A 57,089-nucleotide genomic window follows, 5' to 3' on the forward strand; every position below is an offset into this window, starting at 1 on the left:
CCGCCCAGGGCGACACGCAGCTTGGCGAGCGAACCCGCCCATCCCGAACCGCACTGTCGACCGGCCACCCGCCGGCGCCCCGGCCCGCCCAGGGCGACACGCAGCTTGGCGAGCGAACCCGCCCATCCCGAACCGCACTGTCGACCGGCCACCCGCCGGCGCCCCGGCCCGCCCAGGGCGGCACGCTGCTGCACGGGCGAACCCGACCTCCCAATCCTGCACCGTCGCCCCTCCCGCCCTGCTGGCCTTTCCGCCCGACTCGCCTGTTCGCCTGTCCTTCCCGTCCCTCCTGGCCTGCTGGTCTTCCCGCCCGGCGCGCCCGTTCGCCTGTCCTTCCCGTCCCTCCCGTCCTGCTGGTCTTCCCGCCCGGCGCGCCCGTTCGCCTGTCCTTCCCGTCCCTCCTGGCCTGCTGGCCTTTCCGCCCGACGTGCCCGTTCGCCTGTCCTCCCCGTCCCTCCCGTCCTGCTGGCCTTTCCGCCCGACGCGCCCGTCCGCCTGTCCTCCCCGCCTCTCCTGGCCTGTCTCCGGCCGCGGGCTGCAGGCGGGGTACGGCGGGTCTGCCGCCCGTCCGGCCTGCCCGCGCACATGGCGTGGTTCGCGGGCTGAAATGCAGGTGCGGTGGGTCTGCTGTGCCGTCGAGACTGCGGGTATGGACGTTGATCTCGTGCGGCGGCTGGTCGGTGAGCAGTTCCCGCAGTGGGCGGATCTGCCCGTGCGCCCGGTGGACGTCGATGGCTGGGACAACCGGACCTTCCGCCTCGGGGAGGAGTTGGCCGTGCGGTTGCCCAGTCGGGAGCAGTACGCGCTTCAGGTGGCCAAGGAGCAGCGGTGGTTGCCGGTGCTGGCCCCTCAGCTCCCGCTGCCCATCCCCACCCCCGTGGCCCAAGGCGAGCCCGCGCACGGCTACCCCCACCCGTGGTCGATCAACCGCTGGCTGCCCGGCCGCAGCGCCAACACCGCCCCCATCGCCAGCCTGACCCGCTTCGCCACCGACCTAGCCCACTTCCTCAACGCCCTGCGCCGCATCGACGCCGCAGACGGTCCACTCCCCGGCGCGCACAACTTCCACCGCGGTGCCCCGGTCGAGGTGTACGGCGACGAGGTGTGGCGGGCAGTCGACGCGCTGGGTGCCGAGATCCCGCGCGACGACGTCCTGCGGGTCTGGGATGCGGCGGTCGGCGACGTGTGGGCGGGGGAGCCGGTGTGGTTCCACGGCGACGTCGCCGTCGGCAACCTGCTGCTGGCCGACGGGGAGCTGAGCGCGGTGATCGACTTCGGCACCAGCGGCGTCGGCGACCCCGCCTGCGACGTGGTCATCGCCTGGACGCTGCTGTCCGGTCCCAGCCGCGACGCCTTCCGCCGCACCCTCGACGCCGACGCCGGGACGTGGGTCCGCGGGCGGGGATGGGCGCTGTGGAAGGCCCTGATCACGCTGGTCACAGCCCTGGAGGCCGGGGGTGAGGGCACCCGGTCGCGGCGGGAGATCCGGTGGGTGCTGGCCGACGCCCGGGGGTGAATCGGGAACGGTCCAGTGGCGGAGTTCACCTGGCGGCGGCGGGCGCGCGTGGCAGGATCGACCGAAAGTTACCCGCAGGTAGCAATCGGAGGCAGACGTGGCGCGCGAGTTCACCACCATCGGGGTCGTCGGCCTGGGGACGATGGGCGCGGGCATCGCCGAGGTGCTCGCGCGCACCGGGCTCACCGTGGTCGCCGTCGAGGTCGACGCCGCGGGCATCGAGCGGGGCAGGGGCCACATCGCCCACTCCACCGCCCGCGCCCTGGCCAAGGGCAAGCTCGACCAGGCCGCCCACGACGACCTGCACGCCCGCATCAGCTACACCACCTCGCTGGCCGACCTCGCCGACGCCGACCTGGTCATCGAGGCCATCCCGGAGAACCTCGCCGCCAAGGCCGCCCTCTTCGCCGAGCTGGACGGGATCGTCGGTCCGGACGCGGTGCTGGCCTCCAACACCAGCTCGCTGTCGATCACCGAGATCGGCGTCCACACCGGACGGCCGGGCAAGGTGGTCGGCCTGCACTTCTTCAACCCGGCCCCGGTGCTCAAGCTGACCGAGATCGTGCGGACGGTGGTCACCGAACCGGACGTGGTTGCCGACGTGGTCGAGTTCGCCAAGCGGCTGGGCAAGGAACCGGTCGTCATCGGCGATCGCGCGGGCTTCATCGCCAACGCGCTGCTGTTCGGCTACCTCAACCACGCGGTGTCGATGTACGAGCAGAAGTACGCCACCCGCGAAGACCTCGACGCCGCCATGCGCTACGGCTGCGGCTACCCGATGGGCCCCCTGGCCCTGCTCGACCTGATCGGCCTGGACACCGCGTACGAGATCCTGGAGACGATGTACGCCCAGTCCCGCAACCGCCTCCACGCGCCATCCCCGATCCTCAAGCAGATGATCACCGCGGGCCTCCTCGGCCGCAAGACCGGCCGCGGCTTCTACACCTACGACGCCCCCGACTCCCCGACCGTCGTGCCCGACGCCGCAACCCCCGGCCAGGACGCGGACACCACCACCCCCCTCCGCCCGACCCACCGCGTCGGCGTCGTCGGCACCGGCACCATGGCCACCGGCATCGTCGAGGTCTTCGCCCGCAAGGGCCACACGGTGATCCTGCGCGCCCGCACCGCGGACAAGGCCAACGCCGCTTTGTCCAAGGTCCGCAAGTCTCTGGACCGCCAGGTGGCCAAGGGCAAACTCGCCGAACCGGCCCGCGACGAAATCCTCTCCCGCATCACCCCGGCCGTCGAATTCGAGGAACTCGCCGACTGCGACCTGGTGATCGAGGCGGTAGCCGAAGACCTCGCCATCAAGCAGGCCGTCTTCGGCGCCCTCGACGAGGTGGTCAAGCCCGGCGCCATCCTCGCCACCACCACGTCGTCCCTGCCGGTGATCGAATGCGCCGCCGCCACCTCCCGCCCCCAAGACGTCGTCGGCCTCCACTTCTTCAACCCGGCCCCGGTCATGAAGCTGGTCGAAATCGTCGAAACCATCGCCACCGCCCCCGACGTCACCGCCACCGCCCACACCCTCTGTCAGCAAATCGGCAAACACCCGGTCCACTGCACCGACCGCGCAGGCTTCATCGTCAACGCCCTTCTCTTCCCGTACCTCAATGACGCGGTGAAGATGCTAGAAGCCCACTACGCCGAAGCCGACGATATCGACACCGCAATGAAGGTAGGCTGCGGCCTCCCCATGGGCCCCTTCGAACTCCTGGACGTCGTAGGCCTAGACATCTCCCTAGCCATCCAACGCACCCTCTACAACGAATTCCGCGAATCCGGCTACGCCCCCGCCCCCCTACTCGAACACCTGGTAACCGCAGGAAGGCTAGGCCGCAAAACCGGCAAGGGTTTCCGCGACTACAGCTAACCAACGCCCGAATCAACGCCCCACCCACCAAACGCGACGCGCCCCACCCAGCCTGTCCGATGGGGTGAACCCGCATTCGTGGGGAGCGAAGCGCCGCTAAACTTGCTTGGGCGTGAACGGGCTGCGCCCGCTTCGCCCCTCTTCACGCCCAGCGGCGCTTCGCTTAGGGGCCCCGCGAATGCGGGTTCACCCCATCGGACCCCAAAGCAAATCGCGATCCCCAATCGGGTCGATTCGCCAGGAAAGGCCGGGGGAGAGGGCCTGAACCGGGAAGCAGAAGGCGAGGGGAAGCCCGCGAGGAGCGGACGCAGCGGCGCAGGTTGGAAGAGAGGAAAGCGGGCGAAGGAGAGCAAGCCAAGAGGAACCAGCGAAGGCAGGCGAAGGCGTGCCAGGCCAAGAGCGGTCAGCGAGGCCGCGCGAAGGCGTGCCAGGCCAAGGGAAGCTGACGAGAGCAGGCCGAGGAGAGCAGACGAGGCCAGGCGAGTAGGGGGCAGGCCGCGAGGGGACTGGGGCGGAGAGCGGCAGGCGAGGCGCAGGCGTCAGGTGGGGTTCAGGGCGGGCTCAGCCGCAGCAGCCGCCACCGCAGCACCCGCCACCCCCACCAGCAGGCGCAGCAGCCCCTCCAGCCAACCCCGCCATCGTCAACAGCTTCACCGTGTCCTCATGCCCGTCCGGGCATGAAGCAGGCGCGCTGGAGTCGGCCATCGGGCGCTTCACGTCGAACGTCGTGCCGCATTCGCGGCAGCGGAACTCGTAGGTGGGCACGGGGACATTCTGCCGCACGCCTACCCTCAAGTCCCGTGCCCCGCCGCAACCGCAGCCAGCCGAACGAACCCCGCCCGCTCAGCGGCGCGCTCGCCGACCAGCGGCGGGAGTCGTGGCCGGATGGGGACTGGTTGGTGCGCAACGTGCCGGGGGCTCAGGCGGTCAAGACCTACCGGTGCCCCGGGTGCGATCACGAGATCCGGCCGGGGGTCGCGCATGTGGTGGCGTGGCCTGCGGACGGGACCGTGGCGGGCAGGCGGCATTGGCACAGCGGTTGTTGGTCAGCTCGGTCGCGTCGGCGGTGGTAATCAACGATCATGGGGGTATGCGTACCCTCCCCTGTCCCAAGCCGTGGCGTGGCCCGGATGGGACGCCTCGGCAAGACAGCGTTCCGTCCGGCGTGGTGTGCACGGTGGCCGCGGGCGATGAGACCGGATTGCTGCTGCCCAGCAGGAGGACCAGCCGGACGGCGGCGTTCGTGCTGGTCGGGGTGGGGGTCGGGCTCGCGGCGCTGTCCGGGTTCCTGGTGACGGCCCAGCCGGTGATCGCCGTCGTCGGCGGGGTGGTGCTGGGGCTGCTCGGGGTGCTGCTGATCGCCGCGGGGCTGTTCGCGCTCAAGCACCGGCCGGTGTCCACCGGGCTCGTGCTCACCCCGGAGGCGGTCGTGCTCACCTGGTTGCGGCCCGCGGTCCGGCTGCCGTGGGACGCCATCAGCGAGGTGCGCCCGCTGGCGGTCCGGTTGGGCCGGTCGCCGGAGGCGCCCAGCCGCAACTACCTCGGCCTGGCCTCGCGCAGCAAGGTCGACGTGGGCGAGCGCATGCGCAAGGTGGCGGTGCGGTTCGGGCCGGATGTGGCGTGCGCGGTGGCCGTCGGGTCGTTGGACGTCGATCAGCTCGTGGTGCTGCACACGCTGGCGTACTACCGCGACCACCCGGAGGCGCGCGCCGAGCTGGCGGGCGACGCCGCGGTGCTGCGGGTGCGCGAGGTCCGCCTGCACGACGCAGAATGACCTTGTGACCGCACTGGTTCTCCTGCACGCCTTCCCGCTCGACGCGCGGATGTGGGACGGGGTCCGGTCGCTGCCGGACCTGCTGACCCCCGACCTGCCCGGCTTCGGCAGCGCGCCGCCGCCCGCGGCCGCCCCGGACCTGGGCGTCTTCGCCGACGCCGTGCTCGCCCAGCTGGACGCCGCCGGCGTCGAGCGGGCGGTCGTGGGCGGCTGCTCGATGGGCGGCTACGTGGCGATGGCGCTGCTGCGCAAGGCCCCCACCCGGGTGGCGGGCCTGGTGCTCGTCGACACCAAGGCCACCGCCGACACCCCGGAGGCCGCCGCGAACCGGCTGGCGGTCGCCGAGCGCGCCGAGCGGGAGGGCGTCGCGCCGTGGCTGGCGGACACGATGCTGCCTGCCCTGCTGGCCACCCCCGAGCACGCCGACCACGTCCGGAGCCTGATTGAGGACCAGGACCCGGCCGCGATCGCGTGGGCGCAGCGGGCCATGGCCGCCCGCCCCGCCGCCCACGACGTCCTGCGCACCGCCGTGCCCACGCTCGTCGTCCACGGCGCGGAGGACAAGCTGATGCCGGTCGCGCTGGCCGAGGAGCTGGTCGACCTCACCGGCGGCTCCCTCACCGTCCTCCCCGGCGTCGGCCACCTGTCCCCCATCGAGGCGCCCGACGCCTTCACCGCCGCCGTCCGCCCCTGGCTGGCCCAGCTGTGACCCCGCACCGGGACTGGGCCGCGAGATCGCCTCGGCCGGTGGCGTCGTGAACGCCATCGCCCGGGGCTGGGACGAGGCCGCCGACGGCTACCTCGACTACTTCGTCCCCCGCTTCGCCCCCTGGGTGTCCGCCGCGGTCCACGCGCTGCCCGAGCTGCCCGACGGGCCGGTCCTGGTGCCCTGCTGCGGCCCCTTCCCCGAGCTCGCCCCGCTCGCCGCCCGCTTCCCCGGCCGCGAGATCGTCGGGATCGACCTCTCCGCGGGCATGGTCCAACGCGCCGCGGACCAGGCGCGGCGGTGGCCCGGGGCCAAGGTGGTCCACGGCGACGCCACCGACCTCGGCGCCTGGACCGGCTGCGCCGCGGTGGTCTCGGTCTTCGGCCTCCAGCAGATGCCCGACCCGGAGCGCGCGATCGCGTCCTGGGCGGCCGCGTTGGCTCCCGGGGGCTGGCTGTCCGTCGTGTACTGGCCGGAGGAGACCGAATCGGACGGTCCCTTCGCGCGGGTCAAGGCCGTGCTGGGCGGGCCGTCGGCGGACCGCTCGTGGGAGGGGCGGCTGCTGGCCGGGGTCGACGTCGTGGTCGAGCGGGACGAGCGCCCCAGCTTCCCCATGACCCACGCCAGCGCGGAGACCTTCATCGACGCCTACCTCGACTCCGGCCCCATGCGCTCCCGGGCGCCGACCGAGGAGTTCGTCCAACGCATCCGCGCGGACTTCCTGAAGGACGCCCCGGAGGGCGTGTGGGAGCACCGGCCGCGCGCCCGGCTGATCCTCGCCCGCCGCTAGCGCCGGGCTGCGGCGGGGCTGCGGCGCAGGACGGCCAGCCGGAGCCTGCTGTAGCCGCGGACCGAGATCGGGCGGCGGTGGCGGATGTCGTAGCGGTCGACGGGCTTGAGGGCGTCGGCCAGGGCGCGGTCGATGAGGACGGTGCCGGGGCGGGCCGCCGAGGTCAGCCGGGCGGCGATGTTGACCACCGAGCCGTACACGTCGCCGAAGCGGGTCATGATCCGGCCGTGGGCCAGGCCCGCGCGCAGGGCGGGCAGCAGCGGATCGGCCTCGGCCGCCGCCACCACACCCAGCGCGATCTCGGCGGCGTCCTGCGGCGCGTCGGCGACGAACAGGACCTCATCGCCCAGCATCTTGACGATCCGGCCGCGGTTGTCGGCCACGACCTCGGCGGTGATCGCGTCGAACCGGTCCACGACGGCGGCCAGGCCCGCGTCGTCGGTGCTGCGGGTCAGCGTGGTGAAGCCCACCATGTCCGCGAAGCCGACGACGCCGGTCCGGTTCTCCTGGATCTCCCCCGGACGCGCCAGCGCCCGGCCAGCGTGCGCGGACAGGTGGCGGCGCCAGGCGTAGTCCTGCAACCGCTCCAGCTCGGGCACCAGCCGCTCGATGAGGCCCGTCAGCCTGCGCTCGTCGGCTAGCAGCTCCGGGTTGGCGGTCAGCACCTCCCGCAGCACGTCGACCTGCCACTCCGCCAGCCGCGACAGGTGCTGGCCCAGGACCCGGGCGGTCGCGGTCGCCGTGTCCGGGGAGAGCAGGCCCTGGTACATCAGGTCGTGCGTCGCGCGCAGGGCGTCGGCATCGGCGTCGGTGAAGATGACCTCGTCCTCGCCGACGGTGGCGAAGCCCAGCGAGCGCCACAGGGCGGTCGCCCGCTCCTGCGGCACGCCCGCCTTCGCGCACACCTGCTCCCGGGTGTACTTGCGCTCGCCGCCGAGCAGCAGCTCCTCCAGGCGCTGGGTCATGTGGTGTGGACGATCAGGACGTCCACCGTGGACTTGCGCGCCGCCTCCGAGGGGACCGAGCCGAGGATGCGCCCGGCCAGGGTGTTGAGGCCGCGGTTGCCGACGACCAGCAGATCGGCCTGGTGGTCCTGCACGACCGCGGTGAGCGCGGGGACGGGGTCGCCGTCGACGACCGCCGTCTCGATCTTGGGCGCGCCCGCGCGCTGGGCCCGCTCGGTCGCGGTGCGGACGGCTTCATCGGCGGGGTTGGAGCCGACGACCTGGTAGGCGACGTCGTCGCCGAGGGCGTCCTGGGCTTTGCGGACGTCGCGGTCGGTCGCGGGGTGGTAGGCGCACGCGATGACCAGGGTGGCGCCGCTGTCGGCGGCGATGGTGGCGGCTCGGTCGACGGCGCGGAGGGAGGAGTCGGAGCCGTCGGTGCCGACGACGATGGTGCGGTAGGCGGGCAAGGGGGCTCTCCTCGGGGTTACTGGTGGGTCACCGGGTACAACGAGGGAGTGGGGTGGGGGTCGCGGGGGTGTTTGGGCGGTGGCCATCCGCAGCCTCACCAACCCCCGGCAAGCTTCACCACGCGCAGCAGACCGCGCTCGGCTCGCCTTCGGCGTTGCGATTGGGTAGAGCGCCCTCGCCGGGCGGGCAGGTCTCCGGGATGGTGGCCGGGCTTGCCTGCCATCCCGTCGACCTCCCGGAGGGTTACCACAGCCAGGGCGGGGGCGCGGAGCTTGCGTTTTCGCGGTTGAGGTCCCTGGGGGACCTCAACCTGCAAGTTCCTGTTGTGTTGAGGGCCGCGCCCCCGCCCTGGCTGTGGTAAGGCTGCGCCAGGTCGACGGGATGGCAGGCAAGCCCTGCTTTGGGGGGTGGGGTGGAGGGGTGTGCTCTTGTGTGTGTCAGCGGCGGGTTTTGACTGGGGCTGACTTCTTTGTCTTCTCTGGTTCTTCTTTTGGTGTTTCCGGGACTGCCATGACTTGGGTTTGGCCGCCGTCTGGGTCTTTTGGTTCCCAGGATTCGCGTGGGGGGCCGGAGGTTTCCGACGGGGGTTTGACCGGGGTCATCATGGTGCGGGTGGGGGAGTTGTCGGCTGGGGCGCCGTCGACGGTGGTGGGGACCCGTTCCTCGGGGAGGGGGTCGAGGGTGGGGGCGGCGTCGGCCAGTTGGACGTGGGCGTCGGCGATCAGGGAGCGGGCCGTGTTGAGCTGGTCGGCGACGCGGGCGCGGAGTTGGCGGAGGGCGGCCACGCGCTGGGCGGCGTGCGAGATGCGGCGGTTGGCCTCTTCGGTGGCCTCGCGGACGCGGCGGTGGGCCTCGGAGGTGGCTTCCTCCAGGCGGGCCTTGGCTTCGGTGATGGCGTCGTGGCGGCGGCGGTTGGCCTCCTCCGTCGCCTCGCGGACGCGGCGTTCGGCTTCGGCCTTGCTGGTCGCCTCCTGCTCGGCGAGGGCGCGCATGGCTTCGGTGCGCCTGCCGGACATCGCGATCTCGAAGTCCTCCTCCACCTGCTCGCGGCGGCGCTGGGCGGCGGCGTCGAGGCGCTCGGCCTCGGCCCGCGCCTCGGCCACCGTGCGGTCGGCCTCGGCGCGGGCCGTGGTCAGCACCTCGCGGTGCTCGGCCTCCATCTCGGCGCGGCGCTTCTCCAGGTCGGCGAGCATGCGCTCGTAGCGCTGGCGCAGCTCGGTCGCCTCGGCGTCGGCCTTGGCCCGGATGTGCCCGGCCTCGGCCTCGGCGCGCGCCTTGGTCTCCGCCGCCTCCTCCTGGGCCAGCCGCAGCATGCGCTGCAAGCGCTCGCTGAGGCCCTCCAGGGTGGTCGGGGGCAGGGAGAGGCGGTCGACCTGCCTGCGCAGCTCGGCGATCTCCGTTCGGCCCTGCTCCAGCTGCTTGGCCAGATCGGCAGCCTGCGACACCGCCGCGTTGCGGTCGGCGTGCATCAGCTGCAGTTCGGCCTCCAGCCGCTCCAGGTGCTCGTTCACCTGCGCGGGGTGGTAGCCGCGCTTGGTGATGTCGAACCCGGGGCCCAGAGGCACCAGCTCGCGTTCCTCGCCCAGACCCATACCCCTACGCTACCCGGAAGGGGTGCGACCTACGCCCCTCACACGCCCCGGAACCGGTTGATCTTGTCGAGGTGGCGGGCCCGCAGCTCGTGGTCGCGCACGCCGAGGCCCTCCTCCGGGGCCAGGCACAGCACGCCGACCTTGCCCTGGTGGGCGTTGCGGTGCACGTCCAGCGTGGCCTGGCCGGTCTCGGCCAGCGGGTAGCTCTTCGACAGCGTGGGGTGGATGAGCCCCTTGGCGATGAGCCGGTTGGCCTCCCACGACTCCCGGTAGTTGGCGAAGTGCGAGCCGATGATGCGCTTGAGGTTCATCCACAGGTAGCGGTTGTCGTACTGGTGCATGAACCCCGAGGTCGACGCGCACGTCACGATCGTGCCGCCGCGGCGGGTGACGTACACCGACGCGCCGAAGGTCTCCCGGCCCGGGTGCTCGAAGACGATGTCGGGGTCCTCCCCGCCGGTCAGCTCGCGGATGCGGGCGCCGAAGCGCTGCCACTCCTTGGGGTCCTGGGTCTCCTCGTCCTTCCAGAACCGGTAGCCCTCGGCGTTGCGGTCGATGATCAGCTCGGCGCCCATCGACCGGCAGATCTCGGCCTTCTCCGGGCTCGACACCACGCACACCGGGATCGCCCCGCCGTTGAGGGCGAACTGGGTGGCGTAGGAGCCCAGGCCGCCGGAGGCGCCCCAGATCAGCACGACGTCGCCCTGCTTCATGTTCGCGCCGTTGGTGGACACCAGCTGCCGGTAGGCCGTGGAGTTCACCAGCCCGGGGGAGGCGGCCTCCTCCCAGGTGAGGTGGTTCGGCTTGGGCATCAGCTGGTTGGCCTTGACCAGCGCGATCTCGGCGAGGCCGCCGAAGTTGGTCTCGAAGCCCCAGATGCGCTGCTCGCTGTCCATCATGGTGTCGTTGTGCCCGTCGGGGCCTTCCAGCTCGACGTTGAGGCAGTGCGCCACCACCTCGTCGCCGGGCTTCCAGTTGTGCACGCCCGGACCGGTGCGCAGCACCACGCCCGCGAGGTCGGAGCCGACCACGTGGTAGGGCAGGTCGTGCCGCTTGGCCAGCGGGGAGACCTTGCCGTAGCGCTGCAGGAACTTGAAGGTGGACACCGGCTCGAAGATCGACGTCCACACGGTGTTGTAGTTGATGGCGCTGGCCATCACGGCCACCAGCGCCTCGCCGGGGCCCAGCTCCGGGGTCGGCACCTCGTCCAGGTGCAGCGACTTGCGCGGGTCCTTGTCGCGCGAGGGCAGCCCGGCGAACATCTCGACCTCATCGGCGTGGACCGTCACCCCGCGGTAGGTGTCGGGGACGGGCAGCTCGCCGATCGTGTCCAGCTCATCGGCCATGATGGCGTCGAGGATCTTCTGCACGGCGCTCCTCCAGGGGACGGCTCGGGTTTGCTGGAGGTTACTGAGGAGTAGCGATTCAGATGCCCGCTATGTGAGCGATGGCACCCGATCGGTGGTGCCCCGATCCGATCGTTGACCCCGGCGGCGCGGCGGCGGACCATCGGAGGCGGGATCTCCCACGTCATGTTGGAGGTGGTCTCGAATGAGCGCACCCGCGAACGTCCGCCCGTGGACCCGCCCGCAGGACTGGGTCGAGGTGGTGCTGGGCCTGGTGGCGCTGCTGTCGCCGCTGTGGTTCGCCACCGAAGCCGCCGCGACCTGGACCCTGATCGTCCTCGGCGTCCTCATCGCCCTCGACGGGCTGGTCTCGCTGGCCCGGCCGGGCCTGGTGGCGGGCGAAGCGGTGCAGATCGTCCTCGGCGCGCTGCTGTTCATCTCGCCGTGGGTCATGGGCTACGCCCACCTGTCGGGCGTGGCCTGGACCTCGTGGATCATCGGCGCGCTGACCGCCATCGCGGGCGCGGCCGCGCTGCCCGCCGCGCAGGCGGCCCACCGGATGGCCGGTTCGCACTGACCCGCGCCGCTGCCTGCGGCCGGGGCTGACCCCGGTCGCGGGTTGCCGCGTGTCGTACGGTCAGGGTCATGGCAACCTCCACCGAGGAAACGCGGCCGAAAGGTTTTTTCGGACACCCACGAGGGCTGGCGAACCTCTTCGGCACCGAGATGTGGGAGCGCTTCTCCTACTACGGGATGCAAGCGATCCTGCTGTACTACCTGTACTTCACCGTTGACGAGGGCGGCCTCGGCATCGACGAGGCCGTCGCGGCGGGCATCGTCGGCGCGTACGGCGGCGGGGTCTACCTGGCCACCATCGCGGGCTCGTGGGTGGCCGACCGCCTCTTCGGCCCCGAGCGCACCCTGCTCTACAGCGCGGTCCTCATCCTCTGCGGCCACGTCGCGCTGGCCCTGGTCCCCGGCGTGCCGGGCGTGGCCGTCGGCCTGATCTGCGTCGCGCTGGGCTCCGGCGGGCTCAAGGCCACCGCGACCGTGCTCGTCGGCCTGCTCTACGCCGAGGGCGACGAGCGCCGCGACGCGGGCTTCTCGATCTTCTACATGGGCGTCAACCTCGGCGCCCTGGCCGGTCCGCTGCTGACCGGGCTGCTGCAGGACAAGGTCGGCTTCCACTGGGGCTTCGGCCTGGCGGCGGTCGGCATGGCCTTCGGCCTCGGGCAGTACGTGCTCCAGCGGCGCAACCTGCCCCCGCGCGGCCGGGAGGTGCCCAACCCGATCCGCGGGGCGGAGCGCCTGCGGGCCTTCGCGGTCATCATCGTCGGCATCGCCGCGATCGTCGTGCTGGTGCTGACCGGCGTCGTCGGCCCGGACAACCTGGCGACCGTGGTGACCTGGGTCATCTCGGTGGCCGCTGTGGTGCTGTTCGCGGTGCTGCTGACCAGCAAGCGGGTGGAGCGCGTGGAGCGGCAGCGGGTGCTGGCGTTCATCCCGATGTTCCTGGTCAGCTTCGGGTTCTGGGCGCTGTTCCAGCAGCAGTTCACCGTGCTGGCGATCTACGCCGAGCAGCGGCTCGACCTCGACGCGCTCGGCTTCTTCAGCATCCCGCCCGCGTGGTTCAACTCGGTGGAGCCGCTGTTCGTGGTGCTGCTGGCCCCGGTGTTCGCCGCCCTGTGGGTGCGCATGGGCGACCGCCAGCCGTCGACGCCGATCAAGTTCGCCATGGGCGTCTCCGCGATGGGCGTGGCCTTCCTGGTGATGGCCATGATGGGCTTCATCCGCGGCGAGGGCGTGGTCAACCCGCTGCTGCTGGTGCTGGTCCTGGTGATCTTCGTCCTGGGCGAGCTGTGCCTGTCGCCGGTGGGGCTGTCGCTGTCGACGAAGCTGGCCCCGCGGGCCTACGGCGCGCAGATGGTCGCCCTGTTCTACCTCTCGATCGCCCTCGGCTCCTCGGTCGCGGGCGCGCTGGCGTCCTACTACACCCGCGACGGCGAGCCCGCCTACTTCGGCATCCTCGGCCTCGGCGCGCTGGTCATCGGCGCGATCATGTTCGCCCTGTCCCCGATGGTGAAGCGCCTGATGAACGGCGTGCGGTAGCGGTTGCCGACCCGGTGGTCGGCGGCGGGCGCAGGGGTCGCCGCCGACCACCGCCGGATCACCGGGCGCCGGCCGCGGTGATCCGCTGGGTGGAGCGGCCTCCCCTGATCTCCGCGGCGATGGCCCGGTCCATGACATCCAGGCCGACGGCGTTGAACGGCTTGTTGATGTTGCGCATCAAGGAGTCCTGGGACGGGCGGTAGATGCCGTGCTCGTACTGGTGGCCGCCCTGGTAGACCCCGATCGCGCCGCCGTCGGGCGTCGGCCTGCCCAGGTAGGCCGCCCACTTGCCGCCGCGGCGGTCGGTGGTGACGTTGGGCTCGCGGGGCTCGCTGCCGCGGTAGGTCGTGCCGGGGGTGAAGTACTCGTCGGCCAGGCCGCCGACGGAGTGGCCCAGCTCGTGGATGGCGATGCGGCCCGCCTGGGCGTTGCCGCCCGCGACGGTCGCCAGGCTGGGGTAGCCCGCGCCGCCGTACTTGGCGGTGTTGCCCAGGGCCACGATGGCGTCGACACCGGGGGCTTGGGCCGCGTAGCGCTGGGCCTTGGTCTCGTTCAGGCACAGCAGCCGCTCGATGCCGCCGCACCAGAAGTGCATGTCCAGCGCGGTGTCGCGGGTCACCCCCCGCTGCGGGTCGTTGTCCACACCGGACTGGTTGGACACCACCTCGACGAGCCAGACGTTGATCGAGGCCCGGTGCTTCGACCACGGCGCGGTCGCGGCGATCTCGGCCCACTTGGCCTCGGCGTGCCTGCGCAGCAGGCCCATCTCGCCCGCGGTGTAGCCGTCGCCGACGACCACCACGTCGAAGCGGGCGTCGGACGGCCCGGTGTGCTGGATGGGGACGACCGCCGCCGCGGCGATGCCCTGGGCGGAGCCGGGCGGGTCGACCTCGACGGGCAGGCGGACCCGGGTGATGCTGCCGTCGGGGGAGAACACCTCCCGCCATTCGGTGGCCGTGGGGTGGGCAGCGGCAGGCAGGGGCAGCAGGGCGACCGCGGCCGCGAGCGCGGCGGCCGCCGGGAGGATGCGCATGGGACGCCTCCGGGATGGGGGAGCGGGGTGAGGTCCACCGTTCCCAGTTGCGCCGCCGCGGGTAACTCCCACTGGCGATAACTGCGGCGCTATGGCTCTGTCGACGGCCTGCGCGACCGCCCTATCCTGCGGGTCGATGGAGCTGGAACTGCGGCACCTCGCCTCCCTGTGCGCGATCGCCGACGCGGGCAGCGTGTCCCGGGCGGCCGCGCGGCTCGGGGTGTCCCAGCCCGCGCTGACCGCCCAGCTCCAGCGCGTCGAACGCGAGCTGGGCGCCCAGGTCTTCATCCGCGACCGCAGGGGCGTGACCCCGACGCCGCTGGGCCAGTCCCTGCTCACCCGCGCCCGCGGGGTGCTGCTGGCGATGGACGAGCTGCGCCGCGACACCGACCGGCGTGGCCCGGTCGCGGCCGTGCGCCTGGGCGGGATCGTCGGGGCGGTGTCGGTCGGGCTGGCCGACCGGCTCAGCGACCAGCTCCCGGACACCGAGGTCCACCTGCGCACCGAGTACTCGCCGCGGGTGCTGTGGGACCTGCTGGTGGCGGGCAGGCTGGACGCCGCGGCGCTGGTGGACTACCCCGGCTTCGCCCTGCGCCCGCACTCGTCCGCGCTGACGCAGGTCATCGCGGTCGAGCCGGTGTTCGTGGCGATGGCGGAGAGCCACCGCATGGCGGCGCGGCCGTCGGTGGCGCTGGCCGACCTGGCCGCCGACCCGTGGGCGCTGACCCCGTGCGACGGCGCGGGCTGGCCGGACTGCTTCTACGCGGTGTGCGGGGAGGCGGGCTTCACCCCGCGCGTGCTCTACACCGTCTCCGACGGCACCCCGATCCGCGAGCTGGTCGCCACCGGCCGCGCGGTGACCCCGTGCCAGGCCGTCTTCGCCTGCGGCGACGGCGTCGTCGTCAAACCCCTGGCCGACGACCCCATCCGCATGCGCCACATCCTGGCCTGCCGCGCGGACAGCCCGCTGGCGGGCAGCTTCGACCTCCTCCTGCGCCTGGCCTGCGACGCCTACTGGGCCTACGCCCAGCGCCGCCCGGAGTACCTGTCCTGGCTGGGCGGCTAGGGGCGGATCTGCTCCAGCCAGGCCGCCCAGCGGGCGCGGTGCTCGTCGGGGTTGGTGGCCGGGCCCTCGTCCGGCGGGGTGGGCAGCTGGTAGCCCTCGGCCGCCAGCTCCCGGTTGAGCTCGGCCGCCGCGGCGAACCAGGAGTCCTCGACGGCCTCCAGCACGCCCGTGGGCCCGTCCAGGCGCAGGGCGTACTCCAGCCAGCTGTGCAGCCACCAGGTCAGGGTGGCGGGGACGGGCCGACCGTCCCGGGTCAGCGCGATCTCGGCGGTGTTCACCACGGCGGTGCTCAATGGTCCTCCCCGGGCTCGACCAGTTCGACGAGGACGCCGCCCGCGTCCTTCGGGTGGACGAAGTTCACCTTGCTGCCCGCGGTCCCGCGCTTGGCCGTGTCGTACAGCAGGCGCAGGCCCTTGGCGCGCAGGGCGGCCGCGGCGGCCTCGACGTCGGTTACCCGGTAGGCCAGCTGCTGCAACCCCGGGCCGCTGCGGCCGATGAACTTGGCGATGGTGGACTCCGGGGTCAGCGGGGCCAGCAGCTGGACGGCCGTCCCGCCGCCGCCGTCGCCCGGCGCGCGCATCATGGCCTCGCGGACGCCCTGCTCGGCGTTCGTCTCCTCGTGCGCGCAGACGAGCCCGAAGTTGTCCTGGTAGAAGGAGATTGCCGCGTCCAGGTCCGGCACGGCGATGCCGACGTGGTCCACCGCGGTCACGAACTGCTTCAGCGCTTCCGGCATGGGAGCAACCATACGACTACCCACCGGTAACTTTTGCTGTGCGGCTACTCACACAGGCCCGTGTCGATCGGGTCGCGCGCGAGTATGGTTCCGGTTAACGCTCGTTCGCTCTCGTCGCTAGGAGACCGCTGTGTCCGGAAGCGTCATCGTCGCGGGGGCCCGCACCCCCATCGGTCGTCTGCTCGGCTCCCTCAAGGACTTCACCGGCGCGCAGCTCGGTGGCATCGCCATCAAGGCGGCCCTGGAGAAGGCGGGCGTGCGGCCCGAGCAGGTCCAGTACACGATCATGGGCCAGGTGCTGACCGCGGGCGCGGGCCAGATCCCGGCCCGGCAGGCGGCCGTGGCCGCGGGCATCCCCATGACGGTGCCCGCGCTGACCATCAACAAGGTCTGCCTCTCCGGCCTCGACGCCATCGCGCTGGCCGACCAGCTCATCCGCGCGGGCGAGTTCGACATCGTCGTCGCAGGCGGCCAGGAGTCGATGACCCAGGCCCCGCACCTGCTGCCCAAGTCCCGCTCCGGCTTCAAGTACGGCGACGTCACGATGCTGGACCACATGGCCTACGACGGCCTCTTCTGCGCCTTCGACCAGGTCGCCATGGGCGCGTCGACGGAGAAGGTCAACGCCCGCTACGCGCTGACCCGCGAGGAGCAGGACGCCTTCGCCGCCGCATCCCACCAGCGCGCGGCCGCGGCCATCAAGGAGGGCCGCTTCGCCGAGGAGCTGGCCCCGGTCACCATCCCGCAGCGCAAGGGCGACCCGATCGTCTTCGACACCGACGAGGGCGTGCGCGCCGACACCACCGTCGAGGGCCTGGCCAAGCTGCGCCCGGCCTTCGCCGCCGACGGCACCATCACCGCGGGCTCGGCCTCCCAGATCTCCGACGGCGCCGCCGCGGTGGTCGTGATGAGCAAGGCCAAGGCCGAGGAGCTGGGCCTGAGCTGGATCGCCGAGATCGGCGCGCACGGCGTCGTGGCCGGTCCGGACGCGAGCCTGCACGAGCAGCCGTCCAACGCCATCAAAGCCGCGCTGGCCAAGCAGGGCCTCCAGGCGTCCGACCTCGACCTGGTCGAGATCAACGAGGCGTTCGCCGCGGTCGGCGTGGTCTCCACCCGCGAGCTGGGCGTCAGCCCGGACATCGTCAACGTCAACGGCGGGGCGATCGCCCTGGGCCACCCGATCGGCGCCTCCGGCGCGCGGGTGCTGGTGCACCTGGCCTACGAGCTCAAGCGCCGCGGCGGCGGCGTGGGCGCGGCGGCGCTGTGCGGCGGCGGCGGGCAGGGCGACGCGCTGATCATCACCGTCCCCAAGGGCTGAGCTTGGCCCGCCAGGTCGACATCGCTGACCTGGTCGACCGCGCGCGGCAGCACGAGCAGCGCGCGGTCGCCCGGCTGATCTCGCTGGTCGAGGAGGCCAGCCCGCGGCTGCGCGAGGTGGCCGCGGCGCTGGCCCCGCTGACCGGCCGCGCCCAGGTCATCGGCCTGACCGGCCCACCGGGGGTCGGCAAGTCCACCACGACCTCGGCCCTGGTCGGCGCGCTGCGCGCCGCAGGCAAGCGGGTCGGCGTGCTGGCCGTCGACCCGTCGTCGCCGTTCTCCGGCGGCGCGCTGCTCGGCGACCGCATCCGCATGCAGGAGCACGCCACCGACCCGGGCGTCTTCATCCGCTCGATGGCCACCCGCGGCCACCTCGGCGGCCTGAGCTGGGCCACCCCGCAGGCCCTGCGCGTGCTCGACGCGGCCGGGTTCGACGTGGTGCTGGTGGAGACCGTCGGCGTCGGCCAGTCCGAAGTGGACGTCGTGGGCCTGGCCGACACCACCGTCGTGCTGCTGGCCCCCGGCATGGGCGACGGCATCCAGGCGGCCAAGGCGGGCATCCTGGAGATCGCGGACGTGTTCGCCGTCAACAAGGCCGACCGCGACGGCGCCGACACCACCGCCCGCGAGCTCAAGCACATGATCTCCCTGGGCCGCCGCGAGCTCCGCGGCCCGAGCTGGCGCCAGCCGATCGTCAAGACGATCGCCTCCCGCGGCGAAGGCATCCCCGACCTCATCACCGCGATCGACGCCCACACCACCTGGTCCCGCACCCACGACCACTGGACCCCCCGCCGCATCGCCCGCGCCCGCACCGAAATCGAAGCCATCGCCCTGACGACCCTCCGCACCCGCCTCGGCGACCTGTCCGGCGGCACAACCCTCGAAACCCTGGCCCACCAAGTCTCCACCGGCGCCCTGGACCCCTACACCGCCGCCGACACCCTCATCACCTCCAGCACGGAGCCAGGCTAAGCAGCCCCCGCCGCCTTCCTGATCACCTCCAGCCACGGAGTCAGCAGGTTAAGCCGCGGCCCCCGCCGACACCCTGGTCACCTCCAGCACGGAACCAGCGCGTTAAGCCGCGCTCCCAATCACATCCAGTACGGCGTCTCCGCGCTGAGCCGTGCCCCGCACGACCCGCGCGGCATCGACGCCGCCGAATCCGGCCGCTGCCCACTTCCTGGCCACGTCCAGCACCGGTCCAGCGGGTGAGCTGCGGCCCGCGCGCCCTCGAAGCGGCGTCCTGTGGTCACCTCGCCGGTGACCGCCACCAGCCTCGGCGCGTTCGTCCCATGCCGCAGGATCTCTGGTCCCATCCGGTCCGGCAGCTGCGCACCGACCCCAGCCCGTGCGGCATCGAGGCCGCCGCGGCGCGGCCCACCCGCGCGTGACCCGGCTCCGCGACACCCTCATCACCTCCAGCCACGGAGTCAGCAGGCTAAGCCGCGGCCCCCGCCGACACCCTGGTCACCTCCAGCCACGGAACCAGCGCGCTAAGCCGCGCACCCAGTCACATCCAGTACGGCGTCTCCGCGCTGAGCCGCGCCCCGCACGACCCGCGCGGCATCGACGCAGCAGCGTCCCAATGGCCAGCCGCGGTCACCGCTGCCGCGCGGACGGCCGCCAAGTCCGCCGGGTCGGACACGGCGTCGCGGCGGACCCACTTCTCGCGGCCGCCGCGGCCCTCGGCGATCAGCGCGTAGTCCGCGGCGAGCCGGGGGTCGGTGAACAGGCCGGTGCTCTTGGCCCAGGCGCCGTGGGCGGTGATGAAGGTCGGCTTGGCCTCGGTGAAGATGTAGTCGCGCAGGCCCGCCATGTCCTGATCGGACCACAGCTCCGCGATGCGCCGGTGGGCCAGCCCGGCCAGGTCGATGATCTCCAGCTCGCTGGTCAGCGCGGCCCCGCCGACGTCGGGCACCAGCAGCGAGCCGTCGCGGACGCCGAGGATGCGGGCGTAGGTGTTGAACTCCCAGCCGTCGATCTGGGCGATCACGCACGCGGGCACGGTCGGCCCGGTGCGGAAGCGGTCCATCGCGTCCCACCACAGCGTCGCCGAGTGGGCCAGGCCCAGCACCCCGACCACCGCGACCACGACCCGCCCGCGCACGGCGAGCCCCCGCAGCACGTGCGCGGCGGACACGGCGACGGTCAGCGCGGCCAGCGGCCATACGGGGGTGGCGAAGCGGAACTGGGCCATCCAGTCCTGGGCCAGCACGCCGTACGCGGTGATGGCCAGGCCGAGCGGGACTACCAGCGCCAGCAGGCCGTTGCGCTGCGGGGACGGGCGCAGCAGGGCCGCGCCGACCAGCACCACGCCCGCCAGCAGCGTCAGCCAGCCGACGTAGCCGACCAGCGCGGCGGGCTTGGCCAGGTCCTCGGCGGTCGGCACGCCCTGCGACTTCGCCAGCGCGGTGTTGGGCAGCAGCGCCCCGAACACCAGCCACCGCCAGAGCAGGTAGAGCCCCATCGGCACGGCGAAGGCGGCCAGGCCCAGCAGCACCGGCCCGACCGCGGCGCGCAGCGTGCCCCGGCGCAGCAGCAGGAGCACGACCAGGGCGTACGCGCCCGCGTAGATCAGCCCGTCCGGGCGGGTCAGCGCCGCCAGCGCGGCCAGCAGGCCGGTGGCGACCGCGGTGCGCGGGCTCAGCAGCCGGTCGGCGGCCACGGCCCTGGCCAGCACGGCGGCCAGCGCCACCGCGCTGAAGGCCAGCAGCGAGTTCTCCAGCCCGGAGAACGTCCAGATGGCGAACGACGGCACCAGGGCGGTGACCGTGCCTGCCGCGACCGTCACCAGCGCGGGCCGGGAGGTCAGCGCGGCGGCCGCGGCGTAGCAGGCGGCGAACGTGCCCGCCGCCAGCAGCAGCGCCAGCGCCTTGGGGAACAGGGCGTAGTCGGGGACGCCGAACCAGGAGCCGGAGTCGAACAGCCCGAGCAGCCTGCCCAGCGACAGCAGGCCGAGCCACGCGGGGTTGGAGTAGCCCTCGACCGGCTCGACGCCGGGCTGCAGGACCGGGCCCGCGCCCTCGGTGATCGACCGGGCGTAGGCGAAGGTGATGGCCGCGTCGTCGACCACCCACCGACCGTAGGCGAGCCCGTGCAGCCCGAGGACGGTCGTCGGGATCAGGACGGCGAGGCAGGCCCGCACGCGGGAAGCCAGCACCCAACCCAGGGTAACGATGAGCTAATCGTTCACCCGTTTCGGGTATTGCGCACACGCAGCGGCACTACCGTGGCGGCCATGACCGACACCACCGCCGCCATCGAGGTCGAGGACATCCGCAAGTCCTACGGCGACCTCAAGGCCGTCGACGGCGTCTCGTTCAGCGTGGCCGAAGGCGAGTTCTTCGGCATCCTCGGGCCCAACGGCGCGGGCAAGACGACGACGTTGGAGATCATCGAGGGGCTGCGCGAGCCCGACGCAGGCCAGGTGCGGCTGCTGGGCGAGAGCCCGTTCCCGCGCAACCCCTCCCTGCTGCCGCGCATCGGCGTGCAGCTGCAGGCCTCGGCCTTCTTCGAGAAGCTGACCGCCCGCGAGCAGCTGGAGACCTTCGCCGCGCTCTACGGGGTCGGCAGCGCGCGGGCCCGGGAGATGCTGGAGCTGGTCGGGCTGGCGGAGAAGGCCGACACCCGCGAGGAGAAGCTCTCCGGCGGCCAGCGGCAGCGGCTGTCGATCGCCTGCGCCCTGGTGCACGACCCGGACATCCTCTTCCTCGACGAACCGACCGCCGCGCTGGACCCGCAGGCTCGGCGCAACCTCTGGGACGTGCTGCGCGCGATCCAGGAGCGCGGCAAGACCATCGTCTACACCACCCACTACCTCGACGAGGCCGAGATCCTCTGCGACCGGGTGGCGATCATGGACCACGGCCGGATCCTGGCGCTGGACCCGCCCGCCGCGCTCATCCGCGGCCTCGACGCGCCGACCAGGGTCTCGCTGGAGCTGGGCACGCTGGGCGCGGCGGAGGCGCTGGCGCTGGCCGGGGCCGAGCACGCCCACGAGGACGAGCAGTCGCTGACCATCACCACCCGCACGCCCGCGCCGCTGCTGTCGGCCCTGGCCGAGCGCGGCACGCTCGACGGCCTGCAGGTGCGCACGGCCACGCTGGAGGACGTCTTCCTCCACCTGACCGGACGGGAGTACCGCGCGTGACCGCCTTCAAGAGCCTGTCCACGGCGATGGCCAAGGGCTACTACCGGGACAAGGCGACGCTGTTCTTCGCGTTCATCTTCCCGCTGATGTTCCTGGTCATCTTCGGGCTGCTGTTCCGCGACGGCGGGGACGAGAAGATCAAGCTGGGCGTGGTCGGCGACGGTCCGGTGATCACCGCGCTGGAGGGCAGCGGCGCGGTCGAGCTGAGCAGGCCGGGCCTGGAGGAGGGGTTGCAGCAGGTCCGCGAGGGCGACCTGCCGGGGCTGGTCGAGGTCGAGGGCACCACCGTCCGGCTGCACTTCGCCGCCAGCGACCAGGCCCGCGCCGGGCTGGTGCAGGGCTTGGTGTCCGGCGTCACCCAGCACGTCAACGTGCAGGCGACCGGCCAGCCGCCCGCCTACACCTACACCCCGCAGCAGGTCGAGGATTCCTCGCTCAAACCCATCCAGTACCTCACGCCCGGCATCCTCAGCTGGGGCATCGCGATCACCGCGGTGTTCGGCTCGTCGCTGGGGCTGGTGAGCTGGCGGCGCAAGCAGGTGCTGCGGCGGCTGCGGCTGGCGCCGGTGACCGTGGGTACGGTGCTCTCGGCGCGGATCGTGGTGACCATCGGCGTCGCGGTGCTGCAGGCGCTGCTGTTCGTCGCCGTGGCGCTGCTGCCCGTGTTCGGCTTGCAGCTGTCGGGGACGTGGTGGCTGGCGATCCCGGTGTTCCTCAGTGGAATCCTCGCGTTCTTCGCCATCGGCATGCTGGTCGGCGCGTTCTGCAAGACCGAGGAGGCCGCCTCGGGCGCGGCGAACATCGTCGTGCTGCCGATGGCGTTCCTGTCCGGCACGTTCTTCCCCGTGGACGTCGCGCCCGGCTGGGTGCAGGCGGTGTCGCTGGCGTTCCCGCTGCGGCACATGAACGACGGCATGCTCGCCTTCCTGGTGCGCGGCCAGGGCGCGGAGGCGCTGCTGCTGCCGTGCGGGGTGCTGCTGGGCTTCACCGTCGTGGTCTCGGCCATCGCCGCGAAGGTGTTCACCTGGGAGGACAGCTGACCCCGACCCCGGCGTGAGGGCGCTCACGCCGCACACTGGTGGCCATGCAGGCTGCCGCGCTGTTCCGGTACGTGTCCCTGGCCGAGGCCGTCTCCTGGCTCGGGCTGCTCACCGGGATGTTCTTCAAGTACGTCACCGAGTCCGGCGAGCTCGGGGTGAAGGTCTTCGGCCCGATCCACGGCGCGGTGTTCGTGGCGTACGTGGTGGTGACGTGGTTCACCGCGCGCAAGCTCGCGTGGGACCGCAAGACCGCGCTGTGGGCGTTCGTCGCCAGCGTCCCCCCGCTGGCGACGCTCCTCTTCGAGCGCTGGGCCCTGCGCACCGGCAAGCTCGACCCGGTCGCCCTGCGCCGCCGGTTCTAGCCCCAGCGCCGGAACCCGCCCTCGGAGTTGACCACCTGGCCGGTCACCCACGCCCCGTCGTCGGTGACCAGCCAGGCGATCAACCGAGCCGGATCATCCGGCGCCCCCCACCGCCCCGCGGGAAACCGCCTGCGCACCGCCTCGAACCCCGCACCGCTGGAGTAGCCCGTGTCGACCGGGCCGGGGTTGACGGCGTTGACCGTGATGCCGCGGTCGATGAGGTGGTCCGACAGCGTGCACGTGATCGACGCAAGCGCCCCTTTGCTGGCCGCGTAGGCGACTTCGCCGGGCATGGGCCCGAGGTCCTGACCGGACGTCATGAACACCACCCGCCCACCCGCGCGCCCGTCGTGCTGCGCGGCGAAGTGCTGCGCCAGCAGGATCGAGGAGCGGGCGTTGACGGCCCAGTGCGCGTCGAGCATCGCGGCGGTGAGATCGCCGAGCTGACCGTCCCCGCCGCTGCGGGCGTGGTTGCAGACGAGGATGTCGATGTGCCCGAAGGCGGCCACGGCGGCGTCCATGAGCTGCCGAGGCCCATCCGGGTCGGCTAGGTCGAACTCGCCGTGTTCGACGTGGACGGGCATGTCGTCGGCGATGGCTTGGGGGCCTGCGGGGTCGGCGCCCCAGGGTTGGGCGCTGTCGTGGGGGGTGTAGTGGTGGAGGTAGAGATCGGCGCCCAGATCGGCGAGCCTGCGGGCGGTGGCGTAGCCGATTCCCGCCCGCCTGCTGACTCCCGTGACCAGCGCCACGCGGTTGGTGAGGGGTTTCGACATGTGCGCTCCTTGGCCGGTGGTTGCGGGCAAGGTATCTCGGGTGTGGTGGCGGGTGCTCGCTCAATTGATGTTGAGCGAGTGTGTGCGGCGAATGGTTGCGCGGGTTGCGGTGGCCGGTGGGGCGCGGTTTCCGGCGGTGTTCCGTTGGCTTGGTGGGTGCGCGGCTTGGCGGGTGGGGTGGTCGCGCGGTTTGCGTGGTGGGTCCGATGGGGTGGACTCGCATTCGCGGGGACCCTAAGCGAAGCGCCGCTGGGCGTGAAGAGCGGCGATGCGGGCGAAGCCCGTTCACGCCCCCGCAAGTTTAGCGGCGCTTCGCTCCCCGCGAATGCAAGTCCACCCCATCGGACACTTGGGCGGGCGCGCGTTCCTGTTGGGTGGGTGGGCGCGTTCCTGTTCGTGCCCGCACTAACTCACGCGCCTGCTCCCGCTACGCACCTGCTCGCCTCTCACCCCAGCCGCGCCGCACCTTTCGGCCTGCTGCCGCTGCGGACCTATTCGCCTCTCTGTCCAGCGGCCCCGCATCTCCTGCCGCGTCTGTAGCCGCTGCGGACCTGCTCGCGCCATTCCGCTCCAAGCGCCGCGCCCGTCTCCGCTTCTGCTGCTTCTGCGGGCCTTTCGTCTCCCAGCCCAGCCGCCCCGCTCCGATTCCCTGCCTGCTGCCTCTGCGGGGCTTTCGCCTGTCGGCCCACCGGCTCCGCGTTCGCTTCCGCGTCTGCTGCCGCTGCCGACCTGCTCGCGCCATCCCGCTCCAAGCGCCCGCATCCATCTCCGCTTCGGCTGTCACTGCGGGCCTGCTCGTCTCCCACCCCAGCTGGCCCGCATCCACTTCGGCGTCTGTTGTCGCTGCGGACCTGTTCGCCATCCGCCCCGAGCGCGCGCCCGCATCGGCTTCCGCGCCTGGTGCCGCTTCCCCTCCGCGCTGCCTTCTGGTTCCGCTGCTTCCGCCCTAGCTGTGCTTCCCGCTGTCCCCGCAGGCCGCTTCCACTCCCAATCCCACGTCCAACCCCACTACCCTCCCCAACCGAGCCGTGGCCTCGACTAGTCCTGGAAGTCGCCGGTGGCCTTGCGGACCTTGGCCAAGAGGTCGGTCAGCTGGGTGGTTTGGCGGTCGGTCAGGCCGCGGAGGCCGAAGTCGATGCCGGTGACGGCGGCGGTGGCTTCGGCGCGGCGGGTGCGGCCCGCTTCGGTGATTTCGGCGAGGGTGGTGCGGCGGTCGGTCGGGTGGGGGAGGCGGCGGACGAGGCCGTCGGCTTCCAGGCGGTCGACGATGTTGGTGACGCTCGTCGGGTGGAGTTGGAGGCGTTCGCCCATGACGCGCATGGGGAGGCTGCCTCGGCGGGCGAAGGTGAGCAGGACCAGGGCCTCGTAGCGGGCGAAGGTGAGGCCGTGGGGCTTGAGCGCGGCGTCTACAGCGGACTGGACGATCTGCTGGACGCGCATGATGCTGGTGACCGCGGCCATCGCGGTGGCGTCGCCGATGCGCTCGGTCCACAGCTCCGCGGCGCGGGCGATGGGGTCGAACGGCAACGTGCGCGGCCTCATACGGCAAGAAGCTACCAGTGCCAACCGGTCAGTAGCCCCCGGGCGGCGGCTGGAACTCCGCCCACACGCCCAGCAGGCGGACCGGTTTGGCGAGGTCGAAGCGCTCGAAGGCGGTCAGCGCCGCGTCGGCGATCACCGCTGCGTCGCTGGTCGGACCCGCCAGCGTCACGCTGCGCGTGCGGGTCAGGAACGGCTTGAAGCGCGCCTTGACCCCGACGCGGATCGCCGGGCGGCCCTCGGCCAGCACGTCCTCGGCCACCCGCCCGGCCAGCACCGCCAGCTCGCGCCGCAGGTCGTCGGGGTCGGTCAGGTCGGTCTCGAAGGTCGTCTCGCGGCTGTGCGAGCGCGGCACCCACGGCGACGCGCTGACCTCGGTGTCGCCCGCGCCCAGGGCCAGCGTGCGGAACCACGGACCCATGCGCGGGCCGAGCACCAGCAGGTCTTCCGGCGCGGCCCTGGCCAGTTCGCCGACGGTGGTGTAGCCGAGGTCGGCCAGCTTGCGGGCGGTGCGCGCGCCGATGCCCCACAGCGCCGTGGTCGGCCGGTCGGCCATCACCGCGAACCAGTTGTCCTTGGTCAGCCGGTAGACGCCCGCGGGCTTGGCGAAGCCGGTGGCGAGCTTGGCGCGCAGCTTGGTGTCGCCGACGCCGACCGCGCAGCTGAGCTGCGTGCGGTTCCACACCGCGTCCTGGATGCGGCTGGCCAGGCCCTCGGGGTCGTCGGTCTCCGCCCCCACGAACGCCTCGTCCCAGCCGAGCACCTCCACCACCACGTCGAACTCCCGCAGCGTGGCCATGACCTGCGCCGACGCCGCGTCGTACGCGGCCGGGTCCGAGGGCAGGAAGACCGCGTCGGGGCAGCGCTTGGCGGCGGCGGTCATCGGCATGCCGGACTTGATCCCGTACTCGCGGGCCTCGTAGGTGGCCGTGGCGACCACCGAGCGCGGCTTCGGATCACCCGTGCCGCCCACGACGACCGGCTTGCCCGCCAGCTCCGGGTGCCGCAGCAGCTCGACCGCCGCGATGAACTGGTCGAGGTCGACGTGCAGAATCCAGCGTCCCACCGGGTTAGTGTGCGCTCGTCAGCCGTACTTCGACAGGAGATGCCGTGCTCGTCGCGTTCAGCGTCAGCCCGCTCGGCGGGGAATCGGAGAACGTCGGCCGCGCCGTGGCCGAGGCCGTGCGGGTGGTGCGCGAATCCGGCCTGCCGCACGAGCTGTCCAGCATGTACACCACGGTCGAAGGCGAGTGGGACGAGGTGATGGCCGTGGTCAAGCGCGCCACCGACGTCCTGCTCGCCAAGTACCCCAGGGTGTCGCTGGTGCTCAAGGCCGACATCCGCCCCGGCCACACCGGTCAGCTCACCGCGAAAGTGGCCAGGGTCGAGGAGTACCTCGCGGAGTAGTGTCGGCGCCGTGACCACGCCGCGCGAACTCTGGCTGTGCTTCGAGCCCTACCACGACGTCGTCTACTTCACCCCGGAAACCCGCGCCGCCACCGACGCGCTGGGCTGCAAGGGCGGCTGGATGGGCTACTTCGGCATGCGCGCCGCCCCGCTCGGCGCGGCCCCGGAGTGGCTGGTCACCAGCACCTTCTACAACTTCCACCCGTCGCGGGTGGCGCGGGCGGTCCCCGAGGTGTGGTCGGTGGCCTCGCCCGAGACGTTCCTCGAAACCCGCCTGGCCGGAGTCGACGGGGCGCTGCGCAGGCTGCTCGGCGACGAGGTCGCCGGGGACGACCTGGCCGAGGCGGCGGAGCTGGCGGTCGCGGCGGCGGCCGCGGCCCCGACGGCAGGCCGTCCGCTGGGCGCGGCCAACGCGGCGCTGCCGATCCCGGCCGAGCCGCACCTGGCGCTGTGGCAGGCGGCCACGACGCTGCGCGAGTCCCGCGGCGACGGGCACATCGCCGCGCTCGTCACCGCCGGGCTGGACCCGTGCGAGTCGCTGGTGCTCTTCGCCGCCGACCACGGCATGACCGCCGAGTACATGCAGCAGGCCCGCAACTGGCCTGCCGAGGAGTGGGCCGCCGCGCGGACCCGGCTGGTCGAGCGCGGCCTGCTCGACGCCGACGGGCTGACCGAGGACGGGCTGGGGGTCCGCGAGACCGTCGAGGCGCTGACCGACGAGGCCGCCGCCGCGCCGTGGGGCCACCTCGGCCCGGACGCGACCGGCAGGCTGGTCGGGCTGCTGGCGCCGCTGTCGCTGCGGATCGCGGTCGGCAACGACGCGATGCGGGTCAACCCGATGGCCCTGGCCCCGGAACCGGAGTTGGAGCGGCTCGCCGGACGCGCCGGGTAGGGGCATGCCAAGATAAATCCGTGACCAGGCCCGACCCACGCAACACCGCAGCGCTCTCGGCCGCCCTGTCCAGGGCGGTTGATCTCTCCGCCCTCAAGGCCCGCGCCGACGCCGCCCGCACGGCCCCGGCAGGCGCGCCGCAGCAGGCCGCCCCGGCAGGTGATCACGTCGTCGATGTGACCGAAGCCACGTTCCAGGCCGAGGTCGTCGAGGGGTCCATGCAGGTCCCGGTGATCGTCGCCCTGGTGGCGAGCTGGTCGGGCCAGTCCCAGCAGCTGGTCGCCCTGCTGGAGAAGCTCGCCGCCGAGTTCCGCGGCACGTGGCGGCTGGCCCGGGTCGACGTCGAGACCAGCCCTCGGGTCGCCCAGCTCTTCGGCGCCCAGGCGGTGCCGATGACGATCGCCGTCGCCGCGGGCCAGCCGGTCGAGGCCTTCGGCGACATCCCGCCGGAGGCCCAGCTGCGCCAGTGGCTCGCCAGCCTGGTCGACGCCCTGCGCGACCGCCTCCCCGGCATCCGCGCCGCCGAGGCCGCGGGCGGCGAGACCACCCCGGAGCCCGAGCCGGAGGACCCGCGCCTGCTCGCCGCCGAAGCCGCCCTCGACCGCGGCGACTACGCCGCCGCCGAAGCCGCCTACCAGTCGATCCTCGACTCCGAACCGGCCAACGAGCACGCCGCGGCCGCCCTGACCCAGGTCCGCTTCCTGGCTCGCACCCAGTCCACGGACCCGTCGGTGATCGTCCGTGCGGACACGTCCCCGGACGATTTCGACGCCCAGCTTGCGGCGGCGGACCTGGAGGTCGCGGGCCAGCAGGTGGAGAAGGCGTTCAGCAGGCTGATCGCCGCGGTCCGGCGCGCGTCGGGGGACGACCGCGACAAGGTCCGCGCCCACCTGGTGACCTTGTTCGACCTGTTCGCCCCGGACGACCCCCGGGTGGCGAAGGCCCGCCGAGACCTCGCCAGCGCCCTGTTCTGATCCGATCCGCGGACCGCTCACCGATAGGCGGTCCGCGGTGCCGCCATTCGGGTAATCGCCGTTTCGCGTCGCCTGGAATAATCATTTGCCAGGTTGAACGTGTGTTCGATAGCGTCTATCTATGGGGGTCTGCCCCCGGGTGGGCGGGGCTTTGCCCCGTGCCCGATTTCTGGCGGCTTTGCCGCGATGTTTGAGGTCTTCGCGGGCGGGTCGGTCGCGGTCGATCTGGGTAGGTGCGCGCCGCCTCCACGCACGATCAGTGCTCGGCGGGGAGCTTTCTCGCCGTCCCCGAGGGTGGGGGCTGGGGTGCGAGATCAATCGGCACGGCTTCAGGGTGGTTGGTTCGAGGCCGGAGGGTGGACGAGGGGCGCGTCTATGGCGTGCAGTCACGAGTCCGGCCAGGTGCGGGGGTGATGGTTTGGGGGGCGCGGAGGCGAGGTGGGGGCGGGGCTAGGGTTCGGGTGTGGGGGTTGATGTGAAGCGGGTTGTGGGGCATCCGGTGGTGGGGCTGCTCGTGGTGGGCCTCGGGGTGGCGGTGGCGGAGTCGGTCGGGGATGTGGTGTGGGGAGTTGTGGCCACGGTCGGCGGGTATCTGATCGGGCTGTTGGCGATGCAGGTGGGGATGTTGGTCGGGGCGTTGGTGCTGGGGGTTTCGGTGCGGTCCGTGGTGGTGGGGGTGGGGCCTCGGGTGGGGGAGTGGGGGCGGGCTGGGCGGGTGGTCGTGGTGCGGAGCGTGCCGGTGTTCCTGTCGGTGTCGATCGCGCCGGGGAAGGCGCCGGTTCGGCCGCGGATGTGGGGGGCGGCGGTGTGCTCGGCCGTCGCCGGGGTCGCGGTGGTGGTGTGGTTGGCGGGGGTCTGGGTGGTGCTGGGAGTCGCCAGTGGACTGACCGTCGGGTATGCGCTGATCCCCAGGAAGACGGCCGCGGCGACGTCGACCGGGTGGTTCCTGGTCCACCTCCTGCGGCTGGGGCCGGAGCAGGCCGCGCAGTTCGAGGCGGCGCCGGTGGTCAAGCGGACCGTGGACGCGGCGATCTCCGGTGACCTCGACACCGCCGACCGGTTGGCGCAGCAGTTGGCGGCCGACCACCCCGAGCTGAAGACGGCCCGGGCCGCGCGGGTGCTGGTGCACCAGGCCCGCGGCCGGTACGTCGAGGCGCTGGCGCTGGCCATGGCGATGATCGACGACCAGAACCCCGACGACGCCCCGCGCTTCTTCGCCGCGCTGGCCGGGCTCGCCTGCGACACCGTGGAGGCCGGGCTGCTCGACCCCGCCGTCGGCCTCCCCACCGCGGCCAACGCCCTCGACGCCGCCGAGACGCTGGGCTACCCCGCCTACAAGCTCACCGGCACCAAGGCCCAGCACGCCCTCCTCACCGGCGACACCGCCCAGGCCATCACCCTCGCCCGCCGCGCCGTCGAAACCAACGACGACCCCCTCAGCCGCGCCGACGACCTCATCACCCTCGCTCGCGCCCACATGGCCGCCCACGACAACCGCAGCGCCCGCGCCGCCGTCGCCGAAGCCGAGCAGATCGCCGCCTGGTGGCCCCGAGTCCAGCGCACCCGCGCCCGCCTCGACGTCACCTGACTGTCCCCCAGGCCGCGCCGGGACCGGCCAGCGCCACCTTGGCAGCCCGCGCCGCCGAAGCCGAGAGCGGCCGCGCGTCGAGCACGCCCGCGCCTCGACGTCACCTGACCGTCCCGCAGGACGCGCCAGGACCGGCCAGCGCCACCTTGGCAGCCCCGCCGCCGTAGCCGAGGAGGTCGCCGCTGGACCTCGTGTCAGGCATGCCCGCGCTCGCCTCGATGGCCTGGTCGCCTCGCAGGTCGCGTCGGGCTCGGCTAGCGCCTCCTTGGCAGCCGGGGTCGCCGTAGCCGAGGGCGGTCGCGCGTCGAGCACGCCCGCGCCTCGACGTCACCTGACCGTCCCGCAGGTCGTGTCGGGGTCGGCCGGTGCCTCCTTGGCAGCCCGTGTCGCTGTAGCCGAGGGCGGCCGCGCCTCGGGCACGCCCGCGCTCGCCTCGAGGTCACCTGACCGTCCCGCTGGTCGCGCCGGGTCGGCCAGTGCCTCCTTGGCAGCCGCGCCGTCGTAGCCGAGGGCGGTCGCGCGTCGAGCATGCCCGCGCTCGCCTCGAGGTCACCTGACCGTCCCACAGGTCGCGCCGGGATCGGCCGGTGCCTCCTTGGCAGCCCGTGTCGTCGAAGGCGAGGGCGGTCGCGCGTCGAGCGCGCCCGCGCTCGCCTTGGCGTCGGCTGATCGTCCGGCAGACGACATCGGCGTCGGCTTGGCAGCGTTCGCGTCGGTGAGGCGGGAGGTTGCCGCGTGGGTTCCCGGGACAAGCGCCTGCCTCGGCGTCGCCTGACCTCGTTAGGCCAGCACCACCTTCCCCAGTTCGGCGGGCGTGGCCAAGAGGTCGTGCTTGGGCAGCACCCGGACGGTGACGCCCAGGGCGCCTGCGTGGGGCAGCGGGAGCTCAGCCAGGTAGCGGCCGTGCTCGGCGTGGCGCATGGGGGCGGTCACCACGTCCGTCAGGTCGTCGGTGTCGCCGACGCGGCCGATGACGGCTTGGACCTCCACATCGGACGGGGACAGGCCCGCCAGGTCGACCACCGCGTGGACCGAGACCGGGTCGCCGATGACCGGGGTGTGGCCGTCGTCCATGCCGAGGTCGCAGGCGGTGACGCGGACGTAGGACCAGGCGCCCGCCAGCCTGCGGCGGTAGTCGGCCAGGTCGCGGGCCAGCCGGAAGTCCTCGGCCTCGGCCAGCACGCCCGCGGTGGCCGCGGGGCCGTAGTACTGGTCGACGTACTCCCCGACCATCCGCGACGCCTGCACGCGCGGGCCGAGGGTGTCGAGGGTGTGGCGGACCATCGCCAGCCAGCGGGTCGGCACGCCTGCGGCGTCGCGGTCGTAGAACAGCGGCGCCACCTGCGAGCCCATCAGCTCGTAGAGGGCGGCCGCCTCCAGGTCGTCGCGGCGGACCGGGTCGGTGACGCCGTCGGCGGTGGGGATGGCCCAGCCGTTGCTGCCGTCGTAGAACTCGTCCCACCAACCGTCCCTGATGGACAGGTTGAGGCCGCCGTTGAGCGCCGCCTTCATCCCCGAGGTCCCGCACGCCTCCAGCGGCCGCATCGGGTTGTTCAGCCACACGTCGCAGCCCCAGTACAGGAACCGGGCCATCGACATGTCGTAGTCGGGCAGGAACACGATCCGGTGGCGCACCCGCGGGTCGTCGGCGAACCGGACGATCTGCTGGATCAGCGCCTTGCCGCCGTCGTCGGCCGGGTGCGACTTGCCCGCGACGACCAGCTGCACCGGCCGGTCGGGGTTCAGCAGCAGCGACCGCAGCCGCTCCGGGTCGCGCAGCATCAGGGTCAGCCGCTTGTAGGTCGGCACCCGCCGGGCGAAGCCCACGGTCAGCACGTCCGGGTCGAAGACCGTCTCGGTCCAGTTCAGCTCCAGCGCCGAGGCCCCGCGCTGCAGCCACGCCGCCCGCACCCGCCGCCGCACCTCGGCGACCAGCCGGGCGCGCAGCGTCCCGCGGATCTGCCACAGCTCGGCGTCGCTGACCGCGGCGAGCCCGGCCGACGGGTCGGTCCAGTCGGCCAGCGCGGTGATCTCGCGGGCGGCCCAGGTCGGCCCGTGCACGCCGTTGGTCACCGAGCTGATCGGCACCTCGTCGGTGTCGAAGCCGGGCCACAGCGCCCCGAACATCTCCCGGCTGACCGCGCCGTGCAGCTTCGACACGCCGTTGGCGCGCTGGGCCAGCCGCAGCCCCATGTGCGCCATGTTGAACATGCCCGCGTTGTCCTCGGCGCCCAGCGCCAGCACCCGCCGCACCTCGATGCCGGGCAGCAGCGCCTCGTCGCCGAAGTAGTGCTGCACCAGGTCGACCGGGAAGCGGTCGATCCCGGCGGGCACCGGGGTGTGTGTGGTGAACACCGTGCCCGCGCGCACCGCCGAGAGGGCCTGGTCGAAGTCCAGCCCGCGCCCGGACACCAGCTCGCGCAGCCGCTCCAGGCCGAGGAAGCCCGCGTGGCCCTCGTTGGTGTGGAACACCTCCGGCTGCGGGGTGCCGCTGAGCTCGCAGAACGCCCGCACCGCCCGCACCCCGCCGATCCCGGCCAGGATCTCCTGGCGGATGCGGTGGTCCTGGTCGCCGCCGTAGAGCCGGTCGGTGACGTTGCGCAGGTCGTCGGGGTTCTCCTCGATGTCGGAGTCCAGCAGCAGCAGCGGGACCCGCCCGACCTGCGCCTTCCAGATCCGCGCCCGCAGCACCCGGCCGCCGGGCATGGCCACGTGCACCAGGATCGGCGCGCCGCTGGGCTCGGTCAGCGGCTCCAGCGGCAGCCCGTTGGGGTCGATCACCGGGTAGTGCTCCAGCTGCCAGCCGTCCAGCGACAGCGACTGGCGGAAGTAGCCGGAGCGGTAGAGCAGGCCGACGCCGATCAGCGGGACGCCGAGGTCGGAGGCCGCCTTGAGGTGGTCGCCCGCGAGCACCCCGAGGCCGCCGGAGTAGTTGGGCAGGGCCTCGGTGACGCCGAACTCCATCGAGAAGTAGGCGATCGCCCTGGGCAGCCGCGACCCGTTCGCCCCGTGCTCGCGCCGCTGGTACCAGCGCGGCCCGGTCAGGTACTCGCGCAGCTCGTCGGAGAGCGCGCGCACCCGGCCGAGGAAGTCGGCGTCGGCGGCCAGCGCGTCCAGCCGCTCGGCGGGCACCTGGGCCAGCAGGTGCAGCGGGTCGCCGCCGACTCTGGCCCAGACGTCGGGGTCGACCGCGGCGAAGAGGTCTTGGGTCGGCGGGTGCCAGGTCCAGCGCAGGTTGGTCGCGAGCATGCCGAGATCGGCCAGCGACTCGGGCAGTCCGGCACGGACGGTGAATCGGCGTACGGCTCTCACGCGACACGACCCTAGCGCGCGTGCGGCCCCGGGCAACCGAGGCGGGCGCTGGTGATCCGGCGCGGCGCGCGCGGCCGACCCGGCGGGTTGTCATGTGGAGCTGGATCGAGCAAGGCAGACTGTAGGCAGGGACCAGCGCAATCATGGGAAGGAGCCGCACCGGTGAGCGGTCGGCTTGGCATCGATGACGTCTCCCCGGTCGTGTCGTGCGGCCGCTACCCCGCGAAGGCCGTGGTGGGTGAGCACATCCCCATCCAGGCCACCGTGTGGCGCGAGGGCCACGACGCCGTGGCCGCGACCGTGTCGTGGCGCGGCCCGCAGGACCCGGTCTCGCGCAGCACCCGGATGCGGCCGATCGGGATCGGCATGGACCGGTGGGCCGCCGAGATCGCCCCCGACTGCGAGGGGCTGTGGACCTTCCGCGTGGACGCCTGGAGCGACCCGTGGTCGACCTGGCGGCACGCGGTGGAGGCCAAGGTCGCCGCCGGGCAGGGCGCCGACGAGCTGGCCAACGACCTGGAGACCGGCGCGCGGCTGGTCGAGCGGGTGGGCAGGCGCCCGGACCGCAACGGCGACCGCAAGCTGCTGATCTCCGCGGCCCGCGCCCTGCGCGACGACTCGATGCCGCTGGCCGCGCGCATCGCCGAGGCGCTGTCGGAGGCCACCCACCGGGTCATGACCACCTACCCGGTCCGCGAGCTGATCACCAAGGGCAAGGTCCACCAGCTCTGGGTCGACCGCAAGACCGCCCTCTACGGGTCGTGGTACGAGTTCTTCCCGCGCTCCACCGGCGGCGTCGACGAGTCGGGCAAGGCCGTGCACGGGACCTTCCGGACCGCGATCGGCGAGCTGGACCGCATCGCCGACATGGGCTTCGACGTGGTCTACCTGCCGCCCATCCACCCGGTCGGCCGGGTCAACCGCAAGGGCCCCAACAACACCGTCGTCTCCGGGCCCGACGACGTGGGCTCGGTGTGGGCCATCGGCGCGGAGGAGGGCGGCCACGACGCCATCCACCCGCAGCTGGGCACCTTCGCCGACTTCGACGCCTTCGTCGCCCGGGCCAAGGAGCTGGACCTGGAGGTCGCGCTCGACCTGGCCCTGCAGTGCGCGCCCGACCACCCGTGGGTCGCCGAGCACCCGGAGTGGTTCACCACCCGCCCGGACGGCTCGATCGCCTACGCCGAGAACCCCCCGAAGAAGTACCAGGACATCTACCCGCTCAACTTCGACAACGACCCCGCCGGGCTCTACGCCGAGGTGCTGCGGGTCGTGCTGCTCTGGGTCGAGCACGGGGTGCGGATCTTCCGGGTCGACAACCCGCACACCAAGCCGCCGGACTTCTGGGAGTGGCTGATCCGCGAGGTCAAGGCGGTCGCCCCGGACGTGCTGTTCCTGTCCGAGGCGTTCACCCGGCCCGCCCGGCTCTACGGCCTGGCCCGGCTGGGGTTCACCCAGTCCTACACCTACTTCACCTGGCGCACCAGCAAGCAGGAGCTGATCGACTTCGGCGTGGAGATCGTCGCCCACCTCGACGAGGCCCGGCCGAACCTGTTCGTCAACACCCCCGACATCCTGCACGCCTCCCTCCAGCACGGCGGTCCGGCGATGTTCGCCATCCGGGCGGCGCTGGCCGCCACGATGGGCCCGACCTGGGGGGTGTACTCCGGCTACGAGCTGTTCGAGGGCCAGGCGGTGCGCCCGGGCAGCGAGGAGTACCTGGACTCGGAGAAGTACCAGCTGCGGCCCCGCGACTACGCCGCCGCCCTGGCCCAGGGCCGCTCGCTGCAACCGTGGATCACCCGGCTCAACGCCATCCGCCGGGTGCACCCCGCGCTCCAGCAGCTGCGCACGCTGCACTTCCACCACATCGACAACGACGCCCTGATCGCCTACTCCAAGGTCGACCCGGCCACCGGCGACACCGTGGTCACCGTGGTCACCCTCGACCCGCACGCCCCGCAGGAGGGCACCCTCTGGCTCGACCTGGCCGCCATCGGCCTGGACCCGAACCGCACCTACCCGGCCCACGACGAGGTCAGCGGGCACACCTGGGAGTGGGGCGGGGCCAACTACGTGCGGCTGGAGCCGTGGCAGTCGGTGGCCCACATCGTCCACATCCGACGCTGAGGGCGGCGCCCGACGATCATCCTGCGGGAGCGCGCCTCCTGCCCGACAATGGGGGGATACCACCCCATCGGACAGATCCACCGGCCAACGACGACGGTGACTGACTAAGGCGACACATGACGTATCCCGCTGCCCCGGATGCCGCCCTGGGCCTGGAAGGAATCCCGCACACCGGAGAAGGGGTGACCGCCGACGGTCACCTCACCGAGCCGCAGTCGGAGGACTTCGACCACGCCCGGCAGGCGCCGGAGGACCCGCACTGGTATAAGACGGCCGTCTTCTACGAGGTGCTGGTCCGCGCGTTCAACGACTCCGACGGCAACGGCACCGGCGACCTGCGCGGCCTCGCCGACAAGCTGGACTACCTGCAGTGGCTCGGGGTGGACTGCCTGTGGCTGCCGCCCTTCTACGCCTCCCCGCTGCGCGACGGCGGCTACGACATCAGCGACTTCCGGGCGATCCTGCCCGAGTTCGGCACCGTCGAGGACTTCGTCTACCTGCTCGACCAGGCGCACAAGCGGGGCATCCGGGTCATCACCGACCTGGTGCTCAACCACACCTCCGACGCCCACCCGTGGTTTCAGGAGTCGCGCCACAACCCCGACGGCCCCTACGGCGACTTCTACGTCTGGAGCGACAACGACGAGCAGTACGCCGACGCCCGGATCATCTTCGTCGACACCGAGACCTCGAACTGGACGTTCGACCCGGTGCGCGGGCAGTTCTACTGGCACCGGTTCTTCTCCCACCAGCCCGACCTCAACTACGAGAACCCCGAGGTCCAGGAGGCCATGCTGGACGTGCTGCGGTTCTGGCTGGACCTGGGCATCGATGGGTTCCGGCTGGACGCGGTGCCCTACCTGTTCGAGGAGGAGGGCACCAACTGCGAGAACCTGCCGCGCACCCATGAGTTCCTGCGCCGGTGCCGCAAGGTCGTCGACGACGAGTACCCCGGCCGGGTGCTGCTGGCCGAGGCCAACCAGTGGCCCGCCGACGTGGTGGAGTACTTCGGCGATCCGGCCACCGGCGGCGACGAGTGCCACATGGCCTTCCACTTCCCGCTGATGCCGCGCATCTTCATGGCCGTGCGCCGGGAGTCGCGGTTCCCGATCTCGGAGATCCTGGCCCAGACCCCCGCCATCCCGGCCAACGCCCAGTGGGGGATCTTCCTGCGCAACCACGACGAGCTGACCCTGGAGATGGTCACCGACGAGGAGCGCGACTACATGTACGCCGAGTACGCCAAGGACCCCCGGATGAAGGCGAACATCGGCATCCGGCGGCGGCTGGCCCCGCTGCTGGACAACGACCGCAACCAGCAGGAGCTGTTCACCGCGCTGCTGCTGAGCCTGCCCGGCTCCCCGGTGCTCTACTACGGCGACGAGATCGGCATGGGCGACAACATCTGGCTGGGCGACCGCGACGCGGTGCGCACGCCGATGCAGTGGTCGCCGGACCGCAACGCCGGGTTCTCCCGGACCGACCCCGGGCGGCTGTACCTGCCGGTGATCATGGACCCGATCTACGGCTACCAGGCGGTCAACGTCGAGGCGCAGATGAACAACACCTCGTCGCTGCTGCACTGGACCCGCCGGATGCTGCAGGTGCGCACCCAGCACACCGCCTTCGGCCTGGGCGACTTCACCGAGCTGGGCTCCTCCAACCCCAGCGTGCTGGCCTACCTGCGCCGCCACCGCGACGACGTCATCCTCTGCGTGAACAACCTCTCCCGCTTCCCGCAGCCGGTGGAGCTGGACCTGGGCACCTACCGCGGCCGGGTGCCGATGGAGCTGACCGGTGGGGTTCGGTTCCCCGCGATCGGGGAACTGCCCTATCTGCTGACCCTGCCCGGACACGGCTTCTACTGGTTCCAGATCAGCTGTCGGATAGAGGAGGTCGAACCCGTATGACGACCCGCCCGCGGCACACCGTCGCCGCGCTGGCCGACGACCTCGCCGAGTGGCTGCCCCGGCAGCGCTGGTACGCGGCCAAGGGGTCGCGGCCGGAGCGGATCGACGTGCGCGCCGCGGCGCAGCTGAGCGCGGCCGAGCCCGCGCTGCTGCAGGCGATCATCGACGTGGACGGGACCGAGCCCTACCAGCTGCTGATCGGGCTGCGCTCGGAGCTGCCCGAGCACCTGTCCGACGCGGTGATCGGGCGCGTCGGCGGCGCCTACGCCTACGAGGCCACCCAGGACCCGCAGCTCATGGCGCTGCTGCTGGAGCTGATGTCGGCGGGCCGGGAGACCGAGGGCATCGCCTGGCAGCCCGAGCCCGGGGTCCGGCTGGTCACCGGGCTGCGGGCCCGGCCGATCGGGGTCGAGCAGTCCAACACCTCGGTCATCTTCGGCTACCACTACATCCTCAAGCTCTTCCGCAGGCCGACCCCGGGGCCCAACCGCGACGTCGAGCTGCACCGGGCGCTGTTCGCCGCGGGCAGCCAGCAGGTCGCCCAGCCGGTGGCCGTGGTGACCTGGGACGGGCTGGTGCTCGGCTTCGCCCAGCGCTACCTGGCCGACTCGGTGGAGGGCTGGGCCGCGGCCACCGCCAGCGTCCGCGACCTGCTGGCCGAGGCCGACCTGTTCGCCGCCGAGGTGGGCGGGGACTTCGCAGGCGAGGCTGGCCGCCTCGGCGAGGCGCTGGCCACCGTGCACCTGGACCTGGCCAGGGTGCTGGGCACCGAGCGGATGGGCCGCGACGCCGTCGCCGCCGCCGTCGGCGAGCTGCACGCGCGCCTGGACCGGGCGCTGGCGAAGGTGCCCGAGCTGGCCGAGCACGAGCCGATGGTGCGCGCGGCCTTCGACGCGCTGGGCGACCTCGACGGCGTCGACGTCCAGCAGGTGCACGGCGACCTGCACCTGGGCCAGACGCTGCGCACCACGACCGGCTGGGTGCTGATCGACTTCGAGGGCGAGCCCGCGGCCAGCCCGGCCGAGCGGCTGCGCACCCGCTCCCCGCTGCGCGACGTGGCCGGGATGCTGCGCTCCTTCGACTACGCCGCGCTGCACCTGCTGGCCGGGACCGAGCCGGAGCGCCAGCAGCTCACCCGCGCCCTGGAGTGGGCCGACCGCAACCGGGCGGCCTTCTGCGACGGCTACGCCGCGGTCGCGGGCGACCCCCGCGACCAGGCCGCGCTGCTGCGCGCGCTGGAGCTGGACAAGGCGGTGTACGAGGTCGTCTACGAGGCGGGCCACCGGCCGGACTGGCTGGGCATCCCGCTGGCCGCGCTGCGCAGGGCCGGATGATGCCGCAGGTAGCGGGCCTGCAACCGGGTGATGGGAGGTGCTCGGCGCGCCCGGCCGTGGCTAACCTGATCGTTCACGTGTCGTCGGACGGGATCGGGGTAACTCGGATGCGGATCTCGGATGTGCTGCGGAGCAAGGGTTCGGCGGTGGTCACGGTCGACCCCGGGCTGACGGTCGCGGGGATGCTGGCCGAGCTGGCCCGGCACAACGTCGGCGCGCTCGTCGTCGTGGACGGGGAGGCCGTGGTCGGCATCGTGTCCGAGCGCGACGTGGTGCGCGGGCTCGCCGAGCGCGGGGCGGGCCTGCTGGACGTGCCCGTCGCGGAGATCATGACCGCGGACGTGCTGACCTGCGAGCCGGGGCACGGCGTCGACGCCCTGGCCGAGGTGATGACCGAGCGCCGCGTCCGGCACGTGCCGGTGCTCTCCGGCGGCGCGCTGGTCGGCATCGTCAGCATCGGCGATGTGGTCAAGAGCCGCATCAGCCAGTTGGAGAGCGACCGCGAGCAGTTGACTTCCTATATACAAGGGTGAACACCGTTGCGTGACGACTTCGCCCGGCTGCTGGCCGGGGCCCACCACGACCCGCACTCGCTGCTCGGCGTCCACCCGCTGCCCGGCTCGCCGGGCCGGGTGGCCGTCCGGGCGCTGCGCCCCCACGCGAAGGGGGTGGCCGTGCTGGTCGGGCGCAGTCGGCACGAGATGGAGGAGATCGCCGACGGGCTGTTCGAGGCGGTGCTCGACGAGGCGCCCACCGAGTACGTCTTCGAGGTCGACTACGGCACCGGCGAGCCGGTCCTGGTCGACGACCCCTACCGCTGGCTGCCGACCCTGGGCGAGCTGGACCTGCACCTGTTCGGCGAGGGCAGGCACGAGCGGCTGTGGGACGTGCTCGGGGCGCACGTGCGCGCCTACGACACCCCCGCGGGCCGGGTGGAGGGCACCTCGTTCGCGGTGTGGGCGCCGACCGCGCGCGGGGTGCGGGTGTGCGGGGACTTCGACGGCTGGGACGGGCGCGGGCACCCGATGCGCTCGCTGGGCTCCTCGGGGGTCTGGGAGCTGTTCGTGCCCGGGGTGACCCCGGGGACCCGGTACAAGTTCCGCATCCACGCCGCCGACGGGTCGTGGCACGAGAAGGCCGACCCGATGGCCTTCGCCACCGAGCACCCGCCTGCCACCGCGTCGGTGGTGTCCACATCGGAGCACGTCTGGGGCGACCAGGACTGGATGGCGCTGCGCTCGGCCACCGACTGGACCACCTCGGCGGTGAGCGTCTACGAGGTGCACCTGGGCTCGTGGCGGCCCGGCCTCGGCTACCGCGAGCTGGCCGCCGAGCTGGCCGACTACCTGGTCGAGCACGGCTTCACCCACGTGGAGCTGCTGCCCATCGCCGAGCACCCGTTCGGCGGGTCGTGGGGCTACCAGGTGACCTCCTACTACGCCCCGACCTCGCGCTTCGGCTCGCCGGACGACTTCCGGTTCTTCGTCGACCACCTGCACCAGCGCGGCATCGGCGTGCTGGTCGACTGGGTGCCCGCGCACTTCCCCCGGGACAGCTGGGCGCTGGCCCGCTTCGACGGCACCCCGCTCTACGAGCACGGCGACCCCCGCCGCGGCGAGCACCCGGACTGGGGCACGCTGGTGTTCGACTTCGGCCGCACCGAGGTCCGCAACTTCCTGGTCGCCAACGCCCTGTTCTGGCTGGAGGAGTTCCACATCGACGGCCTGCGGGTCGACGCGGTGGCCTCGATGCTCTACCTGGACTACTCCCGCAAGGAGGGGGAGTGGCTGCCCAACGTCCACGGCGGCCGGGAGAACCTCGACGCGGTGCGGTTCCTGCAGGAGCTCAACGCCACCGTCTACAAGCACCACCCCGGCATCATGATGGTCGCCGAGGAGTCCACCGCGTGGCCCGGGGTCACCCGGCCGACGCACCTGGGCGGGCTGGGCTTCGGCTTCAAGTGGAACATGGGCTGGATGCACGACACGCTGCGCTACGCAGGCCACGACCCGGTGCACCGGTCGTACCACCACAACGAGCTGACGTTCTCGCTGATGTACGCCTGGAGCGAGAACTACGTGCTGCCCCTGTCCCACGACGAGGTCGTGCACGGCAAGGGCTCGCTGTGGTCGCGCATGCCCGGCGACGACTGGAACAAGGCGGCGGGCCTGCGCGCCCTGCTGGCCTACATGTGGGCCCACCCCGGCAAGCAGCTGCTGTTCATGGGCGGCGAGTTCGGCCAGGTCGACGAGTGGTCCGAGGGCCGCTCGCTGGACTGGCACCTGACCGGCGAGCCGCTGCACGCGGGCATCCGGAAGCTGGTCGCCGAGCTGAACGCGGTCTACCGCGCCCACCCCGCCCTCTTCGCCCGCGACACCAGCCCCGAGGGCTTCTCCTGGATCGACGCCAACGACTCCGGCAACAACGTGGTGTCCTTCCTGCGCTGCGGCGCCGGGCAGACCCTGGCCTGCGTGGCCAACTTCGCGGGCATCCCGTACCGCGACTACCGCATCGGCCTGCCCTCGGCGGGCCCCTGGCGCGAGGTCCTCAACACCGACGACCCGGCCTACGGCGGCTCGGGGGTCGGCAACGGCGGCCAGGTCGTGGCCCAGGAGATCAGCTGGCACGGCCGCCCGGCCTCCGCCCTGCTCAACGTCCCCCCGCAGGGCGTGGTGTGGCTGGTCGCCGAGGAATAGGCCATCCGGCTCCGGCCCATCGTGCACACTGTGGGCGTGCGAGGGTGTTTACGGGGGATCGGGCTGCTCGTGCCGCTGGTGCTGTCGGCGGCCCTGGTGGCGTGCACGACGGCGGTTCCCGGTGAGCCGGTGTCGCAGGGGCGGGTGATCTCGCGGGACCAGCCCGACGGGGTGGACCCGACGGCGGTGGTCAAGAACACCGACGGCGGCGCGATCGACCGGCTGGCCGCCACCGTGGTCACCGACCTGCGCGCGTTCTGGGGCGAGCAGTTCCCGGCGGCCTTCGGCGCGGAGTTCACCGACCTCAGCGGCGGCTACTACTCCGTCGACACCGCCGACGCCGAGGCCCCGGAGCCGCCGTGCACCGACTCGGCCGTGGAGGTGGAGGGCAACGCCTTCTACTGCCCGACGGCCGACATCATCGCCTGGGACCGGGCCGCGCTGCTGCCGGTGCTGCAGGACCGCTTCGGCGAGGCCGCGGTCATGCTCGTGCTCGCCCACGAGATGGGCCACGCCGTGCAGAACCGCACCGGGGCCGGGCTGGCCGAGCGCCGCGCCCAGCCTGCGAAGTTCCCGACCATCCTCATCGAGGCGATGGCCGACTGCTACGCGGGCGCGTTCATCCGCTGGGTGGTCGACGGCAACGCCGAGCACCTGGAGTTCGGCCACGACCAGCTCGACTCGGCGCTGGCCGCGGTGGTCAGCTTCCGCGACCCGATCGGCACCGACGCCAGCGACCGGGGCGCGCACGGCGACGCCTTCGACCGGGCGTCGGCCTTCCTCGACGGCTACGGGTCCGGCCTGCGGCTGTGCTCGGGGATGACCGTGGAGAACCGCACGTTCACCCTGTCCGGCTTCATCGACGAGGGCGACGCCGCGCGCGGCGGGAACCTGGAGTTCGACGACATCGTGGAATCGATCACGATGCAGCTCGACACCTACTTCGGCGAGGTCGCGGGGGCGGGCTGGCGCGAGCCGCAGGTGCGCGAGACCGAGGGCGCGCCGCCGTGCTCGCCGCAGGGCCCGGTGGCCTTCTGCCCGGACGGCGGCGCGGTCGAGGTCGACGTCGCCCGCGAGCTGCCGCGCATCCACGAGGAGATCGGCGACTACGCGACCGGCACGTTGCTGACCAGCCGCTACGCCCTGGCGTCGCTGGCCGCGGAGGGCAAGCCGGTGACCGGGCCCGAGGCCCAGCGCGCCGCGGTCTGCCTGACCGGGGCGTTCACCGGGTCGCTGTTCAAGCGCGAGCAGCAGTTCCTGTCGCCGGGCGACATGGACGAGGCCATCCAGGTGCTCCTCCAGTACGACTACGTGGCCCGCGACGCCGACGGGGCCGCGGTCGAGACCGGCTTCGACCGCGTGATGCTCTTCCGCGCCGGGTTCGTCGCCGGGCCGCAGGACTGCTGAACCGCCCACGAACGGGCCGACCGCCAAGTAGGGTGCTGGCGTTCGTGTTGATCGCCAGGTCTTCGAGGTGTCCGGATGAGGGTGTACAGGGTGGCCGTCGCGGCCGCGCTCGCGGCGGCGGTGGTCGCCGGTTGCGGCCAGAGCGTGCCCGGGCAGCCGCGCGCGGCCGGGGCCGTCGACGCGGGCACGGCCGGGGGCCTGCCGATCGACAACTCCGCGCCCACCGGGCCCCGCGAGGGCGTCGACGACGCCCAGCTGCCGGTGGAGAACGCCGACGACGGCGAGATGGACCGCCTGGCCGTCAACGTCGTTGCCGACCTCTACGACTACTGGAACGAGCGCATGCCCGCCGACTTCGACGGGCAGAAGTTCGAGCCGATCGCCCGGCTGGCCTCCTACGACTCCGGCGGCAAGCCCGTCGAGCTGTGCGGGACGAGCACCAAGGGCCTGGTCAACGCCTTCTACTGCGGCGCGGACGACAGCATCGCCTGGGACCGCGGCAAGCTGCTGCCGATGCTGGACAAGCAGTTCGGCCCGATGTCGGTCGTCGCCGTCCTCGCCCACGAGATGGGCCACGCCGTGCAGTTCCGGCTGGGCGAGAAGTCCAACATCAACCAGGCGACGCCGACGATCGTCAAGGAGCAGCAGGCCGACTGCTACGCGGGCGGCTTCTTCCGGCACGTCGCCGAGGGCAAGTCCAAGCACTTCACCATGAACACCGGCAGCGGCCTCAACCAGGCGCTGGCGACCATGTTCTTCATCCGCGACCCCGCAGGCCTCTCCGCCAAGGAGCAGGGCGCCCACGGCCTGGCCTTCGACCGGGTGTTCGCCTTCCAGGAGGGCTTCACCCAGGGCCCCAAGCGCTGCGCGCGCATGGACGTGCCCGAGATCGAGGGCCGCATCGCCGCCCAGGAACGCGACCTCAGCGACCAGGACGCAGGCGGCGAAGCCGACATCACCGACCGCGCGATCTTCACCAAGTTCGAGGAGAGCCTGACCGAGGCGTTCCAGGGCAGCGGCGCGCCCCTGCCGCGCATCGAGCTCGACGGCAGCGCGTGCGGCGGCTCCGGCGGCACCCCGCCCGTCAGCTACTGCCCGGACGGCAACGTGGTGGCCGCGGACCTGCCCGCGCTGGTCGAGGTCGCCACCCCGCCCAAGCGCGGGCAGGAACCCGGCGCCGACGGCAACGGCATCGGCGACTTCGCCGCCTTCGCCGAGATCGCCTCCCGCTACGTGCTGGCCGTGCAGAAGGGAGTCGGCGCCCCACTGGAGGGCGAGACGGCAGGCCTGCGCACGGCCTGCCTGGTCGGGGCCTGGGCGGAGTTCACCGTGGACAAGACCCCGGACAACAGCGACGGCAAACTCCACATCGCCGTCGGCGACCTCGACGAGGCGGTGGCCGAGCTGCTCCAGGAGAACAGCCTGATCGCCGCAGACGTCAACGGCAAACAGGTCCCCTCCGGCTTCGCCCGAGTAGAGGCCTTCCGCATCGGCTACTTCGAAGGCGACGACGGCTGCGCCCGCGCCTTCACCGGCTAGCCGCGTTGATCGCGGTGAGCGCTGCCCCACTCCTAGACCGGTTAGCCGCCGCCCAGTTGGGTGTTGGACGGTGGGGAGATGACGGCTGCGTTCCCGCCTTCATGACCTAGTTGCGCGTCCGCGCGGGCGTTGGCCGTAGCGAGCACGGAGACGATGGCTGCACCCGCTCCTTCACCGGCTAAAGCGGCCGTCCGGTTGGGCGTTGCCGTGGCGAGCGGCGAGATGATGGCTGCGCCCGAGCCTTCCCCGGCTACTGCGGCCGTCCGGTTGGGCGTTGCCGTGGCGAGCGGCGAGATGATGGCTGCGCCCGAGCCGTCACCGGCTGGCCGCCGCCAGTTGGGCCTTGACCGCGGCGAGCTGGGAGCCGGCTGCTACCCCCGCACCTTCACCGGTGAGCTGTTGCCCGGTTGGATGTTGATCGTGGTGGGCGGGCGAGAAGGCGGCTGCCCCGGTGCCTTCACCGGCTAGCGGCCGTTCGGTGGGGTGTTGGTCGTGGTGAGCGGGGAAACGGCGGCTGCGTTCGCGCTTTCATGGGCTAGCTGCCCCCAGGTGGGGTGTTGGTCGCGGTGAGTGTGGTGTGTGAGAGGAGGAGGGACGGCGGCTGCGTCCGCGCCTCCACCGACCAGCTGTTGCCCGTTCGGCGTTGGTCGTGGCGGGTGGGGAGGCGTCGGTTGCGTCCGCGCCTTCATCCGCTAGCGGCCGCCGGTTGGGTGTTGGTCGTGGCGGGTGGGGAGGCGTCGGTTGCGCCCGCGCCTTCACCAATCAGCTGCTGCCCGGTTGGGTGGTTGTGGCGGGTGGGAGGCGTCGGTTGCGTCCGCGCCTTCATCGGCTAGCGGCCGCCGGTTGGATGTTGGTCATGGCGGGCGGAGGAGAAGACGGCTGCGCCGGTGCCCTCACGGGCTAGGTGCCGCTCGGTTGGGTGTTGGTTGCGGTGAGTGGGGACGGCGGCTGCGGTCGTGCCTTCACCGGCTAGGCTGGGCGCTGTGTTCGTCAAGGTGTGCGGCTTGAAGACTGCGGCCGCCGTCGAGGCCGCGGTCACCGCGGGTGCCGACGCGATCGGCTTCGTCTTCGCGCGCAGTCCGCGTGAGATCGCCCCTGGGCTGGCCCGCGCGCTGGCCCAGGAGATCCCGGACTCGGTGCTGACGGTCGGCGTCTTCCGCGGGGTGCCGCCGCAGCGGGCGGCGGAGGTCGCCGCCGAGGCAGGCGTCCGCGCCGTCCAACTCCACGGCGACTACCCACCCGAGGCGTTTACCCACTTCCCCAACCACCGCCTGATCCGCGCAACGGCCCTGTCGGCCGACACCGACATCAAAGTCGGCGCCTACGGCGAGCACATGCTCCTCCTCGACTCCGCCATCCCCGGCTCCGGCGAACGCTGGGACCTCACCGACACCCCCCTCCCCACCGGCGACTGGCTCCTCGCAGGCGGCCTCACCCCGTCCAACGTCGCCACCGCCATCGCCGAAGCCCACCCCTGGGGCGTAGACGTCTCCAGCGGCGTAGAAGCCCGCCGCGGGGAGAAGGACCCGGCGATGATCAAGGACTTCGTAGCCGCCGCCAAGGCCTGACCCTCACCCGGCCACCCACCCAGCTGCCCCCACCATCCGAGCCACCTTTCGGATGATGACGCCATCCGACCCCGGCTTCCAGATGATGCGATCATCTGTCTGCGGGTTTCATATGACGTCGCCATCTGGCCGACAAACTCGGATGATGTCCTCATCTGCCGGCTATTCAGATGGTGTGACCATCTGACCGCCGCCTTCACATGTCTGCACCATCTGCTCGCATCCCAGATGACGCCATCATCTGACTCCTGGATGCGGATGACGGCATCATCTGAACACTGATCGAATGATCAGACCATCTGACCGCCTCCCGGCGCGGCTGCACGCACGCAAAGCTGCTGCCCGCCGAACTCACCGCCACTTCCCTGGTCTCGCGCCCCCCGTCGCTGAGGCAAGAAGGCGGCGAAGTTTCGAGCGCGACCCGACGACGCCCCCCCGGGCGGTGCCTTCTGGTCGGCCTACTACTTCAGCGGCTACATCTGTTCATCCGACCTAGGCACGGGCTTCGCCTTCGCGACCCTGCCCCTTCTCTCGCCTCTCATCCCCTCAGAACCCTCCCCTCGCTCCACTCCTCTTGCCCTCTGCTCCTTCTCTTCCTCCGCTCCCACAAATGTATGGCTGTCGCCCTGCGCGTCCGACGATTGCACCTGTGCTGCGCGACACCGAACCGCTCGGCTCGTGATGTCAAATGGTCTGATCATCCGAAGCGCATGTAGATGGTCGCGTCAGCTGGGTTAGGACGGGCGGGTTCGGGGGGCGCGGAGGAGGTGGAGGGTGTGGGGGCCGAGTTTGAGGACTGTGGTGGGGGCCAGGGGGTCGGTGTTGCGGGGGAGGCCGGAGGGGGTGGTGCTGTCGAGTTCGGGGACGAAGCAGTGGGCGTAGCGGTCGGTGGGGAGGGTGAACTTCACCGGCTCCGGGCCCGCGTGCAGGATCAGCAGCCAGGAGTCGTCGGCGACCAGTTCGCCTTCGCGGTCGCGGGAGAGGCATTCTGAGCCGTCGATCCACATGCCGAGGGTGCGGCGGGAGTCGTCGAACCAGTCGGCGTCGGTCATGGGGGTGCCGTCGTCGCGGAACCAGACCAGGTCGGGTTCGCCGGAGCGGGTGGGGCGGCCGTCGAAGAACTCGGGTTGGCGCAGGGCCGGGGAGGCCGCGCGCAGGGCCGTCAGGCGGCGGGTGAAGGCCAGCATGGCCGCCGAGCGCTCCGAGTGGCTCCAGTCCACCCATGACGTCTGGTTGTCCAGGCAGTACGGGTTGTTGTTGCCGTGCTGGGTCCGCCACCGCTCGTCGCCCGCGACCAGCATCGGGATGCCGGTGGACAGCAGCAGCGTCGCCAGCAGGTTGCGCGCCTGCCGGTCGCGCAGGGCCAGCACCGCCGGGTCCTGGGTCTCGCCCTCCGCGCCGCAGTTCCACGAGCGGTTGTCGTTGGTGCCGTCGGCGTTGTGCTCGCCGTTCTCGTGGTTGTGCTTGTGGTCGTACGACACCAGGTCGCGCAGGGTGAAGCCGTCGTGGGCGGTGACGAAGTTGATCGACGACCAGGGTCGCCGCCCGTTCGCCGCGTACAGGTCCGACGAGCCCGACAGCCGGTAGGCCAGGTCGCGCACGCCCGTCGCCCCGCGCCAGAAGTCGCGGACCCCGTCGCGGAAGCGGCCGTTCCACTCCGCCCACTGCACCCCGAACCCGCCGACCCGGTAGCCCTCGCCGGTGGCGTCCCACGGCTCGGCGATCAGCTTGCGCCGCGACAGCAGCGGGTCGGTGGCGATGGCGGTGAGCAGCGGCGAGTGCGGGTCGAACCCGCCCCCGCGCGGGCGGCCCAGCGCCGAGGCCAGGTCGAAGCGGAACCCGTCGACGCCCAGCTCGCCCGCGAAGTACCGCAGCGAGTCCAGCACCAGCCGCACCACCGTCGGCGACCCCGGGTCCAGCGTGTTGCCGCAGCCGGTCAGGTCGATGTCGCGGCCGTGGTCGTCCAGCAGGTAGTACGCGGGCGCGTCCAGCCCGCGGAAGGACAGCGTCGGCCCGGCCACCCCGCCCTCGCAGGTGTGGTTGTAGACCACGTCGAGGATCACCTCGATGCCCGCCGCGTGCAGGGCGGCCACCATCGTCCGGAACTCCTCGACCTCGTGGCCCGGCCTGCTGGCGTACCCGGCGTGCGGGGCGAGGTAGCCCAGCGTCGAGTAGCCCCAGTAGTTGTGCCTGCCCGACCGCAGCAGCAGCGGCTCGTCGGCGTAGGCGTGCACCGGCAGCAGCTCCACCGCCGTCACCCCGAGCCGCTGCAGGTACTCCACCACCGCCGGGTGGGCCAGGCCCAGGTAGGTGCCGCGCAGGTTCTTCGGCACGTCCGGGTGCAGCCGGGTGAACCCGCGCACGTGCAGCTCGCAGATCACCGATTCCTCGTAGGGCACCTCGGGGGCCAGCCCGGTGTTCGGCCCGCCCGGGGAGGTGACGACCGACAGCGGCACCGACCCCAGCGAGTCGATCCGCGACGGCGGGCCGGTCATCGGGTCGCCGCGGTGGCTGCGGGTCGCCCCCAGGTCGCGCACGGCGCCGGTGATGCGCCGGGCGTAGGGGTCGACCAGCAGCTTCGCCGGGTTGCAGCGCAGCCCGGCCGCGGGGTCGTAGGGCCCGTGCACCCGGAAGCCGTAGCGCTGCCCCGGGGTGATGCCCGCGACCACGCCGTGCCAGATGCCGAAGGTCCGCTCGGTCAGCTCCACCCGCTGCTCGACCGGGTTGCCGTCGTCGTCCTCGCCGATCAGGCACACCTCGACGGCCTCGGCCACCGACGAGGCGACCGCGAAGCGCACCCCGCCCGCCTCCGGGTGGGCGCCGAGCGGGAACGGGTGTCCGGGCAGCAGGCGCGAGTCCGAATAAGCCACGCCCCCCATCCTGGCTCACCGGGGCGACGTGATCGATTCTTCGCACCCGAGTGGCCGGTTCCGCCGGGTCGCGGGCGGCAGGAAAGAATGGGCGGCGTGACGGCGCAGACTGATCCTGACGACCTCGTTGTGCACATGGCGGACGTGGGGGTCCGCCGCGGGACCACGCACCTGCTGACCGGGGTGGACTGGCAGGTCGAGGTGGACGAGCGCTGGGTGGTGCTCGGCCCGAACGGCGCGGGCAAGACCACCCTGCTGCGGTTGGCGGGCGCCGAGCTGCACCCGACGACCGGCACCGTGCGGGTGCTGGGCGAGCAGCTGGGCAGGGTCGACGTCTTCGAGCTGCGCACGCGCCTGGGCTTCTGCTCGGCCGCGCTGGCCAACCGGGTGCCCCCGGACGAGCGGGTGCTCGACGTCGTGGTCAGCGCCGGGTACGCGGTGCTCGGCCGCTGGCGCGAGGAGTACGACCGGCTCGACACCGGCCGCGCCGAGGACCTGCTCAAGGCGCTGGGCATCGGCCACCTCGCCGAGCGCACCTTCGGCACGCTGTCGGAGGGCGAGCGCAAGCGCGCGCTGATCTCCCGCGCGCTGATGACCGACCCGGAGCTGCTGCTGCTCGACGAGCCAGCCGCGGGCCTGGACCTCGGCGGCCGCGAGGACCTGGTGGCCCGGCTGACCGAGCTGGCCGACGACCCGGACGCGCCGACATCGATCCTGGTCACCCACCACGTCGAGGAGATCCCGCCCGGCTACACCCACCTCATGCTGCTCAGCGGCGGTGGCGTGGTCGCCCAGGGGCCGATCGAGGAGGTGCTGACGGGGGAGAACCTGTCGGCGGCCTTCGGCCAGGAGCTGGAGCTGACCCGGGCGGACGATCGCTTCTTCGCCCGCAGGCGGGCATGACTTACCGGCAGGTAGCCTTCGCGGGAGCAACCGAGCAGGGAGGACAGCGGCGTGGGTGAGTTCGTGCGGCTCGAAGTGGCGGACGGCATCGGCACGATCCGGCTGGACCGGCCGCCGATGAACGTGATCGACCGGCAGCTGCAGGCCGAACTGCGCGCGGCGGCGATCCAGGCGCGCGAGGACGCCGAGGTGAAGGCCGTGATCGTCTACGGCGGGCCGAAGGTGTTCGCCGCCGGGGCCGACGTCAAGGAGTTCGCCACGATGTCCTACCCGGACATCGCCGCCTACGGCCCGGAGCTGAGCGGGTCGCTGAGCGTGCTGGCCGAGCTGCCCAAGCCGACCGTCGCCGCGATCACCGGCTACGCCCTGGGCGGGGGCTACGAGCTGGCGCTGTGCTGCGACCGGCGGATCGCGGGCGACAACGCCAAGGTCGGGCAGCCGGAGATCCTGCTGGGCATCATCCCCGGCGCGGGCGGCACCCAGCGCCTGGCGCGGCTGGTCGGCCCGGCCAAGGCCAAGGACCTGATCTACACCGGCCGCTTCGTCAAGGCCGACGAGGCGCTGGCCATCGGCATGGTCGACGAGGTCGTCGCCCCCGACGACGTGTACGAGGCGGCCCGGCGCTGGGCGGCGCAGTTCGTCAAGGGGCCGGGCCTGGCCCTGGCGGCGGCGAAGGCGGCCATCGACGGCGGCCTGGACAACGACCTGGCCAGCGGCCTGAAGCTGGAGTCGCACCTGTTCGCGGCGCTGTGGGCCACCGAGGACCAGGCGACCGGCATGCGCTCGTTCATCGAGAACGGTCCCGGGAAGGCCGAGTTCAATGGCCGTTGACCCCGCCCCGAACCCGCACGCCAGCGCCGAGGAGGTGCAGGCCGCCTACGCCGACCCCAAGCTCGCCAACGTCCTCTACCACGACTGGGAGGCGGGCACCTACGACGAGAAGTGGTCGATCTCCTACGACGAGCGCTGCATCACCTACGCCACCGAGCGGTTCAAGGCGGTCGCGGGTGATCTCGGGCCGTACCAGGACGCGATGGAGCTGGGCAGCGGGACCGGGTTCTTCCTGCTCAACCTCATGCAGGGCGGGGTGATCAAGAAGGGGCACGTGACCGACCTGTCCCCGGGCATGGTCGAGGTCGCCCTGCGCAACGCCCGCGGCCTGGGCCTCGACGTGGACGGCCGGGTCGCCGACGCCGAGGGCATCCCGTACCCCGACGAGTCCTTCGACCTGGTCATCGGGCACGCGGTGCTGCACCACATCCCGGACGTGCCCGCCGCGATGCGCGAGGTCCGCCGGGTGCTCAAGCCGGGCGGCCGGTTCGTCTTCGCGGGCGAGCCGACCCGCATCGGCGACCGCTACGCCCGCAAGCTCGGGCAGGCGACCTGGTGGCTGACCACCAACGTGACCAAGTTCGGCCCGCTGCGCTCCTGGCGCAAGCCGCAGGCCGAGCTGGACGAGTCCTCGCGCGCGGCGGCCCTGGAGGCCGTGGTCGACCTGCACACCTTCGACCCGTCGGAGCTTGAGGACGTCTGCCGCTCGGCGGGCCTGGTCGAGGTGCGGGCGGTGACCGAGGAGTTCACCGCGGCGCTGTTCGGCTGGCCGGTGCGCACCTTCGAGGCGGCGGTGCCGCGGGAGAAGCTGGGCTTCGGCTGGGCGATGTTCGCCTACAAGACCTGGCAGCGCCTGACCTGGCTGGACGAGAAGGTCATGCGCCGCGTCCTGCCGCGCGAGCTGTTCTACAACGTGCTGGTGACCGGCCGCAAGCCGGGCTGAGGTGGGCTACCCGTTCACCCTCGACGACGTCGCCTACCTGCGGTCGCCCGCGGGCGCGGCGGCGGTGGCCGAGGTCGACCGCCTGCCGCTGACCCCGGCCTCGCACCTGGCCGACGTGACGCAGGCCCGCTCCCTGGTGGGGGAGCGGGCAGGCGCGGTGGTGGAGGCGGTCCTGCTGCGGCGCAAGGCGTCGGCGAAGGGGCCGTGGCGGGACTGGCTGTTCACCGCGGACGCCGTGCAGCAGGCGACCCCGTGGCCGGTGGCGGTGTCGCGGGCGGCGCGGCTGGCCGGGCGGGACGTGCACGACGTGACGTGCTCGGTGGGGGTGGATGCCGCTGCGGCCGCTGAGGTCGCGGCGCGGGTGGTCGGGTCCGACATCGACGCCGTCCGGCTGGCGATGGCTCGGGGGAACGTCCCGTCGGCGACCTTCGTGCGCGCGGATGCGTTGCGGCCGATCACCCGCGACACCGTGGTGGTGGCCGACCCGGCCCGGCGCGACGCCTCGGGCCGCCGCCGGTGGCGGCCGTCGGACTTCGCGCCGCCGCTGGATGCGCTGGCGGCGGTGTACGCAGGGCGGGACCTGTCGGTGAAGTGCGCGCCGGGCGTCGACCCGGCGGACGTGCCGTGGGCCGACGAGATCGAACTGGTGTCGCTGGACGGGGCGGTCCGCGAGGCGTGCCTGTGGACCGGAACCCTGGCCACGGCCCGCCGCCGCGCCACCGTCCTGCGAAGCGACGGGCACTCCTGGACCATCACCGACGCCGCCGACGACACCTGCCCGGTGACCCCGGTCGATGCGTGGGTCATCGACCCGGACGGCGCCGTCGTCCGCGCGGGCCTGGTCCGCCACTACGCGGCGCTGCACGGCCTGTCCCAAGTGGACGAGCACATCGCCTACCTGACCGGCCCCACCCCACCCCCCGGCATCCGCGCGTTCCGGGTGCTGGACCACGGCAAGTACACCGAGAAGTCGTTGCGGGCCGCCCTATCCCGCCTCGCCGTCGGCCGCGTGGAGATCTTGGTCCGCGGCCTGGACGTCGACCCCAACACCCTGCGCCCGCGGCTGAAGCTCCGCGGCCCCGCCGAGGCCACCGCCATCCTCACCCGGATCGGCCGAACCCCCACAGCAATCCTCTGCCGCGCCGAGCGCACGTAGCGGCGATTGCCGACCCCGGTCATCGAGGCCAACGGACTCCTCGGGCTGACGGCTGCCATTGCCGATCCGCGGGTAGGCGCCGCCACCCGTTCGCCGAGTGCCAGGGGTCACCCGGAGAGGCGGGTGAGGATCAGGGAGCGCAAGGCGTCGTAGTTGGTGTCGGTGGCGATGTCGATTTCCCGGTAGCCGGGCGACAGGGGGACGTTGAGGCGTTGGTCGGCGATGAGGGCGCCCCGGGCTGGGCCGGTCGTTTGGATGGTCACCGGGAGGCGCTTCGTGGTGAGGATGCCGGGGTGGATGGCCTCGGCGACGGCGACGGCGTCGTGGAGGACGGTGCAGTCCTGGCCGAGGAGTTCGGTGTAGTGGGCGCGGTAGGACGGGGTGAAGGACTCCAGGAGTTCGCCCAGCGGGCCGGAGGCGCGCAGCGCGTCCAGCCAGGGCGCGTCGACGGCGCAGCGGTAGGTCAGGTCGATGGGGACCAGGGTGACCGGGACCGGCTCCTCGACCAGCACGCGGTAGGCGGCCTCGGGGTCGGCCCAGAGGTTGAACTCCGCGGTGGGGGTGGTGTTGCCGCCCGCGATGGCGCCGCCCATGACCACCAGGCGGGCGATCTTGGGGCGGAGGTCGGGGTGGGCGGCCAGCAGCAGCGCGATGTTCGTCAGCGGGCCGATCGGGGCGATGGTCACCGGGTCGGGTGACTCGCGCAGGATCTGGGCCAGCAGCTCGACGGCCGTCGACGGCGACAGGCCGCTGGGGTAGGCGGGCAGGCGGATCGCGCCGCCGGAGAGGCCGTCGTGGCCGTGGGCGTAGGCCGCCTCGTGCGGCAGGGGGAACACCAGGGGGCGGGCCGCGCCCGCGGCGACCGGCACGTCCGGGCGGCCTGCCGCGGTCAGCAGGCCCAGGGCGTTGGGCGTGGTCCGGTCCAGGCCGACGTTGCCGAACACGGTGGTCACGGCGACCAGGTCGACCTCGGGCGAGCGGGCGGCCAGGGCCAGGGCGAAGGCGTCGTCCACGCCGGGGTCGGTGTCGATGACGAGACGGGGCATGTCCACAGCGTGCCAGGGGCTGGGTTACCTTCTGCCCATGACGTCCATGTGGGGATCGCCGTTGACCGCCCGGCTGCGGCAGCGCCGGGACCCGGCGCAGGCGCGGTTCCTCACCCTGGACTCGCTGCGCTGGGTGATCCGCCACCGCGCCTACACCCCGTGGTACCTGGTGCGCTACTGGCGGCTGCTCAAGTTCCGCCTGGCCAACCCGCACGTCGTCCTGCGCGGCATGGTGTTCCTCGGCAAGGACGTCGAGATCCACGCCCGGCCCGGGTTCGGCCGCCTGGAGATCGGCCGCTGGGTGCACATCGGCGACGGCAACGCCATCCGCTGCCACGAGGGCTCCCTGCGCATCGGCGACAAGGTGGTCTTCGGCAGGCAGAACGTCGTCAACTGCTACCTCGACATCGAGTTCGGCGCCGCGGCCCTGGTCGCCGACTGGGTCTACATCTGCGACTTCGACCACGTCACCGACGACATCAACCAGCCGATCAAGGACCAGGGCATCGTCAAGTCGCCGGTGCGGATCGGGCCGGACACCTGGATCTGCACCAAGGTGACCGTCACCAAGGGCACCCGCATCGGCCGCGGCTGCGTCCTGGGCGCGCACGCCGTCGTCCGCGGCGACGTGCCCGACTACGCCGTCGCCGCGGGCATCCCCGCCCGCGTCGTCCGCGACCGCCGCGCCGCCTACGAGGCCGACGCCGAGCGCCGCGAGGCCATCGCCGACATGGGCCGCAAGGCCGACCGCGCCCTGCGCCAGACCCTCGGCTCGGCCTAGCGCCGCCCGAGGTAGACCGCCTGCGGACCACCCTCGCGCGCATCCGCGGCGCGCGTCAGCCGGGCGACCTCGGTGACGCCCGCCGCGCCCGCCAGCCCGGCGACCACCTCGGCGAAGGCGGCCAGCACCGCCCGGTCGGACGGCTTGGGCCCCAGCTCGTCGCGCAACAGCGCGGCGTGGTCGTCGGCCGCAGCGTCCTCGGTCACGGCGTCGTTGGCCGCAGCGTCGTCGGTCACAGCGTCGTCGGCCACGGCGTCCTCGGTCACCGCGTCGTAAGCCACCGCGTAGTCGGCCACGGCGTCGTAGGCCGTGCGGATGGCGGTCAGGCGCATGAGCGCTGCCAGGCGAGGGTGTCGGCGATGGTCGTGCGCAGCGGGGTCACCGGCATGCCCGCGGCCCGCGCGCGGGCGGGGTTGCGCTGCTGGGCCGCCCAGTCGTCGCGGACGAGGGGAGCCGGGGCCGGGGCGACCCGGGCGATCTCGACCGCCGTCCCGGCGACCTCGGCGCAGGTGGTGATCAGCTCGGCCAGCGTCGTCACCGGGCCGACGGCGTTGTACGGGCCGCGGCGGTCGGCCTCCAGCAGGAGGGTGACCAGGCGGGCCACGTCGCGGACGTCGATGAGCTGGACGGGCTGGCGGGGATCGGTCGGGACCTCGACGCGCCCGCCCGCGCTGGCCAGCCGGAGCCAGTGGGTCAGGCCGCGCTGGTTGTCGTGCGGCCCGGCGACCTTGCCCGCGCGCACGAACGTCGCGCGGTCGCCGTGGCGGGCGAGGATGTCGTCCTCGCAGGCGACCTTGCACGGGCCGTACGTCTCGTTGGTCAGCACCTCGGTGTCGCGGACCGGCGAGCGGCGGGGGCTGTCCTCGTCCGAGCCCGGCCCGCACGGGGCGTACACCGCGTGGCTGGAGATGAACAGGTACCGCCCCACGCGCCCGTCCAGGGCCGCCATCGACTGGGCGACGTGCCGCGGCACGTACCCGCTCACGTCGACCACCGCGTCCCAGGTTCCGTCCGACAGCGCCGCGTAATCCCCGGTCTCCCGGTCGCCGATCAGGCGGTCGACGCCGGGCAGCGCAGCCGACCGCCCCCGGTTGAACACGGTGACCGCCGCCCCCGACGCCAGCAGGTCCGCCGTGATCGCCCGGCCGACGAAGCCGGTGCCCCCCAAGACGAGTGCGCGCATGGCGACCACTATGGCCCGAAGGCGTTCCCCGTGGCGATCTTGGGCCGGCCCAGCGGCGGGTGGGCGCCGACGGAGGCCCGCGCGTAGACCGACACCGTCTGCTCGGCGATGCGGTCCCAGTCGAAGTCCACCGCCAGGCGGGCCTTCGCCGCGCGGGCGCGGCGGCGGGCGGCGGCCGGGTCGTCCAGGACGGCGCGGATCGCGCGGGTGAGGCCGTCGACGTCGCCCGGCGCGAACGACAGGCCGGTCTGGCCGTCGACGACGACCTCGCCGAGGCCGCCCGCCGTCGAGGCCACCAGCGGGGCGCCTGCGGCCGCGGCCTCCAGCGCGACGATGCCGAAGGGCTCGTAGCGGCTGGGCAGCACGACCGCGTGGGCCGCGCCCAGCGCCGCCGACAGCGCGTCGTCGGCGAGGTGGCCGACGAAGTCCACCGCGCGCCGCACCCGGTGCTTGCGGGCCAGCTCGATGAGGTTGTGCACCTGCGAGCCCCGGCCCGCCACGGTCAGCCGCGTCCCCGGGTGGGTGCGCCGCACCCGCGGCAGCGCCGCGATCAGGTCGTGGACGCCCTTCTCCCACTCCAGCCTGCCGAAGAACAGCAGCTGCGGGGTCGCCGACCGCGACTGCGGGACCTTCCAGCCGCGCGGCTCGATGCCGTTGTGGATGACCTCGATGCCCGCGGGGTCGACCTCGAACAGGTGCGCCGCCTCCGCGCGCATCGCCGCCGAGCAGGTGATCAGCGCGTCGGCGCGGTTGGCCAGCCACCACTCCGCGGAGTGGACCTGCTGGTTGAGCGGCTGCGACAGCCAGCCGGAGTGCCTGCCCGCCTCGGTGGCGTGCAGGGTGGCCACCAGCGGCACGCGCGCCTGCTCGGCCAGCGTGATCGCCGGGTGGGTGACCAGCCAGTCGTGGGCGTGCACGACGTCCGGGCGCCAGCCGTCGAGCAGCCGCAGGCCCGCGCGGATCATGGCGTGGCCCATCGCCAGCGTCCACGCGACCAGGTCCTTCTCGAACACCAGGTGCGTCGGGTCCTCGGCCACCCGCACCACGCGCACGCCCTCGTGCACGGCGTCCTCGGTCGGGTGGGTGGCGGCGTCGGTGCCCGCCTCGTGCCTGCACAGCACCACGACGTCGTGGCCCTGGGCGGCGATGTGCCGGGCGATGGCGTGCACGTGCCTGCCGAGCCCCCCGACGACCACCGGCGGGTACTCCCACGACAGCATCAGCACGCGCATCCCGGTCACCCTACTCGTCAGTAAGAAGGTCGCGCGCGTCGAGCGCGCCGAACACCCCGTCCTCGGCCCGCAGCTGCTCGGCGCGCGCCCTGGCCCGCTCGGCGGCGCCGGAGCGCAGCAGGGACGCCAGCTCCGCGTACCGCTCGCCGTGGACCTTGGCGCGGCGGCGGGCGTAGTCGGCGGCGGAATCCTTGGTCACCATGAACGCCCAGTCGCTCGACAGCGCCAGCAGCGCCTCGCGGGC

At 72.6% G+C, this 57,089-nt stretch carries 50 protein-coding genes (1 of these 50 only partly in view); 31 read left to right on the top strand and 19 right to left on the bottom strand.

The genetic code is table 11. The annotated features are described in order from the left end of the window. The first annotated feature begins 649 nt into the window (after positions 1-649). Entirely contained in the window at positions 650-1,516 is an 867-nt protein-coding gene (locus ACWEPX_RS12635; protein ID WP_451897263.1) for an aminoglycoside phosphotransferase family protein, read from the top strand. 97 nt (positions 1,517-1,613) lie between these two features. Continuing rightward, a complete protein-coding gene (locus ACWEPX_RS12640) occupies positions 1,614-3,392 on the top strand; it encodes a 3-hydroxyacyl-CoA dehydrogenase family protein (RefSeq protein ID WP_451897264.1) in 1,779 nt (592 codons plus the stop codon). A 561-nt stretch (positions 3,393-3,953) separates the two neighbouring features. Here the strand turns inward: ACWEPX_RS12640 and ACWEPX_RS12645 are convergent. Next, positions 3,954-4,157 (bottom strand): FmdB family zinc ribbon protein, encoded by a 204-nt coding sequence (locus tag ACWEPX_RS12645; RefSeq protein ID WP_451897265.1) that lies wholly within the window; start codon positions 4,155-4,157, stop codon positions 3,954-3,956. Between the two features lie 35 nt (positions 4,158-4,192). Between ACWEPX_RS12645 and ACWEPX_RS12650 the strand changes: the two genes are divergently transcribed. The 4 genes from ACWEPX_RS12650 to ACWEPX_RS12665 all read left to right on the top strand — a co-directional run bounded on the left by ACWEPX_RS12650 (position 4,193) and on the right by ACWEPX_RS12665 (position 6,662). Beyond that, positions 4,193-4,465: a hypothetical protein gene (locus tag ACWEPX_RS12650; RefSeq protein WP_451897266.1), complete on the top strand. Its 273-nt coding sequence runs from the start codon at positions 4,193-4,195 to the stop codon at positions 4,463-4,465. Between the two features lie 104 nt (positions 4,466-4,569). Continuing rightward, positions 4,570-5,166, top strand: coding sequence for a hypothetical protein (locus ACWEPX_RS12655; protein ID WP_451897267.1), 597 nt, complete (start codon positions 4,570-4,572; stop codon positions 5,164-5,166). Positions 5,167-5,170: 4 nt separating this feature from the next. Then, positions 5,171-5,875 carry an alpha/beta fold hydrolase gene (locus tag ACWEPX_RS12660; protein WP_451897268.1) on the top strand — a complete coding sequence of 235 codons (705 nt, stop codon included), beginning with the start codon at positions 5,171-5,173 and terminating at the stop codon, positions 5,873-5,875. 46 nt (positions 5,876-5,921) lie between these two features. Beyond that, complete coding sequence (locus ACWEPX_RS12665) at positions 5,922-6,662, top strand: class I SAM-dependent methyltransferase (protein ID WP_451897269.1); 741 nt, start codon at positions 5,922-5,924, stop codon at positions 6,660-6,662. Here ACWEPX_RS12665 and ACWEPX_RS12670 read toward each other — a convergent pair. The 4 genes from ACWEPX_RS12670 to ccrA all read right to left on the bottom strand — a co-directional run bounded on the left by ACWEPX_RS12670 (position 6,659) and on the right by ccrA (position 11,015). Further along, on the bottom strand, positions 6,659-7,627 hold the full coding sequence (locus tag ACWEPX_RS12670) for an adenylate/guanylate cyclase domain-containing protein (protein ID WP_451897270.1): 969 nt from the start codon (positions 7,625-7,627) through the stop codon (positions 6,659-6,661). The two genes, ACWEPX_RS12665 and ACWEPX_RS12670, sit on opposite strands and share 4 nt — an antisense overlap. Further along, positions 7,624-8,076 carry a universal stress protein gene (locus ACWEPX_RS12675; RefSeq protein WP_451897271.1) on the bottom strand — a complete coding sequence of 151 codons (453 nt, stop codon included), beginning with the start codon at positions 8,074-8,076 and terminating at the stop codon, positions 7,624-7,626. Before ACWEPX_RS12675 ends, ACWEPX_RS12670 begins: the two co-directional genes overlap by 4 nt. Positions 8,077-8,514: 438 nt before the next feature. Beyond that, the gene (locus ACWEPX_RS12680) at positions 8,515-9,669 is read right to left on the bottom strand and encodes a chromosome segregation protein (protein ID WP_451897272.1); all 1,155 of its coding nucleotides are present in this window, start codon (positions 9,667-9,669) and stop codon (positions 8,515-8,517) included. Between the two features lie 38 nt (positions 9,670-9,707). Further along, positions 9,708-11,015, bottom strand: coding sequence for a crotonyl-CoA carboxylase/reductase (ccrA, locus tag ACWEPX_RS12685; RefSeq protein ID WP_451897491.1), 1,308 nt, complete (start codon positions 11,013-11,015; stop codon positions 9,708-9,710). Positions 11,016-11,220: 205 nt separating this feature from the next. Between ccrA and ACWEPX_RS12690 the strand changes: the two genes are divergently transcribed. Together ACWEPX_RS12690 and ACWEPX_RS12695 are read left to right on the top strand one after the other, a co-directional pair. Continuing rightward, entirely contained in the window at positions 11,221-11,592 is a 372-nt protein-coding gene (locus tag ACWEPX_RS12690) for an SPW repeat domain-containing protein (protein WP_451897273.1), read from the top strand. A 68-nt stretch (positions 11,593-11,660) separates the two neighbouring features. Next, the gene (locus ACWEPX_RS12695) at positions 11,661-13,124 is read left to right on the top strand and encodes a peptide MFS transporter (RefSeq protein WP_451897274.1); all 1,464 of its coding nucleotides are present in this window, start codon (positions 11,661-11,663) and stop codon (positions 13,122-13,124) included. A gap of 58 nt (positions 13,125-13,182) precedes the next feature. Here ACWEPX_RS12695 and ACWEPX_RS12700 read toward each other — a convergent pair whose 3' ends face one another. Next, positions 13,183-14,157, bottom strand: coding sequence for a M64 family metallopeptidase (locus ACWEPX_RS12700; RefSeq protein ID WP_451897275.1), 975 nt, complete (start codon positions 14,155-14,157; stop codon positions 13,183-13,185). 136 nt (positions 14,158-14,293) lie between these two features. Between ACWEPX_RS12700 and ACWEPX_RS12705 the strand changes: the two genes are divergently transcribed. Beyond that, positions 14,294-15,223 carry a LysR family transcriptional regulator gene (locus ACWEPX_RS12705; protein WP_451897276.1) on the top strand — a complete coding sequence of 310 codons (930 nt, stop codon included), beginning with the start codon at positions 14,294-14,296 and terminating at the stop codon, positions 15,221-15,223. On the opposite strand, the gene ACWEPX_RS12710 is transcribed toward ACWEPX_RS12705, so the two are convergent. Both ACWEPX_RS12710 and mce read right to left on the bottom strand, forming a co-directional pair. After that, entirely contained in the window at positions 15,220-15,516 is a 297-nt protein-coding gene (locus tag ACWEPX_RS12710; RefSeq protein WP_451897277.1) for a hypothetical protein, read from the bottom strand. The two genes, ACWEPX_RS12705 and ACWEPX_RS12710, sit on opposite strands and share 4 nt — an antisense overlap. Next, the gene (gene mce / locus ACWEPX_RS12715; protein ID WP_451897278.1) at positions 15,513-15,959 is read right to left on the bottom strand and encodes a methylmalonyl-CoA epimerase; all 447 of its coding nucleotides are present in this window, start codon (positions 15,957-15,959) and stop codon (positions 15,513-15,515) included. The genes ACWEPX_RS12710 and mce overlap by 4 nt, the downstream gene beginning before the upstream one ends. Before the next feature lie 130 nt (positions 15,960-16,089). Between mce and ACWEPX_RS12720 the strand changes: the two genes are divergently transcribed. Both ACWEPX_RS12720 and meaB read left to right on the top strand, forming a co-directional pair. After that, entirely contained in the window at positions 16,090-17,277 is a 1,188-nt protein-coding gene (locus ACWEPX_RS12720; RefSeq protein ID WP_451897279.1) for an acetyl-CoA C-acetyltransferase, read from the top strand. A 2-nt stretch (positions 17,278-17,279) separates the two neighbouring features. After that, positions 17,280-18,251 carry a methylmalonyl Co-A mutase-associated GTPase MeaB gene (gene meaB / locus ACWEPX_RS12725; RefSeq protein WP_451897280.1) on the top strand — a complete coding sequence of 324 codons (972 nt, stop codon included), beginning with the start codon at positions 17,280-17,282 and terminating at the stop codon, positions 18,249-18,251. Positions 18,252-18,789: 538 nt separating this feature from the next. Here the strand turns inward: meaB and ACWEPX_RS12730 are convergent. Beyond that, positions 18,790-20,439 carry a hypothetical protein gene (locus ACWEPX_RS12730; RefSeq protein ID WP_451897281.1) on the bottom strand — a complete coding sequence of 550 codons (1,650 nt, stop codon included), beginning with the start codon at positions 20,437-20,439 and terminating at the stop codon, positions 18,790-18,792. Between the two features lie 78 nt (positions 20,440-20,517). Here ACWEPX_RS12730 and ACWEPX_RS12735 point away from each other — a divergent pair, with 78 nt between their 5' ends. The 3 genes from ACWEPX_RS12735 to ACWEPX_RS12745 are packed head-to-tail and all read left to right on the top strand — an operon-like array spanning position 20,518 to position 22,831. Further along, complete coding sequence (locus ACWEPX_RS12735) at positions 20,518-21,429, top strand: ABC transporter ATP-binding protein (protein ID WP_451897282.1); 912 nt, start codon at positions 20,518-20,520, stop codon at positions 21,427-21,429. After that, positions 21,426-22,469, top strand: coding sequence for an ABC transporter permease (locus tag ACWEPX_RS12740; RefSeq protein WP_451897283.1), 1,044 nt, complete (start codon positions 21,426-21,428; stop codon positions 22,467-22,469). The genes ACWEPX_RS12735 and ACWEPX_RS12740 overlap by 4 nt, the downstream gene beginning before the upstream one ends. Before the next feature lie 44 nt (positions 22,470-22,513). Further along, entirely contained in the window at positions 22,514-22,831 is a 318-nt protein-coding gene (locus ACWEPX_RS12745; RefSeq protein WP_451897284.1) for a DUF3817 domain-containing protein, read from the top strand. Here ACWEPX_RS12745 and ACWEPX_RS12750 read toward each other — a convergent pair. The 3 genes from ACWEPX_RS12750 to ACWEPX_RS12760 all read right to left on the bottom strand — a co-directional run bounded on the left by ACWEPX_RS12750 (position 22,828) and on the right by ACWEPX_RS12760 (position 26,209). Then, positions 22,828-23,604, bottom strand: a complete 777-nt coding sequence (locus tag ACWEPX_RS12750) for an SDR family oxidoreductase (protein WP_451897285.1) — start codon at positions 23,602-23,604, stop codon at positions 22,828-22,830. The two genes, ACWEPX_RS12745 and ACWEPX_RS12750, sit on opposite strands and share 4 nt — an antisense overlap. 1,038 nt (positions 23,605-24,642) lie before the next feature. Then, entirely contained in the window at positions 24,643-25,146 is a 504-nt protein-coding gene (locus ACWEPX_RS12755; RefSeq protein WP_451897286.1) for a MarR family winged helix-turn-helix transcriptional regulator, read from the bottom strand. Positions 25,147-25,174: 28 nt separating this feature from the next. Beyond that, positions 25,175-26,209 (bottom strand): DNA polymerase IV, encoded by a 1,035-nt coding sequence (locus ACWEPX_RS12760; RefSeq protein ID WP_451897287.1) that lies wholly within the window; start codon positions 26,207-26,209, stop codon positions 25,175-25,177. 44 nt (positions 26,210-26,253) lie between these two features. On the opposite strand from ACWEPX_RS12760, the gene ACWEPX_RS12765 reads away from it, so the two are divergent. The 4 genes from ACWEPX_RS12765 to ACWEPX_RS12780 all read left to right on the top strand — a co-directional run bounded on the left by ACWEPX_RS12765 (position 26,254) and on the right by ACWEPX_RS12780 (position 30,004). Beyond that, the gene (locus tag ACWEPX_RS12765; RefSeq protein ID WP_451897288.1) at positions 26,254-26,550 is read left to right on the top strand and encodes an MTH1187 family thiamine-binding protein; all 297 of its coding nucleotides are present in this window, start codon (positions 26,254-26,256) and stop codon (positions 26,548-26,550) included. Between the two features lie 10 nt (positions 26,551-26,560). Continuing rightward, positions 26,561-27,442 (top strand): SCO6745 family protein, encoded by an 882-nt coding sequence (locus ACWEPX_RS12770; RefSeq protein ID WP_451897289.1) that lies wholly within the window; start codon positions 26,561-26,563, stop codon positions 27,440-27,442. A 20-nt stretch (positions 27,443-27,462) separates the two neighbouring features. Further along, positions 27,463-28,416 carry a tetratricopeptide repeat protein gene (locus ACWEPX_RS12775; protein ID WP_451897290.1) on the top strand — a complete coding sequence of 318 codons (954 nt, stop codon included), beginning with the start codon at positions 27,463-27,465 and terminating at the stop codon, positions 28,414-28,416. Between the two features lie 463 nt (positions 28,417-28,879). Next, entirely contained in the window at positions 28,880-30,004 is a 1,125-nt protein-coding gene (locus ACWEPX_RS12780; protein WP_451897291.1) for a tetratricopeptide repeat protein, read from the top strand. A gap of 780 nt (positions 30,005-30,784) precedes the next feature. Here the strand turns inward: ACWEPX_RS12780 and glgP are convergent. Beyond that, positions 30,785-33,316 carry an alpha-glucan family phosphorylase gene (gene glgP, locus ACWEPX_RS12785; protein ID WP_451897292.1) on the bottom strand — a complete coding sequence of 844 codons (2,532 nt, stop codon included), beginning with the start codon at positions 33,314-33,316 and terminating at the stop codon, positions 30,785-30,787. Between the two features lie 162 nt (positions 33,317-33,478). Between glgP and ACWEPX_RS12790 the strand changes: the two genes are divergently transcribed. The 8 genes from ACWEPX_RS12790 to ACWEPX_RS12825 all read left to right on the top strand — a co-directional run bounded on the left by ACWEPX_RS12790 (position 33,479) and on the right by ACWEPX_RS12825 (position 45,900). After that, the gene (locus tag ACWEPX_RS12790) at positions 33,479-35,446 is read left to right on the top strand and encodes an alpha-1,4-glucan--maltose-1-phosphate maltosyltransferase (RefSeq protein WP_451897293.1); all 1,968 of its coding nucleotides are present in this window, start codon (positions 33,479-33,481) and stop codon (positions 35,444-35,446) included. A 116-nt stretch (positions 35,447-35,562) separates the two neighbouring features. Beyond that, complete coding sequence (treS, locus tag ACWEPX_RS12795) at positions 35,563-37,356, top strand: maltose alpha-D-glucosyltransferase (protein ID WP_451897294.1); 1,794 nt, start codon at positions 35,563-35,565, stop codon at positions 37,354-37,356. Further along, positions 37,353-38,690, top strand: a complete 1,338-nt coding sequence (locus ACWEPX_RS12800; protein ID WP_451897295.1) for a maltokinase N-terminal cap-like domain-containing protein — start codon at positions 37,353-37,355, stop codon at positions 38,688-38,690. Before treS ends, ACWEPX_RS12800 begins: the two co-directional genes overlap by 4 nt. 107 nt (positions 38,691-38,797) lie before the next feature. Next, complete coding sequence (locus ACWEPX_RS12805; protein ID WP_451897296.1) at positions 38,798-39,223, top strand: CBS domain-containing protein; 426 nt, start codon at positions 38,798-38,800, stop codon at positions 39,221-39,223. A 6-nt stretch (positions 39,224-39,229) separates the two neighbouring features. Then, positions 39,230-41,386, top strand: coding sequence for a 1,4-alpha-glucan branching protein GlgB (gene glgB / locus ACWEPX_RS12810; RefSeq protein WP_451897297.1), 2,157 nt, complete (start codon positions 39,230-39,232; stop codon positions 41,384-41,386). A 36-nt stretch (positions 41,387-41,422) separates the two neighbouring features. After that, positions 41,423-42,793 carry a neutral zinc metallopeptidase gene (locus ACWEPX_RS12815; protein ID WP_451897298.1) on the top strand — a complete coding sequence of 457 codons (1,371 nt, stop codon included), beginning with the start codon at positions 41,423-41,425 and terminating at the stop codon, positions 42,791-42,793. 75 nt (positions 42,794-42,868) lie between these two features. After that, a complete protein-coding gene (locus ACWEPX_RS12820) occupies positions 42,869-44,332 on the top strand; it encodes a neutral zinc metallopeptidase (RefSeq protein WP_451897299.1) in 1,464 nt (487 codons plus the stop codon). Positions 44,333-45,315: 983 nt separating this feature from the next. Beyond that, a complete protein-coding gene (locus tag ACWEPX_RS12825; RefSeq protein WP_451897300.1) occupies positions 45,316-45,900 on the top strand; it encodes a phosphoribosylanthranilate isomerase in 585 nt (194 codons plus the stop codon). A 734-nt stretch (positions 45,901-46,634) separates the two neighbouring features. Here the strand turns inward: ACWEPX_RS12825 and glgX are convergent. Next, a complete protein-coding gene (gene glgX, locus ACWEPX_RS12830) occupies positions 46,635-48,770 on the bottom strand; it encodes a glycogen debranching protein GlgX (protein WP_451897301.1) in 2,136 nt (711 codons plus the stop codon). Between the two features lie 87 nt (positions 48,771-48,857). Here glgX and ACWEPX_RS12835 point away from each other — a divergent pair, with 87 nt between their 5' ends. Genes ACWEPX_RS12835 through ACWEPX_RS12850 form a run of 4 tightly spaced genes read left to right on the top strand, consistent with a single transcriptional unit; the run spans position 48,858 to position 52,603 of the window. Further along, positions 48,858-49,673 (top strand): ABC transporter ATP-binding protein, encoded by an 816-nt coding sequence (locus ACWEPX_RS12835; RefSeq protein WP_451897302.1) that lies wholly within the window; start codon positions 48,858-48,860, stop codon positions 49,671-49,673. A gap of 51 nt (positions 49,674-49,724) precedes the next feature. After that, positions 49,725-50,504, top strand: a complete 780-nt coding sequence (locus ACWEPX_RS12840; RefSeq protein WP_451897303.1) for an enoyl-CoA hydratase/isomerase family protein — start codon at positions 49,725-49,727, stop codon at positions 50,502-50,504. Beyond that, positions 50,494-51,447 (top strand): class I SAM-dependent methyltransferase, encoded by a 954-nt coding sequence (locus ACWEPX_RS12845; RefSeq protein ID WP_451897304.1) that lies wholly within the window; start codon positions 50,494-50,496, stop codon positions 51,445-51,447. The genes ACWEPX_RS12840 and ACWEPX_RS12845 overlap by 11 nt, the downstream gene beginning before the upstream one ends. A gap of 1 nt (position 51,448) precedes the next feature. Continuing rightward, complete coding sequence (locus ACWEPX_RS12850; protein WP_451897305.1) at positions 51,449-52,603, top strand: THUMP-like domain-containing protein; 1,155 nt, start codon at positions 51,449-51,451, stop codon at positions 52,601-52,603. 107 nt (positions 52,604-52,710) lie between these two features. Here ACWEPX_RS12850 and ACWEPX_RS12855 read toward each other — a convergent pair whose 3' ends face one another. Further along, a complete protein-coding gene (locus ACWEPX_RS12855) occupies positions 52,711-53,649 on the bottom strand; it encodes a nucleoside hydrolase (protein ID WP_451897306.1) in 939 nt (312 codons plus the stop codon). 37 nt (positions 53,650-53,686) lie between these two features. Here ACWEPX_RS12855 and ACWEPX_RS12860 point away from each other — a divergent pair, with 37 nt between their 5' ends. After that, positions 53,687-54,430: an acyltransferase gene (locus tag ACWEPX_RS12860; protein WP_451897307.1), complete on the top strand. Its 744-nt coding sequence runs from the start codon at positions 53,687-53,689 to the stop codon at positions 54,428-54,430. Here the strand turns inward: ACWEPX_RS12860 and ACWEPX_RS12865 are convergent. The 4 genes in view from ACWEPX_RS12865 to ACWEPX_RS12880 are tightly spaced (at most 10 nt apart) and all read right to left on the bottom strand, a layout consistent with a single transcriptional unit that may run on beyond the window. Beyond that, positions 54,427-54,762 (bottom strand): hypothetical protein, encoded by a 336-nt coding sequence (locus tag ACWEPX_RS12865; RefSeq protein ID WP_451897308.1) that lies wholly within the window; start codon positions 54,760-54,762, stop codon positions 54,427-54,429. The genes ACWEPX_RS12860 and ACWEPX_RS12865 overlap by 4 nt on opposite strands. After that, positions 54,753-55,613: an NAD-dependent epimerase/dehydratase family protein gene (locus ACWEPX_RS12870; protein WP_451897309.1), complete on the bottom strand. Its 861-nt coding sequence runs from the start codon at positions 55,611-55,613 to the stop codon at positions 54,753-54,755. The genes ACWEPX_RS12865 and ACWEPX_RS12870 overlap by 10 nt, the downstream gene beginning before the upstream one ends. Before the next feature lie 8 nt (positions 55,614-55,621). Next, positions 55,622-56,845, bottom strand: coding sequence for a glycosyltransferase family 4 protein (locus ACWEPX_RS12875; protein ID WP_451897310.1), 1,224 nt, complete (start codon positions 56,843-56,845; stop codon positions 55,622-55,624). 10 nt (positions 56,846-56,855) lie between these two features. Further along, positions 56,856-57,089, bottom strand: the 3' portion of a protein-coding gene (locus tag ACWEPX_RS12880) for a 1,4-alpha-glucan branching protein domain-containing protein (protein WP_451897311.1). Its footprint extends 1,275 nt past the window's final position; 234 of the gene's 1,509 nt are visible here — the last part of the coding sequence; its start codon lies off the right edge, out of view — the gene reads right to left on this strand; it ends in the stop codon at positions 56,856-56,858.

The organism is Actinokineospora sp. NPDC004072 (assembly GCF_053604195.1).

What these genes read in the sequence shown, in the direction of transcription:
- ACWEPX_RS12750 (WP_451897285.1), bottom strand. Translation starts at nt 23,604, where the DNA reads ATGTCGAAACCCCTCACCAACCGCGTGGCGCTGGTCACGGGAGTCAGC.
- ACWEPX_RS12735 (WP_451897282.1), top strand. Translation starts at nt 20,518, where the DNA reads ATGACCGACACCACCGCCGCCATCGAGGTCGAGGACATCCGCAAGTCC.
- ACWEPX_RS12755 (WP_451897286.1), bottom strand. Translation starts at nt 25,146, where the DNA reads ATGAGGCCGCGCACGTTGCCGTTCGACCCCATCGCCCGCGCCGCGGAG.
- ACWEPX_RS12855 (WP_451897306.1), bottom strand. Translation starts at nt 53,649, where the DNA reads ATGCCCCGTCTCGTCATCGACACCGACCCCGGCGTGGACGACGCCTTC.
- ACWEPX_RS12670 (WP_451897270.1), bottom strand. Translation starts at nt 7,627, where the DNA reads ATGACCCAGCGCCTGGAGGAGCTGCTGCTCGGCGGCGAGCGCAAGTAC.
- ACWEPX_RS12700 (WP_451897275.1), bottom strand. Translation starts at nt 14,157, where the DNA reads ATGCGCATCCTCCCGGCGGCCGCCGCGCTCGCGGCCGCGGTCGCCCTG.
- ACWEPX_RS12745 (WP_451897284.1), top strand. Translation starts at nt 22,514, where the DNA reads ATGCAGGCTGCCGCGCTGTTCCGGTACGTGTCCCTGGCCGAGGCCGTC.
- ACWEPX_RS12635 (WP_451897263.1), top strand. Translation starts at nt 650, where the DNA reads ATGGACGTTGATCTCGTGCGGCGGCTGGTCGGTGAGCAGTTCCCGCAG.
- ccrA (WP_451897491.1), bottom strand. Translation starts at nt 11,015, where the DNA reads ATGGCCGATGAGCTGGACACGATCGGCGAGCTGCCCGTCCCCGACACC.
- ACWEPX_RS12860 (WP_451897307.1), top strand. Translation starts at nt 53,687, where the DNA reads ATGACGTCCATGTGGGGATCGCCGTTGACCGCCCGGCTGCGGCAGCGC.
- ACWEPX_RS12845 (WP_451897304.1), top strand. Translation starts at nt 50,494, where the DNA reads ATGGCCGTTGACCCCGCCCCGAACCCGCACGCCAGCGCCGAGGAGGTG.
- ACWEPX_RS12705 (WP_451897276.1), top strand. Translation starts at nt 14,294, where the DNA reads ATGGAGCTGGAACTGCGGCACCTCGCCTCCCTGTGCGCGATCGCCGAC.
- ACWEPX_RS12695 (WP_451897274.1), top strand. Translation starts at nt 11,661, where the DNA reads ATGGCAACCTCCACCGAGGAAACGCGGCCGAAAGGTTTTTTCGGACAC.
- ACWEPX_RS12680 (WP_451897272.1), bottom strand. Translation starts at nt 9,669, where the DNA reads ATGGGTCTGGGCGAGGAACGCGAGCTGGTGCCTCTGGGCCCCGGGTTC.
- mce (WP_451897278.1), bottom strand. Translation starts at nt 15,959, where the DNA reads ATGCCGGAAGCGCTGAAGCAGTTCGTGACCGCGGTGGACCACGTCGGC.
- ACWEPX_RS12865 (WP_451897308.1), bottom strand. Translation starts at nt 54,762, where the DNA reads ATGCGCCTGACCGCCATCCGCACGGCCTACGACGCCGTGGCCGACTAC.
- ACWEPX_RS12875 (WP_451897310.1), bottom strand. Translation starts at nt 56,845, where the DNA reads ATGCGCGTGCTGATGCTGTCGTGGGAGTACCCGCCGGTGGTCGTCGGG.
- ACWEPX_RS12835 (WP_451897302.1), top strand. Translation starts at nt 48,858, where the DNA reads ATGGGCGGCGTGACGGCGCAGACTGATCCTGACGACCTCGTTGTGCAC.
- ACWEPX_RS12870 (WP_451897309.1), bottom strand. Translation starts at nt 55,613, where the DNA reads ATGCGCGCACTCGTCTTGGGGGGCACCGGCTTCGTCGGCCGGGCGATC.
- ACWEPX_RS12805 (WP_451897296.1), top strand. Translation starts at nt 38,798, where the DNA reads ATGCGGATCTCGGATGTGCTGCGGAGCAAGGGTTCGGCGGTGGTCACG.
- ACWEPX_RS12800 (WP_451897295.1), top strand. Translation starts at nt 37,353, where the DNA reads ATGACGACCCGCCCGCGGCACACCGTCGCCGCGCTGGCCGACGACCTC.
- ACWEPX_RS12820 (WP_451897299.1), top strand. Translation starts at nt 42,869, where the DNA reads ATGAGGGTGTACAGGGTGGCCGTCGCGGCCGCGCTCGCGGCGGCGGTG.
- treS (WP_451897294.1), top strand. Translation starts at nt 35,563, where the DNA reads ATGACGTATCCCGCTGCCCCGGATGCCGCCCTGGGCCTGGAAGGAATC.
- ACWEPX_RS12690 (WP_451897273.1), top strand. Translation starts at nt 11,221, where the DNA reads ATGAGCGCACCCGCGAACGTCCGCCCGTGGACCCGCCCGCAGGACTGG.